General features: G+C 41.0%; 54 protein-coding genes, 1 tRNA gene and 2 pseudogenes (1 of these 57 running past the window's edge). 29 read left to right on the top strand and 28 right to left on the bottom strand.

From position 1 onward, the window contains the following. The 3 genes in view from PTT44_RS06690 to PTT44_RS06680 are tightly spaced (at most 21 nt apart) and all read right to left on the bottom strand, a layout consistent with a single transcriptional unit that may run on beyond the window. Positions 1-524: the 5' end (the start) of an ABC transporter permease gene (locus PTT44_RS06690; RefSeq protein ID WP_168158088.1), read on the bottom strand. The gene continues 607 nt to the left of window position 1, outside the view; the window shows 524 of its 1131 coding nt (coding positions 1-524); its start codon is at positions 522-524; its stop codon lies beyond the left edge, outside the window. Continuing rightward, on the bottom strand, positions 524-1672 hold the full coding sequence (locus PTT44_RS06685; protein WP_168158087.1) for an HlyD family secretion protein: 1149 nt from the start codon (positions 1670-1672) through the stop codon (positions 524-526). Before PTT44_RS06685 ends, PTT44_RS06690 begins: the two co-directional genes overlap by 1 nt. 21 nt (positions 1673-1693) lie before the next feature. Then, positions 1694-3202, bottom strand: a complete 1509-nt coding sequence (locus PTT44_RS06680) for a TolC family protein (RefSeq protein ID WP_168158086.1) — start codon at positions 3200-3202, stop codon at positions 1694-1696. Positions 3203-3542: 340 nt separating this feature from the next. On the opposite strand from PTT44_RS06680, the gene serC reads away from it, so the two are divergent. Then, the gene (gene serC / locus PTT44_RS06675; protein ID WP_010327215.1) at positions 3543-4622 is read left to right on the top strand and encodes a 3-phosphoserine/phosphohydroxythreonine transaminase; all 1080 of its coding nucleotides are present in this window, start codon (positions 3543-3545) and stop codon (positions 4620-4622) included. Positions 4623-4910: 288 nt separating this feature from the next. On the opposite strand, the gene PTT44_RS06670 is transcribed toward serC, so the two are convergent. The 5 genes from PTT44_RS06670 to map all read right to left on the bottom strand — a co-directional run bounded on the left by PTT44_RS06670 (position 4911) and on the right by map (position 9761). Continuing rightward, positions 4911-5867, bottom strand: a complete 957-nt coding sequence (locus PTT44_RS06670) for a TauD/TfdA dioxygenase family protein (protein ID WP_168158085.1) — start codon at positions 5865-5867, stop codon at positions 4911-4913. Positions 5868-6034: 167 nt separating this feature from the next. Continuing rightward, the gene (locus PTT44_RS06665; RefSeq protein WP_273795572.1) at positions 6035-6169 is read right to left on the bottom strand and encodes a hypothetical protein; all 135 of its coding nucleotides are present in this window, start codon (positions 6167-6169) and stop codon (positions 6035-6037) included. Further along, entirely contained in the window at positions 6162-7370 is a 1209-nt protein-coding gene (locus PTT44_RS06660; protein ID WP_087013304.1) for an MFS transporter, read from the bottom strand. The genes PTT44_RS06665 and PTT44_RS06660 overlap by 8 nt, the downstream gene beginning before the upstream one ends. 152 nt (positions 7371-7522) lie before the next feature. Next, complete coding sequence (locus tag PTT44_RS06655) at positions 7523-8605, bottom strand: OmpW/AlkL family protein (protein ID WP_168158084.1); 1083 nt, start codon at positions 8603-8605, stop codon at positions 7523-7525. Positions 8606-8933: 328 nt separating this feature from the next. Further along, the gene (gene map, locus PTT44_RS06650) at positions 8934-9761 is read right to left on the bottom strand and encodes a type I methionyl aminopeptidase (RefSeq protein WP_004695821.1); all 828 of its coding nucleotides are present in this window, start codon (positions 9759-9761) and stop codon (positions 8934-8936) included. A gap of 207 nt (positions 9762-9968) precedes the next feature. On the opposite strand from map, the gene rpsB reads away from it, so the two are divergent. The 6 genes from rpsB to PTT44_RS06620 all read left to right on the top strand — a co-directional run bounded on the left by rpsB (position 9969) and on the right by PTT44_RS06620 (position 14305). After that, the gene (gene rpsB, locus PTT44_RS06645; protein WP_004982536.1) at positions 9969-10718 is read left to right on the top strand and encodes a 30S ribosomal protein S2; all 750 of its coding nucleotides are present in this window, start codon (positions 9969-9971) and stop codon (positions 10716-10718) included. Positions 10719-10859: 141 nt separating this feature from the next. Further along, positions 10860-11735, top strand: a complete 876-nt coding sequence (gene tsf / locus PTT44_RS06640; protein WP_004695824.1) for a translation elongation factor Ts — start codon at positions 10860-10862, stop codon at positions 11733-11735. A gap of 83 nt (positions 11736-11818) precedes the next feature. Further along, positions 11819-12313, top strand: a complete 495-nt coding sequence (locus PTT44_RS06635) for a DUF3465 domain-containing protein (protein ID WP_168158083.1) — start codon at positions 11819-11821, stop codon at positions 12311-12313. 67 nt (positions 12314-12380) lie between these two features. After that, positions 12381-13214 carry an AraC family transcriptional regulator gene (locus tag PTT44_RS06630; RefSeq protein WP_078426468.1) on the top strand — a complete coding sequence of 278 codons (834 nt, stop codon included), beginning with the start codon at positions 12381-12383 and terminating at the stop codon, positions 13212-13214. A gap of 68 nt (positions 13215-13282) precedes the next feature. Then, the gene (locus tag PTT44_RS06625; protein WP_273795571.1) at positions 13283-13984 is read left to right on the top strand and encodes an AzlC family ABC transporter permease; all 702 of its coding nucleotides are present in this window, start codon (positions 13283-13285) and stop codon (positions 13982-13984) included. A 3-nt stretch (positions 13985-13987) separates the two neighbouring features. Continuing rightward, entirely contained in the window at positions 13988-14305 is a 318-nt protein-coding gene (locus PTT44_RS06620) for an AzlD domain-containing protein (protein WP_168158081.1), read from the top strand. Between the two features lie 646 nt (positions 14306-14951). Here PTT44_RS06620 and PTT44_RS06615 read toward each other — a convergent pair. From PTT44_RS06615 to PTT44_RS06590, 6 genes are all read right to left on the bottom strand, one after another. Next, complete coding sequence (locus tag PTT44_RS06615) at positions 14952-15560, bottom strand: septal ring lytic transglycosylase RlpA family protein (protein WP_004695839.1); 609 nt, start codon at positions 15558-15560, stop codon at positions 14952-14954. Positions 15561-15847: 287 nt separating this feature from the next. Then, a complete protein-coding gene (gene mltB, locus PTT44_RS06610; protein ID WP_168158080.1) occupies positions 15848-16849 on the bottom strand; it encodes a lytic murein transglycosylase B in 1002 nt (333 codons plus the stop codon). Positions 16850-17307: 458 nt separating this feature from the next. Then, positions 17308-17958, bottom strand: a complete 651-nt coding sequence (locus PTT44_RS06605) for a hypothetical protein (RefSeq protein ID WP_168158079.1) — start codon at positions 17956-17958, stop codon at positions 17308-17310. 27 nt (positions 17959-17985) lie between these two features. Next, on the bottom strand, positions 17986-18798 hold the full coding sequence (gene queF, locus PTT44_RS06600; RefSeq protein ID WP_168158078.1) for an NADPH-dependent 7-cyano-7-deazaguanine reductase QueF: 813 nt from the start codon (positions 18796-18798) through the stop codon (positions 17986-17988). Continuing rightward, positions 18798-19571 carry an ABC transporter permease gene (locus PTT44_RS06595; RefSeq protein ID WP_004982514.1) on the bottom strand — a complete coding sequence of 258 codons (774 nt, stop codon included), beginning with the start codon at positions 19569-19571 and terminating at the stop codon, positions 18798-18800. Before PTT44_RS06595 ends, queF begins: the two co-directional genes overlap by 1 nt. Next, complete coding sequence (locus PTT44_RS06590) at positions 19568-20503, bottom strand: ABC transporter ATP-binding protein (RefSeq protein ID WP_168158077.1); 936 nt, start codon at positions 20501-20503, stop codon at positions 19568-19570. Before PTT44_RS06590 ends, PTT44_RS06595 begins: the two co-directional genes overlap by 4 nt. 178 nt (positions 20504-20681) lie before the next feature. On the opposite strand from PTT44_RS06590, the gene PTT44_RS06585 reads away from it, so the two are divergent. Further along, positions 20682-20757: transfer RNA gene (locus PTT44_RS06585), tRNA-Arg, on the top strand. A gap of 151 nt (positions 20758-20908) precedes the next feature. Here PTT44_RS06585 and PTT44_RS06580 read toward each other — a convergent pair. The 4 genes and pseudogenes from PTT44_RS06580 to moaA form a co-directional block, all read right to left on the bottom strand. Beyond that, positions 20909-21028 (bottom strand): annotated as a pseudogene (locus tag PTT44_RS06580) (molybdenum cofactor guanylyltransferase); the annotation flags it as partial. Positions 21029-21152: 124 nt separating this feature from the next. Next, a complete protein-coding gene (locus PTT44_RS06575; RefSeq protein ID WP_168158076.1) occupies positions 21153-22370 on the bottom strand; it encodes a molybdopterin molybdotransferase MoeA in 1218 nt (405 codons plus the stop codon). Beyond that, positions 22367-23290, bottom strand: coding sequence for a bifunctional molybdenum cofactor biosynthesis protein MoaC/MoaB (gene moaCB / locus PTT44_RS06570; protein ID WP_168158075.1), 924 nt, complete (start codon positions 23288-23290; stop codon positions 22367-22369). The genes PTT44_RS06575 and moaCB overlap by 4 nt, the downstream gene beginning before the upstream one ends. Positions 23291-23429: 139 nt before the next feature. Continuing rightward, positions 23430-24419 (bottom strand): GTP 3',8-cyclase MoaA, encoded by a 990-nt coding sequence (gene moaA / locus PTT44_RS06565; RefSeq protein ID WP_168158074.1) that lies wholly within the window; start codon positions 24417-24419, stop codon positions 23430-23432. 376 nt (positions 24420-24795) lie between these two features. On the opposite strand from moaA, the gene PTT44_RS06560 reads away from it, so the two are divergent. The 6 genes from PTT44_RS06560 (at position 24796) to PTT44_RS06535 (ending at position 30868) form a co-directional block, all read left to right on the top strand. Beyond that, positions 24796-27207, top strand: a complete 2412-nt coding sequence (locus PTT44_RS06560; RefSeq protein ID WP_273795570.1) for an FdhF/YdeP family oxidoreductase — start codon at positions 24796-24798, stop codon at positions 27205-27207. Positions 27208-27298: 91 nt separating this feature from the next. Continuing rightward, positions 27299-28099 carry a formate dehydrogenase accessory sulfurtransferase FdhD gene (gene fdhD / locus PTT44_RS06555; protein WP_273795569.1) on the top strand — a complete coding sequence of 267 codons (801 nt, stop codon included), beginning with the start codon at positions 27299-27301 and terminating at the stop codon, positions 28097-28099. An 84-nt stretch (positions 28100-28183) separates the two neighbouring features. Further along, the gene (locus PTT44_RS06550; protein WP_168158071.1) at positions 28184-28534 is read left to right on the top strand and encodes a winged helix-turn-helix domain-containing protein; all 351 of its coding nucleotides are present in this window, start codon (positions 28184-28186) and stop codon (positions 28532-28534) included. Positions 28535-28801: 267 nt separating this feature from the next. Further along, on the top strand, positions 28802-29554 hold the full coding sequence (modA, locus tag PTT44_RS06545; RefSeq protein WP_252726092.1) for a molybdate ABC transporter substrate-binding protein: 753 nt from the start codon (positions 28802-28804) through the stop codon (positions 29552-29554). After that, positions 29554-30246 (top strand): molybdate ABC transporter permease subunit, encoded by a 693-nt coding sequence (modB, locus tag PTT44_RS06540; protein ID WP_168158069.1) that lies wholly within the window; start codon positions 29554-29556, stop codon positions 30244-30246. Before modA ends, modB begins: the two co-directional genes overlap by 1 nt. A 4-nt stretch (positions 30247-30250) precedes the next feature. Then, positions 30251-30868 carry an ATP-binding cassette domain-containing protein gene (locus tag PTT44_RS06535; RefSeq protein WP_168158068.1) on the top strand — a complete coding sequence of 206 codons (618 nt, stop codon included), beginning with the start codon at positions 30251-30253 and terminating at the stop codon, positions 30866-30868. Positions 30869-30946: 78 nt separating this feature from the next. Here the strand turns inward: PTT44_RS06535 and PTT44_RS06530 are convergent, their stop codons facing one another. Then, positions 30947-32035 (bottom strand): AraC family transcriptional regulator, encoded by a 1089-nt coding sequence (locus tag PTT44_RS06530; protein ID WP_168158067.1) that lies wholly within the window; start codon positions 32033-32035, stop codon positions 30947-30949. Between the two features lie 156 nt (positions 32036-32191). Between PTT44_RS06530 and PTT44_RS06525 the strand changes: the two genes are divergently transcribed. Together PTT44_RS06525 and PTT44_RS06520 are read left to right on the top strand one after the other, a co-directional pair. Further along, entirely contained in the window at positions 32192-33472 is a 1281-nt protein-coding gene (locus tag PTT44_RS06525) for a D-arabinono-1,4-lactone oxidase (protein ID WP_168158066.1), read from the top strand. A gap of 197 nt (positions 33473-33669) precedes the next feature. Beyond that, positions 33670-34833, top strand: a complete 1164-nt coding sequence (locus tag PTT44_RS06520; RefSeq protein WP_168158065.1) for an alanine racemase — start codon at positions 33670-33672, stop codon at positions 34831-34833. A gap of 43 nt (positions 34834-34876) precedes the next feature. On the opposite strand, the gene PTT44_RS06515 is transcribed toward PTT44_RS06520, so the two are convergent. Further along, positions 34877-36118, bottom strand: a complete 1242-nt coding sequence (locus PTT44_RS06515) for an OmpP1/FadL family transporter (RefSeq protein ID WP_168158064.1) — start codon at positions 36116-36118, stop codon at positions 34877-34879. Between the two features lie 442 nt (positions 36119-36560). Beyond that, complete coding sequence (locus PTT44_RS06510) at positions 36561-36974, bottom strand: DUF962 domain-containing protein (RefSeq protein ID WP_168158063.1); 414 nt, start codon at positions 36972-36974, stop codon at positions 36561-36563. A gap of 67 nt (positions 36975-37041) precedes the next feature. Here PTT44_RS06510 and PTT44_RS06505 point away from each other — a divergent pair, with 67 nt between their 5' ends. Next, positions 37042-37866 carry a helix-turn-helix transcriptional regulator gene (locus tag PTT44_RS06505; RefSeq protein ID WP_168158062.1) on the top strand — a complete coding sequence of 275 codons (825 nt, stop codon included), beginning with the start codon at positions 37042-37044 and terminating at the stop codon, positions 37864-37866. A gap of 166 nt (positions 37867-38032) precedes the next feature. Further along, on the top strand, positions 38033-38809 hold the full coding sequence (locus PTT44_RS06500) for a class II aldolase/adducin family protein (protein WP_004696021.1): 777 nt from the start codon (positions 38033-38035) through the stop codon (positions 38807-38809). A 33-nt stretch (positions 38810-38842) separates the two neighbouring features. On the opposite strand, the gene PTT44_RS06495 is transcribed toward PTT44_RS06500, so the two are convergent. Then, on the bottom strand, positions 38843-40255 hold the full coding sequence (locus PTT44_RS06495; RefSeq protein WP_168158061.1) for an aminotransferase-like domain-containing protein: 1413 nt from the start codon (positions 40253-40255) through the stop codon (positions 38843-38845). A 127-nt stretch (positions 40256-40382) separates the two neighbouring features. On the opposite strand from PTT44_RS06495, the gene PTT44_RS06490 reads away from it, so the two are divergent. Further along, entirely contained in the window at positions 40383-41243 is an 861-nt protein-coding gene (locus PTT44_RS06490; protein ID WP_168158060.1) for a DMT family transporter, read from the top strand. Between the two features lie 411 nt (positions 41244-41654). Next, positions 41655-43496, top strand: coding sequence for a monovalent cation:proton antiporter-2 (CPA2) family protein (locus PTT44_RS06485; protein WP_168158296.1), 1842 nt, complete (start codon positions 41655-41657; stop codon positions 43494-43496). Positions 43497-43614: 118 nt separating this feature from the next. On the opposite strand, the gene PTT44_RS06480 is transcribed toward PTT44_RS06485, so the two are convergent. Then, a complete protein-coding gene (locus PTT44_RS06480) occupies positions 43615-45192 on the bottom strand; it encodes a sensor domain-containing diguanylate cyclase (RefSeq protein WP_168158059.1) in 1578 nt (525 codons plus the stop codon). A 321-nt stretch (positions 45193-45513) separates the two neighbouring features. Here PTT44_RS06480 and PTT44_RS06475 point away from each other — a divergent pair, with 321 nt between their 5' ends. After that, positions 45514-45693: a hypothetical protein gene (locus tag PTT44_RS06475; protein WP_168158058.1), complete on the top strand. Its 180-nt coding sequence runs from the start codon at positions 45514-45516 to the stop codon at positions 45691-45693. A gap of 147 nt (positions 45694-45840) precedes the next feature. Here PTT44_RS06475 and PTT44_RS06470 read toward each other — a convergent pair whose 3' ends face one another. Beyond that, positions 45841-46071, bottom strand: a complete 231-nt coding sequence (locus tag PTT44_RS06470) for a DUF2171 domain-containing protein (RefSeq protein WP_168158057.1) — start codon at positions 46069-46071, stop codon at positions 45841-45843. A gap of 221 nt (positions 46072-46292) precedes the next feature. Beyond that, a pseudogene (locus PTT44_RS06465) lies at positions 46293-46782 on the bottom strand (serine acetyltransferase). Between the two features lie 512 nt (positions 46783-47294). Between PTT44_RS06465 and PTT44_RS06460 the strand changes: the two are divergent. Beyond that, positions 47295-47513: a hypothetical protein gene (locus tag PTT44_RS06460; RefSeq protein WP_004696033.1), complete on the top strand. Its 219-nt coding sequence runs from the start codon at positions 47295-47297 to the stop codon at positions 47511-47513. A gap of 339 nt (positions 47514-47852) precedes the next feature. On the opposite strand, the gene PTT44_RS06455 is transcribed toward PTT44_RS06460, so the two are convergent. Both PTT44_RS06455 and PTT44_RS06450 read right to left on the bottom strand, forming a co-directional pair. Continuing rightward, positions 47853-48440 (bottom strand): hypothetical protein, encoded by a 588-nt coding sequence (locus PTT44_RS06455; protein WP_168158056.1) that lies wholly within the window; start codon positions 48438-48440, stop codon positions 47853-47855. An 89-nt stretch (positions 48441-48529) separates the two neighbouring features. Further along, a complete protein-coding gene (locus tag PTT44_RS06450) occupies positions 48530-49228 on the bottom strand; it encodes an exonuclease domain-containing protein (protein ID WP_104222123.1) in 699 nt (232 codons plus the stop codon). 492 nt (positions 49229-49720) lie between these two features. Between PTT44_RS06450 and PTT44_RS06445 the strand changes: the two genes are divergently transcribed. From PTT44_RS06445 to rnk, 3 genes are all read left to right on the top strand, one after another. Then, complete coding sequence (locus PTT44_RS06445) at positions 49721-50956, top strand: alpha/beta hydrolase (RefSeq protein ID WP_168158055.1); 1236 nt, start codon at positions 49721-49723, stop codon at positions 50954-50956. Between the two features lie 156 nt (positions 50957-51112). Continuing rightward, positions 51113-52366, top strand: coding sequence for a serine hydroxymethyltransferase (gene glyA / locus PTT44_RS06440; protein WP_005400534.1), 1254 nt, complete (start codon positions 51113-51115; stop codon positions 52364-52366). A 170-nt stretch (positions 52367-52536) separates the two neighbouring features. Then, positions 52537-52941 carry a nucleoside diphosphate kinase regulator gene (gene rnk / locus PTT44_RS06435; protein ID WP_004696044.1) on the top strand — a complete coding sequence of 135 codons (405 nt, stop codon included), beginning with the start codon at positions 52537-52539 and terminating at the stop codon, positions 52939-52941. A 32-nt stretch (positions 52942-52973) separates the two neighbouring features. Here the strand turns inward: rnk and PTT44_RS06430 are convergent, their stop codons facing one another. Next, the gene (locus tag PTT44_RS06430) at positions 52974-53639 is read right to left on the bottom strand and encodes a hypothetical protein (protein ID WP_168158054.1); all 666 of its coding nucleotides are present in this window, start codon (positions 53637-53639) and stop codon (positions 52974-52976) included. 162 nt (positions 53640-53801) lie between these two features. On the opposite strand from PTT44_RS06430, the gene PTT44_RS06425 reads away from it, so the two are divergent. The 4 genes from PTT44_RS06425 to PTT44_RS06410 all read left to right on the top strand — a co-directional run. Then, the gene (locus tag PTT44_RS06425; protein WP_168158053.1) at positions 53802-54590 is read left to right on the top strand and encodes a tellurium resistance protein; all 789 of its coding nucleotides are present in this window, start codon (positions 53802-53804) and stop codon (positions 54588-54590) included. 19 nt (positions 54591-54609) lie between these two features. Further along, positions 54610-55743, top strand: a complete 1134-nt coding sequence (locus tag PTT44_RS06420; RefSeq protein ID WP_168158052.1) for a toxic anion resistance protein — start codon at positions 54610-54612, stop codon at positions 55741-55743. A gap of 33 nt (positions 55744-55776) precedes the next feature. Further along, positions 55777-56703 (top strand): hypothetical protein, encoded by a 927-nt coding sequence (locus PTT44_RS06415; RefSeq protein ID WP_168158051.1) that lies wholly within the window; start codon positions 55777-55779, stop codon positions 56701-56703. A gap of 171 nt (positions 56704-56874) precedes the next feature. Next, positions 56875-57671: thioredoxin family protein (locus PTT44_RS06410; RefSeq protein WP_273795568.1), on the top strand; the 797-nt coding region annotated here is incomplete at its 3' end.

The raw sequence follows: 57671 nt of genomic DNA, 5'->3' as shown, positions 1-57671 counted from the left end.
CTCAAATTTGGATTGTATAAGGTCGAAATTTTAACGTGTGGCGTAGGCACATCTAAATAAGGAATAGTATTTTTTAAATAGCTTTCACCAGCATAGTCTGCCATGGCTTCAACTGTGCTGAGTAACATGGCTGATGAAATGGTGTTACCCACACTAAAGTAACTTTGGTTATAGGCGATGCTGATTTCAGCATCTTTAGCTTGAACAAAACGTTGTTCGGCGCCATTGGGAATACTGACGTAACCCCAAACTTTGGTTTGGTTCAGCAACTTTTCAACTTCGGTATTTTGATCACTGACGATGACGACATCTAAAGTATGGTTGAGTTTTAAGTAGCGCTGTATGTTTTGGCTGAGCTCGCTTTGGTCCTGATCAATAATCGCAATAGGCAAATGTTCGGGTTTACCTTGGGCAAACATGCTGGAAAACAGCACGATAATAAACAGTGGGGCAAGCGTGACTAAACATAGATCCCACTTATGCTTCAGTAAATAGTTCAGTTCCCGCAGTAGCCCGCTTAGCATTATTTGATCTCTTTGACTTTAAACAACACACTCATGCCAACTTTTAGGTCTGGAATGGCTTGCGCAGGCGTCAAATGAACTTTAAAGCTACGAATGTCATAGCCTCCTGTTTGGCGTGTGGTCTTAATGGTGGCAAATTCGCCTTCGGCATCAATATTCTTAATATTAAAGTTGGTATTCAGGTTTAAGGCTGGAATAAAGCCTTCAATTTGTTTTGCTTTATAGATGTTGGCGTATTGGTCTTCACGAATATTCAGTGATACCCAAAGCTCGCGATCTTGAATAATACTCACAATCGGTACCCCCATCGCTACCAATTCAGAGGGTTTGCCATAAGTTTTAGAGACGGTACCGTCAATGGGCGAGAGTAGTTTGGTTTCAGCTTCAAGCGCATTGACTTCAGCAACAGCTGCTTTTGCAATTTGCACTTGCGCATCTGCTGAACTTTTTTGTTGTGGAGTGCTGCCACGTTCAGCCCGAGCATATTGTTGATATGCCGCTTCTGTCATTTGAGCAGCTGATTGCGCCGCAGCATGCATTTCATCGCGACGTTGGCGTGAGATGACACCTTGTTGGTACAAGTTTGCACCACGTTGATAGGTGGTTTGTGCCAAAGTTTGCTGTGCTTTCAGTGCTTGCCAGTTGGCGTATAAACTCGCAATATTTTCTTCCTGAGAGCCACGGTCAGCGGTGGACTGGAGTGCTAAAGCAGCCTGTAAGCTGGCCAATGCTTGCTGTTTTTTGGCATCGACTTCTGGGCTATACAGTCGAACTAGTTCTTGGTTTTTGCTGATCTTCTGTCCGTCATGTACATAAATCTCATCAATTCGACTCGGCACTTTGGTGCTAACATGGATCGTTTCTGCCTCAACCCGACCTTGGATTTCAACCGTTTTGGGTTGATAGGCCTTCCACAGTCCAAAAGCAATCACGATGAATAGAATGATGAGAGCAAGCCCCCCAATCAGCTTGATTGCTTTGGACTTTTGCTCGGTGTTTGTATTGGCTGATGCTGGCTTAGTCTGTTCGGTCTCAGCTTGTACCTGCTCTTGAGTATCATTTGTGGTTAATTCCTCTGTTGATGGCACCGCTTGATCTTCTTGTTTTTCAGGTTTTTGCGGATCAGATTGGTTTTGATCTTGATTCATTAAATGGCTCTCATCAAAGAATTAACGAATAAATCGCGTATTGGGTTGCAGAAGATAGGTTTGGAACTGATGGATCGAACCATGACTTTGTAGAAGCGTCGCCAGTGACATGACATATTTATAGGCATTCAGTGCGGTTTCTGCTTTTAAAGCACTGAGCATATTTTGTGCATCGATCACTTGGGTCGCTGTTCCCATATCTTCTTTAAAGGACAGTTCTTGTATACGTAAATTTTCTTGCGCTGCTTTTATATTTTGCTGTAACAATAGATCACTTTGCTGCGCTGTGGTGGCTTCGCTATACGATTTATAAATCACATTTTCAATTTCTTGTTTAGTCCGTGCTGTCATCAGTTCAGAAGCGTAGCGTTGTAACTCTGCTGCTTGGACATTTTTGTTTTTATCAATGCCTGAGAACAGATTGTACTGTGCGGCTAAGCCAACGATCCAGTTATTTTTATCGTCCAGACTGTATTCACCAAAGGCAAAAATATGTGGTTTCTTGGCGGCGTTGTGTGCGGTGACATTGGCTTGTGCCAGTTGAGTGTCCATTTGCAGTTTTTGTACTAAAGCCGATTGATCTGCATATGACCTGAGTAGAGTATTCAGATCTTGGTTTTGGGTACTGTTAATAAAGAGTGGTGTGGTGAGCTCAGTAATTTGACTGCTTTGCAAAAGGTTATTCAGTTGAAATAAACTGGCTTTTAAATTGGCCTGACTGGCTTGTTCACTGCGCTGTGCATTGTTTTTTGCCACTTCAAATTGCATGCGCTGGCCTTTACTAATAAAGCCCTGTTGTTCAAGTTTAAGTGCATTGTCATAGTGTTTTTGCATCGCATGCCAATTATATTGGCTAGACGCGAGTAACTGTTTTTGCAGTTGAACATTGAAATAGGCTTGAATCAGCTCAAAGCGTTGTAGGTCTTGCTGTTGTTTCGTATTGAGTTCGCTACGTTTTGCTTTGATATTGGCGACTTGTTTTGCACTTGAGGTTAACCCACCTGTATAAAGCGGCATCATTGCAGAAATCGTCGGGCGTATGACTTGATCTTCTAAGGTAATTTGAGAGTTGTCTGGAATAAGCCCGACACCATTATGGATGGTTTGATTAATACCTTCTTTTAAAGGGTCAGAAATATTAGGTGGTAAATTTTGTTGATTTATACGGTCATTAATGTTTTGAGAAAGTGTGTGTTCTAAATTATTTTTGAGTGCACCAAGAGGCACATCGAGCTCATTATGAAAAGCATAAGCACGTACGTTCAGATCGATACGGGGTAGCCCCAAACCTTTGACCGCTTCAGCTTCTAGTTTTGAGGCTTGTTGTAAGGCTTGGGTGGCCTGTGTGCTAAATGAGTCTTGTAACACACTTTGCTCAGCTTGTTGATAGCTGATGGATGCGGCAAAAGTTGTCGAGCTGATTCCGAGACTGAGACCGAACATGCTTAATGACAAGATTGATGGCAGTGATGTACGCAATAAGAATTTGTTGGCTGGTGTATTAAGCATGTTGAATAGTCTTTGTGGCATGAGCACGACTCTTTTCTATGTTTTGCACATTATACGCATAATCTAACTGTTCTGAATGCTGACTCAGTTACTGAATTGTTTAATTTGCAAATGTATATCAATAGATTAGCGACATTTTTAAGCAAAGGGAATGCTTTCGTTTGAGCTTAGGTAAATGGGAAAGCGCTGCTGTAATTGATTGAGGAGTGCTGAGTTAAAACTGGATCGTTGATCTTGATTGAGTTTTTGACTGTAAAGGTGAGATTACATTGAAATATTTTCAGTTGAATTTACTGCAAGCACTGACTATCTGTGGTTAAATGCCATCATTTTATTGTGTTTCACTTTGAAAGGAAAAATCATGCGCGCGTACAACTTCTGTGCTGGTCCTGCTGCATTACCTACTGCCGTTTTAGAAAAAGCACAAGCTGAAATGCTTGATTGGCAAGGCAAGGGTCTTTCCATCATGGAAATGAGTCACCGTAGTAAAGACTATGTCGCTGTGGCAGAAAAAGCAGAAGCAGATTTACGTAAACTCATGAACATTCCAGAGAACTATAAAGTCTTGTTCCTTCAAGGTGGTGCTTCACTTCAGTTCTCCGCGATTCCTTTAAATTTGTTGGGTAAAAACAGCAAAGCGGACTATATCCATACTGGAATTTGGTCTGAGAAAGCACTGAAAGAAGCGCAGCGCTATGGCGATATCAACGTCATTGAAGCGGGTACGCAAATTGATGGAAAACTTGCCATTGCAGACTCAAGCACTTGGAACTTATCTCAAGATGCGGCTTATGTGCATTATGTAGACAATGAAACGATTGGTGGTCTTCAGTTTTCGGCTATTCCAGAAACCAATGCGCCATTGGTTGCAGACCTGTCTTCAAGTATTTTGTCTGCACCTGTTGATGTGACTAAATTCGGTATCATCTATGCAGGCGCGCAAAAGAACATTGGCCCAGCGGGTTTAACCTTAGTTATTGTTCGTGAGGATCTATTAGATCAAGCCAAACCTGAAATTCCAAGCATTTTGAAATACGCTTCACAAGCGAAGAATGATTCGATGGTGAATACACCGTCGACCTATGCATGGTACTTATCCGGTCTGGTGTTTGAATGGTTGCTTGAACAAGGTGGTGTTGAAGCGATTCATAAAGTGAACCTTGAAAAGGCGAAACTGCTTTATGGTTATATCGATGCAAGTGATTTTTATGCGAACCCAATTGCAGTTCAAAACCGTTCAATTATGAATGTGCCGTTTACTTTGGCGAATCCAGATTTGGAAAAACTTTTCCTTAAAGAAGCAGAAGAAAACCATTTGTTGAACCTTGCAGGTCACCGCTCAGTTGGTGGGATGCGCGCAAGTATTTATAATGCGGTTCCACTAGAAGGCGTTCAAGCGCTAGTGAATTTTATGGATGACTTTGCGAAACGCAATGCTTAAGCCATAGAGCTAGAAAGCCCACTTAAAAGTTGTAATGCCAGGCAGTTAAGAAACTGACTGGCATTTTCTTTGGCTAAACAAAAGAACAGAATGAACTTTATAAATTTGATTTAAAACAGTAAGACTCCGTTGAAAATAGCCCAACAGTAAGTGCCTTCTATTGAAATGCATTTACTGATCAATCGTACATTGTTTGATGGGCTTTTTTTATTGGTTTTTTAACAGATTATCTAAAACAATCGTGACATTTTGGTGTCATGCCAATGAATTATTCATTCTATTTATCACCTAGTACGGACGCCCACCTGCAAGACTAATACGTTTGAGTAAGCGACGTTGATCGACAGGGAAGGGACGACGTGAATGTAGTGTCACCTGATTGTCCCAAAAGACAATATCTCCAGTTTCCCAGTGATGTTCATAACGAAACTCAGGTTTGAGGATGTGCGCACGGAGGGCAGCAATCAGTTCACTGCCTTCGCTATCATCGATATTGAGTAATTCAACTTCCGAACGGGTATTGAGCCAAAGTGCTTTACGCCCAGATTCTGGATGTGTGCGGACTAAGGGATGCGGATAGGCATGACCTAAAATGGGTTGATCTTTAAAGCGATAATAAGGGCTGTCTCCATAACCCGTATTGCCTGTATTACTTTGCGCACGGACGAATGGGTTATAAGTAATCAGCTGTAGCTGGTCGATCTGCTTTTTGACGTCATAGGGAAGCGCATCATAGGCTTTGATGGTATTGAACCAAGAGGTTTGTCCACCGTCTTGAGGAAGCTCAAGGGCATAGAGCAGAGAGCCAAAAGAGGGAAGAGGTGTCCACTGGTGATCGGCATGTGGGGTGAGTTCGCCATGACCAGTATAGTCGCCTTGACCGACCGCATTGGAAACAGGAACCACATCGGGTGGAACACCAGTGTCAGACTGACTAGCCAGCACAGGATTGTCTGCACTTGGACGGAAAATAGAACCAAAATAGCTGGCAAAGGCTAAATATTGCAGATCATCCAGAGTTTGGTTCTTAAAAATTAAAATCAGATGTTCGGCCAAAGCTTGTTTTAAGCGATAAATGGTTTCTCCTGCTTGGGCTTTACGGGCATCTAAACCAAAGACCACAGCACCTAAGGCTTCTTCTGCCAGTGGGATAATTTGTATTTCTTCTGGATTTTGAAATTGTTCAGGTTGATGCCAACGCGGGGCATCATGAATCGCTTGTGAAAGTTGAGTTAATGCGGTCATTTTGATTATTTTCTCTAGATATAGGGTCTAGAGAAAATGTAATCAAAATATGTGTAATCTTAAAATTAAAAGAAGTTCTAAACTTATGAAAAAATTTAAAAAAAACTAAGCTGATGATTATATTGCTTTTCTTTTATAATGAAATATCGAGCTCAAAATATGCAGATTTAATGTGCGCAAAATGCCTGATTAAAATATTCAAATAGGTCAGGCGTATTCAGCCAAAGGCTAATCGCCAGAGCAAACAAAGCAAAGATGCTAATGCCGATACCACACTTGAGCCATAAAAATGAATTAGTCATGGACAACCGCCTTTTCATCGACAAAGAAATGTACCAGTACGCCAAAAACACTCAGAATGATAGAGAACAGCCAAATCAAGTCATAATTACCTGTCACGTCATGGTTCACACCACCTAGCCATCCACCGAAAAATGAACCGACTTGATGAGTAAAGAACACGATGCCACTCAGCATGCTGAGGTATTTAATACCAAACATATTAGCCACAATACCGTTGGTCAAAGGCACTGTAGATAACCATAATAAACCCATCACTACACCAAAGCTATAGATGGTGACTGTGCTGAGTGGGAGCATCAAAAAGGCAATAATGGCAATGCCTCTGAGTCCATATAAGCCCATCAGTAACTTTGGTTTAGAATATTTGCCACCTAGCCAACCCGCAGTGTAGGTGCCAACGATATTAAATAAACCGACCAGCGCTAAGAAAACAGTTCCTGTAGTTGCATTAAAACCATGGTCAATCAAATAGCCAGGTAAATGGATACCTATAAAGACCACTTGGAAGCCACAGACCAAAAAACCGAGAGATAAAAACCAAAATGGTTTATGATTTTTCGCAATGACTAATATATCTTTAAAGCTGAGCTGAACTTGGTTGGTTGACGCATTCGGTACAACAAAGGCGGGAGCTTTGAGCATCCAAGCCAGAGGAACAATCATCGCAATTAAAAGTGCACTAACGACCAACGCCGCAGACCAGCCAAAGTTTTGTAACAGCAGTAAGGTTGACGGCAGCATAATGAACTGCCCAAAAGAACCCGCTGCACTGGCAATACCCATAGCAAGGCTACGTTTTTCAGGCGGTGCAGCACGACCCACCGCGGATAACAATACAGAAAAAGAGGTCGCAGATAATGCTAGGCCCAAAATAAGACCGACACTTAAGTTGAGTAACCAACCCGTTGAGCTGACTGCCATGAGCAGCAAACCGATGGTATACAACACACCACCGACTGCAACCACGATCTTAGAGCCATATTTATCTGCTAATGCACCTGTAAAGGGCTGCGCAGCGCCCCAAATCAGGTTTTGCATCGCAATCGCTAGACTAAAAACATTATGTCCCCAGCCAAACTCATCACTCATAGGCACAAGGTAGAGTCCAAAGCCATGTCGGACACCCAGTGATAATGCCAGAATTATTGCACTTCCAATGAGCATATAAATCAGCGGTTTGGAAAAACGAGTTTCTGACATATTTCAACCAAAAAATGAGCTTAGAGTTCGCTATATTAAGTGAATTATTTGCTGAAAGCGATGATAAAAAATTGACTATTTGATCAATAAAAACAATGAATATTCATGAAAAAAGACGACTTGGTGTCGTCTTTTTGGTAGTTGTTTGAAGCTTAGAACCGGTAGCCGACACCTGCATAAGCCAGAATTGGGTTGATTTCAATATCAGCTGTGGATTTGATTAGTTCACCGTGCGTAGCATCTTTGACGGTAATCGTGGTTTCATTTTTAAGATGAGCATAGGACACCGAGCCGACAGCAAACCATTTATCGTTAAAGTCATAGGTGAAACCGACGGTTGCAATAGGGGCGAAGGCATCGGTTGCTTCTAGCTTAACTTTGGGATTGGCTGAACTCTTTTTCCCTTCAAGTGATGCACCAGCATTTCCTTCTTTAATATTGGCAATCATATGACCTGCTGCAATCAAGTCTTTTTCAGTTTGTGGGTTAATTTCTAGCTCATTGAAGTAGGCATACATCATTCCAACACCGACATAGGGGCGGAATTTATTCACACCTGTTTTACCAAAGTGATATTGGAACTCGAAAGCAGGTGTCCACGCTCGTGCAGATGCCGCAGGGCCATGTGCTTCTAAGTCGGTAATGAAAATATTATTTTTTAAGTCAATATTTAAAAATTCTAAGGGGAGGTCGCCAATTTGTGGAGTCGCAACTGCGGCGAAGGGTGCATAAATTTTTCCTTTGCCTTGTAAGTCGACTTTAGGCGGAATACCAGCTTTCATCTCGAAGGAAATATTATCGGTAAAAAAGTAGTTGGTCATGATGCCAAGGGTTGTGACATCATCGGCTTCTAAACCCGTACCTGGGTTATCCCAGCTTTCGAGGCCGCTTATAGTGGATGAACCACTTAAACCTGAACTGAGATTCCCCCCTGTTACAAACCCCAATACTTTGAGTGCATCGGCTAATAATCTTTGGTCAACATCTTCATTTAGATTATTTAAGACGGTGTCGACTTTAATGTCACCATTTTTGGCTACTTCGCCTTCTTTAACTGATGTGTTAACTCGGAAGGGTTGAGCTTTACCTTGTGGCATGACGTGTAAAGCACCGACCGATACAGAAAAGCGTTTAAATCCATCACCATCTTGTAGACTAAAATAAGGTGAATCTGCATGTGTGAGCATAGGCAAGGCAGCAATAGACGTTGCTACACAAAGCAATGTTTTTTTCATTCTGGGACTCCATGTCCAAATTAGCTATTCGTTTTTATAGAGCGTATTATTAAGGTTGCTGCTACGATAAAGCTGTTGTTTTTGAAGGACATGTGTTTTTGACATTTGTGAATGTCAAAACCTGTTTTGTGTGATCGTGTTACTAGCTTGCAATCTTTGTTACAGATGAATGAATATAATAGAGCGCTACTGTTGAGTATTTTTTGATTATAGATGTTTGTAAAATAAAGAATAAATTTCACATCCAATATTTGCTTAGTCATAAAAAAGACCACCAGTAGGTGGTCTTTTTGACAGATGGCATCATATTTCATGCCAATGACAGCAATTAAGACTGAAAACGTGATAAATCTTCTTCAGGACGTGCAGTTAACACTTCAACCCCATTTTTAGTGACCAACAACGTATGTTCATACTGTGCAGACAAACTATGGTCTTTGGTCACTACCGTCCATTTATCCCCCAGTAATTTAGTTTTCCAGTCACCACCATTGACCATTGGCTCAATGGTAAAGGTCATGCCTTCTTCTAAAATCATGCCTGAGTTTGGTTGACCATAGTGTAAGACTTGAGGTTCGTCATGGAACACAGTCCCAATACCGTGACCACAGTATTCACGCACGACACCAAAACGTTCCGATTCGACATATTGTTGAATGGCGTGACCAATGTCGCCAATGGTTGAACCCGGCTTCACTGTTGCTATTCCACGGTACATTGCTTCTTGAGCTACTTTACATAAACGATTCGCAAGAATAGAAGTTTCGCCACCCACGATGTACATCATGTTGGTATCGCCGTGGAAACCATCTTTAATGACCGTCACATCAATATTTAAAATATCACCTTTTTTCAACACTTTTGCATCTGAAGGAATGCCGTGACAGACCACATGGTTTACAGAAGTACAAATCACATGTTGGAACGCAGGGCGACCCGGCGCTGCACCGTAACCTAAACATGCTGGAATCGCGTCTTGTTTATTGACAATATAATCGTGACAAATCGTATCTAACTCAAGTGTAGTCACACCTGGTTTAATATGTGGCTTGATCATATCCAAGACTTCAGCCGCCAGTCGTCCAGCCACACGCATCTTTTCGATGTCTTCAGCGCTTTTGATGAGTCGACGGGGTGCTTCGTAAGTACTGTTCATGATCTCTAAAAACTTTTGGAAATTTGTGTGTGACTATGGTATAAATAGCCGCCCATTTTATCAAATGCTTTTTCGTGAATAAATTTCACGGGCTTTGTGCGATGGGGCAATAAAATCCGCACATATATCGACACATTTCTCTGGGTGCCCGTTAGGGTGGAGGATGCGGATATATGGAGGCCTAACCCAAACTTTAAGGTAAAGAAAATGGCAGATTACAACGTAAGCATGCGCGACCTTCTTCAAGCAGGCGCACACTTCGGTCACCAAACACGTTTCTGGAACCCAAAGATGCGTCAATACATCTTTGGTGCGCGTAACAAAATTCACATCATCAACCTTGAGCACACTGTTCCTGCGTTAAATGATGCTTTGAACTTTGTTAACAACCTTGCTAGCAAAAAGAATAAAGTATTGTTTGTTGGTACGAAACGTGCTGCTTCTAACATCATCCGTGAACAAGCACAACGTGCTGGTCAACCATATGTTGATCACCGTTGGTTAGGTGGTATGTTGACGAACTGGAAAACACTTCGCCAATCTATCAACCGTCTTAAAGACCTTCAAACTCAATCTCAAGATGGTACTTTCGCTAAGCTTACTAAACGTGAAGCTTTAGAGCGTACTCGTGAGATGGAAAAACTTGAACGCGCTTTAGGCGGCGTTAAAAACATGGGTGGTTTACCTGACGCATTATTCGTAATCGACGTTGATCACGAAGCAATTGCAATTAAAGAAGCTAAAAACCTTGGTATTCCTGTAATTGGTATCGTTGATACAAACTCTAACCCAGACAACGTAGACTACGTTATTCCGGGTAATGACGATGCGATCCGTGCAGTTACTTTGTATGCTTCTGCTATGGCTGATGCGATTCTTGCTGGTAAAGAATATGCTCAATCACAAGCAAATGCACAAGCTAAAGTTGAAGAAGCTAAAGAAGCTCCTGAGGCTTAATGCGTTTGACGTAAGCTTGTCATTTTTGCGACATGTGATGGTGGCAAAGTAAGCGTCATGTATGCAGACGGCCCAAGAGACAGCTCTGGGCCGTTTCTGTTCTAAAAAGAATTCATTTTCTACCGTATTTAGGAGATTGACATGACTGCAGTTACAGCAAGCATGGTTAAAGAATTGCGCGATCGTACTGGTCTTGCAATGATGGAATGTAAAAAAGCACTAACAGAAGCGAATGGTGACATCGAATTAGCGATTGATAACCTTCGTAAATCTGGTCAAGCTAAAGCGGCTAAAAAAGCGGGTAACATTGCAGCTGATGGCGCAATCACTATCGCTCAAGACGGTAACAAAGCGCTTCTTTTAGAAGTAAACTGCCAAACTGACTTCGTTGCTAAAGACGAAAACTTTGCTGGTTTCTCTGCTCAAGTTGCTGCTGCTGCGTTAGCTGCTGGCGAAACTGATGCTGCTAAAATTGCTGAATTGAAACTTGAAGATGGTGCAACTGTAGAAGAAGCGCGTATTGCTCTTGTTCAAAAAATCGGTGAAAACATCCAAGTTCGTCGTGCTCAAATCATTGAAGGCGAAAACCTTGCAGTTTACAAACACGGTTTAAAAATCGGTGTTGTTGTATCTTACACAGGTGATGCTGCGACTGGTAAAGGTATTGCAATGCACGTTGCTGCATTCAACCCAGTTGCTATCTCTGCTGAAGGTGTATCTGCTGAACTTATCGCTAAAGAGAAAGAAATTGCTGAAGCTAAAGCAATCGAATCTGGTAAGCCTGCAAACATCGTCGAGAAAATGGTCACTGGTTCAGTTGAGAAATACTTGAACGAAGTTGCTCTTGATCGTCAAATGTACGTAATCGACAACGACAAGAAAGTTGCTGACGTTCTTAAAGCAACTGGTACTACAGTTGTTCAATTCGCTCGCTTTGAAGTGGGTGAAGGTATTGAGAAAAAAGCTGAACTTTCTTTCGCTGAAGAAGTTGCTGCTGCTCAAGCTGCTGCAAAATAATTGAAAAATTATTTTGAGTAAAAAAAGCCCCTTTGGGGCTTTTTTTATACAATTAATAAAAATAAAACGAGGGAAGTAAACAAGTGGCCAACAAAACCAACCTGAGTATTGGTGCGGTGATCGTACTTTTGATTGCTGCATATTTCGGAATCGATCTTCAAGAAAATCAATTACAAACATCGACACCATCAGTCGCGGTAGAACCCACTACACAGACCAGTCAACCGCAAAATCAAGTGCTTGATGGCACAACAAAAATTGCCCAAGCGTTTCGAAGCCGGAAAAGTAATATTCAAGTTCAATCACAAGGGCGTGTTGTGGCTGTGCTTAAGGATGATAATGACGGTTCTCATCATCAAAAATTTATTGTAGAACTCCCTAATGCAATGACGGTTTTGGTTGCACATAATATTGATTTGGCACCACGCATTGAACGCTTACAGAAAGGGGATACCGTTGGTTTCAATGGTGAATACGAATATAGTGAAAAAGGCGGGGTGATCCACTGGACACATCACGATCCACAACAGCGCCATGAAGGTGGTTGGTTAAAGCACCAAGGAAAAACCTATCAGTAGTAGAGCAATTTTGTTCTATACGTTTTGCTGAATCGCAGTATGCTGAGTGTTCAGGAGAGGCCAACTCATGCACGAAATCAGACCCAGTGAATTTGTAAATTACCATCATGTTCAAGAACTTGATGGTCTTGAAATGTTAAAAGCCTCCTATCAACATACGCAGTTTTCAAAACATACCCATGAAGGCTACTGTATTGGTTTAATTGATGAAGGTGCGCAGTCTTTTTTACGCACAGGAAATCAGCATATTGCACCGCAAGGCGACATTATTTTAGTGAATGCTGATGAGGTACATACGGGTTCTTCTGCTGTTGAAACTGGGTGGTGTTATCGAGCAATTTATCCGACTCCTGAAATGATCCAAGAGGTGAGTCAAGATTTTTTTCATGAAGCCGGTACTATGCCGTGGTTTCCGCAAGCTGTGGTTCATGATGAAGGGCTAGCCGAACAATTGAATTTGCTGTTCGATTTGTTATTACAGCCGAAAAATACACTGTTTAAGCAGAGTTTATATATTTCAACTTTGGCTTATTTATTAAGCCGTTATAATCAATCTAAGAAAATATTAAAAGACTTGCCTGAAGCGCAGCGTAAAGTGGTCTTGGTACAAGAACTACTTGCTGCAGAACCTGAAAGAGAGCATCAACTGGCCGAGCTCGCCGCTGTCGTCGGGATGAGCCCATGGCATTTACTACGTCAATTTAAAAAGTTTACAGGACTTCCACCTCATGCATGGTTGGTACAGTTTCGATTACGTAAATCTTTATATTTACTTAAACAAGGCTGCGAGATTGCGACAGTCGCACAACTCTGTGGTTTCTCTGATCAAAGCCATTACACTCGTCATTTTAAAAAGTCTTTGGGCTGTACGCCTGCGCAATATCTGGCACATAAAATTTAAAATAACAGCAATTTCATACAAGAAAGCCATTTAAGCCATGCCGCATATTGACTCTAGCGAATTGAAAAATGGAGTCTGCTGTGCAGTCGCAATTGATCCAACAAAAAGGTTTAAGCTTTTTCCGTGGTGTACAAGATATGTTGCCGCTTTCAGTCGCCGTTATTCCATGGGGGATATTGGCTGGCTCAGCAGCGATTAATGCGGGCCTGAGTGTTATGCAAGCTGTAGGCATGTCAGCGTTAGTGTTTGCAGGTGCGGCACAATTGGTCAGTTTGAGCATGCTCATGACGGGTGCATCTTTACTGAGTATTCTGATCACCGTGTTTTTTCTCACCAGCCAGCACTTTATTTATGCACTGAGTCTAAGAGAAGAGGTGAAGCCTTGGTCACTCAAAAGAAGATTGAGCATCGGCTTTTTGCTAACCGATGAACTCTACGCCACCGCGATGCTGAAGGAAAAGCCGTCTTATGCCTATATGTTGGGTGCAGGATTCAGCTTTTATGTCAGTTGGGTGTTGTTTAGTCTAATGGGTATTTTGCTTGCAAATAAAGTACCTGATCTTTCAACTCTCCACTTAGAATTTTCAATTGTGGTGGTGTTCTTGGTTATGGCGGTGATGCTGATTCAAAATAGGGCCGCAATTTATGGCGTGGTGAGTTCATCGATCATGGTGCTGATTTTGAGTTGGTTAGAAATAGGATCAGCTATTTTGCTGGCTGGGTTTAGTGGGATGTGGGTTGCTGCGCTCTTTGATCAAGCGGAGGACTAAAACATGACCTGGTTATTTGTTTTGAGCTTGACCTGTGTGACCTTTTTTAATCGGTATTTATTTTTAGAGCCTAAAACTCAAATTAGACTGCCTAAATTTGCGACACGCATGCTGAAATATGCGGCACCTTGTCTGATGGTTTCGATTTGTTTGCCACTGGTTTTTTTCGAAGGCGGACACTGGAAAGGGACATTTGAAAATAGCTATTTTTATGGGGCAATTTTTACGTTGTTAATCACTCTTTTGACGAGAAAATTATTGCTCAGTATTTTGCTGAGTTTAGGATTTTTTTACGGTCTGAATCTGTTATTCGATTTCTAGCATTTCATCAGCAAATAGGCCCATAAAATACCGAAAAAAGCATGAAAAAGTGTGAGAGCCCGATCTTTTTCATTGCTTTTAAATTTGTGTTGCTCTAAATGCTCACTATTTGCGATTTTTAGTATGTCTATCAAATTGGCGTAGCTTTGATCGGGGAACTAAAAAAGTTGAAAATAGAGCAAATGAGGCGGGGTTTGAGAACTTTGAAGAAATAAGAAGGTTTTCTTTTGAGTTTTGGTTCATAAAACTGCCCTAATTATACAAAAACAAGCAGGGCAATAGTGAATCTAATATCGCAAAAATGGCGCTTAATTTACTAGGTAATTCATAAAATCATTTTAATTTGAAGAATGCTTAAAACTACAGTTCAGGGTGGGTAGAAAAATTGGCTTTGATCAGATAAGAATGAGCCGAGAAAATATTTAATTTTGCTAGTCTTCCACCGCTGTAAAAATGTGAGAGCACTCGCTTCAAAAAAATCGGATCGATTAGATTTCGCATCTTATTCAAACTAAGCATCTGGGATGGATTAAATGATGGAGATCGAGCTGTTTACGGTTGTGTAAAACATTAGGCAAAGATAGGACAATAAAAAAAGCCACATTACTGTGGCTTTGCTGTCAAATGCATGCTGTAGGAAAGAATCTTAAGAGTTTGGTCCATCAATACGTTCAATGCTGACTTTCGCAGTACCTGCATTGGTAATACCCAGTTGCTTCGCAGCACCATAAGAAAGATCAAGTACGCGGTTACCATGGAATGGGCCGCGGTCATTTACTTTAACCACAACACTTTTACCATTGGTTTTATTCGTTACACGAATAAAGCAGTTTAGTGGCAAGCTACGATGAGCTGCAGTTAATGCATTCATATCGAATGTTTCACCGCTTGCTGTTTTACGACCGTGGAACTGACGACCATACCAAGACGCCATACCCGTTTGACTAAACTTACGTACTGTATTTGATGCAACAGTATTTAACTTTTCAATCACTGAAGGCTCTTCTTCAGGGATCTCAATTTTTGCAGCGATTGTTTCGCGACGAATTTTATCGCCTGAACGTTCAGTGATTGAAAGGCTATTTAAATTTGAGAAGTGTGAGTTAAAGCCTTGAGCATCTTTATTCAAGACACGCGCAGCTAGGCGAGAGTTATCGTTATCATTGGTAAATGATGACTGAACCATCTCTGCTTGCGATTGGCTCAGCGCGATGGTCGAGGCAATGGCCAGTATATATTTAAGCGAAGACTGCATTTATAAACTCCAAAAGACAATACTTTTTTCTTTAAACTAAGTGGTTGAAAGATAAAAAAACTTGCCTGTTAATTCACTTTTGCAACAACATTTGACGAAATGGATAATATTCATGCAGTCATAAGCATGTCTAGTGTTTAATTAAAATAATGATAAAAACTACATAAACCGAACATTCTTTGATTAAAAAATAATCAATATTGTAACAAGGTGTGAAAAAAGTCGAAATTTACATCATTTTTAAATATTTTTTTATTGACATCTCAAGCTTGAGTAAAAAGCTAGCCCTATCGGCTAGCAATTTCAGCCCCTAATTGCCACACCGCAGTCGCATACATACGGCTCTTGTTATAGGTCGTAATCACTTGAAAGTTAGGGTAAGTGATGTAATAACTTTGCCCATAATTTTCCTGTAGTTGGATCACATTCACCATATCTAAATCATCGATTTTGACAATCGGATTGGTCGGTTGAATGCCCTGATTTTTTAAAACACCATAAGGCGTCGGTAAAGTTAAATCTTTAGCAATGACTGCTTCAGGATTTGAGCCACTATAGCGTGCTGCGAATCCAATTGGTTGATTACGTTGCCAGCCATGATTTGCTAAATAGTTGGCAATTGAACCAATCGCATCGACTGCTGAATTTCGTAAATCGACATGACCATTGCCGTCATAATCGACACCAAACTTTGGAATATTGCTAGGCATAAATTGTGGGTAGCCCACCGCACCTGCATACGAACCTACAACCGAGTTGGTTGGCACGCCATCTTTATAGCTCCACGCAATTAAGGCGCCGAGTTCATCTTGGAAATATTGCTTACGACGTTCGTAACCAAAACCTAAAGTGGCTAAGGCATCACGGGTGACAAAATTACCTTTGTTCGTCCCAAAACCTGTTTCTACCCCTAAAATGCCGAGAATGACTGATTGCGGTACACCATATTGTTGTTCGGCGCGGTTTAAAGTATCTGCGTACTGTGCTTTAAAACGGACACCACGTTGAATGGTGCTTTCTGCCATAAAGTTGGTTTTATATTCGTACCACGGTTTACTTTCACCAGGGCGGTTCATAATGTTGATGATGTTGGGTACATTTTTAGAACCATTCATCGCCCAATCGACTTGTTCAGCAGACAGACCATAATTTTGCATGGTTTTTTGTTTAAAGCTGAAATAGTCAGGATGAGAAGCGAAATCGTTGGCTTGGCAAAAACTGGTGATCGACAAAGCGCCAATCAATAAAGGTAAACGTTTAACTTTGTTATAAAAGTTTAAATTTAACATAGAAGTCTAATTTCCAGAGTCGTTATTGGCAGTGGAGCAAAGCGAATAGGGTAAAGCCCATAGTTCGCGTTTCTGTTATGTCGAAATTCTTGTGAACGGAGTCTAGCGTGAATAGGCTTTAAGATAACATTGTCTGTACTGAAGCGGGCAAATAGGTATACAAAAAAAGACAAACTCAGCCTATATAAAGGACAGATCAATCAAAATGGTACAGTTTTTCAGGCAGAATATTTACGTGACTATATAAGTCAAGTTTTACTGACTGATATAAAAAGTCTTCCTTATATAGAAGCAATTAAAATTGTAGTGTTTAGGGTCTAGTGACAATGACAAGAAGATCTGGCCTCAGCTTATATATGGACTTTATATAAAGAGCAAGAAATCACAGCTTAGAAACCAAAATGACCCTACATAAATAGAGTCATTTTGATCTGAAAAGTTTCGAAGACTTTTAGTACTTAAGCATGAAATAAGGTGTCGTGATATTCAGCCAAAGCTAAAAGTTCATCTTTGGTTAAATTGGGGATGATTTTATTGGCAGCAATATGCACTGCTTTAATGACAGCTGCAGAACCGATATCGGCTGCTTTACGCTTAATCATGCCCAAATCGAGGGTTTTATTAAAGTCATTCATGAAGTGGCGTACAGTCGCTTCAGCAAACTGTTTATACAGTTCGGTTAACGCGGCTTTATCTACTTCATTGCCTGCTTTAATTTCAGCATAGTTATATTTGAGGCTGGTCACTAAGCTTGCATCTAATGCTTCACCCACACGGAACTGATCTTCAGCATCTTTAAACAAGCTTTTTTCAGAAAACTGAATCGATGCTTGAACCACATCATTCGATGATTTGCCTAAAAGTTGCTTCAACAAAACCGCAACTGTTGACTTAATATAGCCAGCCAGTTTCTCGGCTGTGTCACGTTTATCACTCGGTGGAAAACGGCGAACTAACTCAGTCAAAATGGCATCAATAATTTCATCATTGATGAGGAGTGCTGTTTTATCACGAAGTGGATATAAAGGTTCACTTGAGTCTTTCTTCTGCTGAGCAGTTTGAATAGTCTGTAAAAGTTCAGTCGATGGAATAAAACCAAAAAATGGCATCGTGTATTAACCTCAATGTTCTTTATTTTATTGTCGCGCCAATCGAATTGGGCGGGGCATCCATGACACATCTGACACACGACAAGGGTTAATGTCTAAACCACCACGGCGTGTATAAGCTGCGTACACCATCAGCTTTTCAGGTTTCAAATTTTGCCAAATATCGGCAAATATTTGTTCCACACATTGTTCGTGGAAACCGTTGTGCTGACGATAAGAGATAATATAAGCCAGTATGCTGTTATAACAAGGCTTTTTACCTTTATATCGGATAAATACCGTGCCCCAATCAGGTTGTCCAGTGACTGGGCAGTTACTTCTGAGTAAATGTGAGTAAATCTGTACTTCAACATCTTCCGCAGTATCATCTAATGCCAATAGATTTGCATTGGGATGATTTTCCAATTGGGTCGGAGTCAGTTCATCAATACAGATACCTTCAGGTTGACTAATTTCCACATCATCGACATGAAAAAGATCAATATTCACATCTGCGCCAGCCGCTGCCGATAAATCCTGTTCGACTGTTTCTTTAAACGTAGCTTTAGACTCAAACTGAGTAAAGTTCATGCTATTAAAGTAAAGTTTTAATGACTTTGACTCAATGAGGTTGGGCGAGGTGGCAGGCAGATTGATGCGACCAATGGCAACTTGCGGAACACCATGGTTATTTAACCAAGAAATTTCAAAAACATGCCACCAGTCTTTACCTTGTTGAATACCTTCAACATGTGCATAGTGCTCACGTGCTGTAGCACGGGCTATAGGAAAAAGAATATCGGGTTGATAAGTTGTAGGGTAATTGGTGTCTTTACCCAAAAGAGAATGTTCTACACTCATTATTCACGCATTCCTGAACCACGAGAAAGTAAATAGTAAGCAATGCCATAAAGCACTGCACAGCATATGGTCATAACAGACAGGGAGACGACGACGTTAACATCGCTATGACCTAAGATGCCGAAACGAAAAGCATTGACCATATATACAATTGGATTGATCAACGATAAATTTTGCCAAAAAGGGCTGAGTGCTGAAATGGCATAAAATACGCCACCTAAATAAGTTAAAGGCGTCAGCACAAAGGTTGGGATGATGGAGATGTCATCAAAAGATTTCGCATACACCGCATTGATAAAACCACCCAGTGAAAATAAGAACGAGGTGACCAAGACGGTGTAAATGGTAACAAACCAATTGGTAATATAAAGGTCAGTAAAAAATAAACTCATAGCCGTCACAATAATACCGACCAAGACCCCGCGACAGACACCGCCTAAAACAAAGCCCCATAAAATGGCATGCAAAGGTACAGGGCTCATGATCAGCTCTTCAATACTTTTTTGAAATTTGGCACTAAAAAAGCTCGAAGAAACGTTAGCATAACTGTTGGTAATCACCGCCATCATAATTAGTCCAGGCACGATGAACTGCATATAGCTAAAACCGCCCATCTCTCCAATACGAGAGCCGACCAAATTACCAAAAATCACAAAGTACAAACTCATGGTAATGGCAGGTGGAAGTAAGGTTTGCGGCCAGATGCGCATAAAGCGGCGAATTTCTTTATGCACCAGAGTATATAAAGCTACGCTAAGTTGATTTAAGTTCATAGCATAGTTCCTTCGAGATTTTTTTCGACCATCTTCACAAACAGTTCTTCTAAACGGTTGGATTTGTTCCGCATACTGCGGACTTGGATTCCTTGCGATTCGAGTAATTGAAATAAGTCATTGAGGGTGTGCGCTCTATCCATAGTCACTTCTAAAGTCACGGCATCGACTAAATGAAAACGAACGCCAATGATGTCGATATGAATCGGTTCAATCGGTACTGCCAAATCAAAAATAAAGGTTTCTTCATTGAGTTGATTGAGGAAATTTTTCATGCTGGTGTCTTCTTTAATGACACCACGGTCAATAATGGCAATTCGACGACACAGCATTTCTGCTTCTTCTAAATAATGTGTGGTTAAAATGATCGATGTGCCTTTATTGTTCATTTCTGTGAGGAAGTCCCACATCGAACGACGTAGCTCAATATCAACCCCTGCTGTGGGTTCATCTAAAATAAGGAGTTTCGGTTCATGCATCATGGCACGAGCAATCATCAGGCGGCGTTTCATACCGCCTGAAAGCATACGGGCTTGAACGCCGCGTTTTTCCCATAGGCCGAGTTTTTCTAAATATTCTTCGGCACGAACTTCCGCAATTTTTTTAGGAATACCATAATAGCCCGCTTGTGTGACTAAAATATCGAAGGTTTTTTCAAACTGACCGAAGTTAAACTCTTGAGGTACAACTCCTAAGCACTGTTTAGCTTGAGAGGGGTGTGTATCGAGATTATGTCCAAAGATTTCGACAGTGCCAGAGGTTTTCTTGGTCAATGAGCTGATAATACCAATCGTTGTAGATTTGCCTGCACCATTTGGTCCAAGTAGGGCATAGAACTCGCCTTCAGGAACAGTTAAATCGATGCCTTTTAAGGCCTGAAACCCATTTTTATAGGTTTTGGACAAATCTCTTAACGTCAATGCATCAGTCATGAAATTCTCGAATGATTAATAGTGGCACTATTGTGAGCGATTATGCCTAATAAACCAAGTAATCTACTCGCAATTCTGTGTTGCAGATATGGAACATTGTATAAAGCATAAGCAGGAAAATCACTCTAAGCTATATAGATGCTTTACCTTGTGATTTTTTTTGATATGATGTGCTCGCGCGCTCATAGCTCAACTGGATAGAGTACAGGTCTCCGAAGCCTGTGGCGTGGGTTCGAGTCCCGCTGAGCGCACCATTTACTTATTTCAATACATACCAAAATAACCTCAAACACCTATAAATACTGTATTATCTGCCTTTTTCTTGTTTCAATTTGTTCCATACTGTACCGCTATAATCCATTTTTTTAGGGGCTATGCTTAGCAGTACATCAAAACAATAGTCTAAAATCTTTGCAAAAGCTTATTGACCCCATTCATTCGTGTGGCTTTCCCACCCGCTAAAATCACCAGTGTTGTTGCTGGAGTGTTGTTGCTGGGTTGTTTTGCATGCCTTTGATCTAACATCCGTGTATAGGGGGAGCAATAACGATCGTTCAATATTGAGATGTACGGTCTAAGACAAAGCTGTCCAAGCCTTAGACCGTGTGCAAAAAAGCACTTGGTTTGTATCACTATCCAATCGATGTTCTTAGATCGAGATGAAATCGACATAGTCTAATGTTATAGGGACATCAGATCGAGCAGGGATTCGAACTATGCTATTGGCTCGATTTAAATTACTGAGCATGTGGGATTGTTGTTTGCCGAGTTTGGAAACGGTTAATTGTCCAAACTCATTAACATCTAATACCATGCGAACCAGTTGCTCACGGCTGTCTTGTTTAATGCTGTCGTTGAAACGAGCTTTTTTCCAAGCGGGTGCAGGAGACGTAATTCCCTGTAAAGCCGCTAATAGTGTCGATACATGTACAGCAAGACAGGTGAGCACAGCAGCAGGGTTCCCGGGCAAACCAATCAAATAAGAATGATGACGGTCTGTTTGATATTCAGCAAAATACAGCGGTTTACCCGGTTTTTGTGCAACTTGCCAGAAAATCTCTTTTGCACCTAAAGCCATTGAAACAGGTCGAATCAAGTCATAATCGCCAACCGAAACACCGCCTGTAGTAATGACCACATCATAATGATTCATGGCATTCGAGAGCGCTTGTGTGAGTATCTTTTCATCATCAATCACATGCTCTAAATAAACTTCAGCAAAACCGTGTTCTTTGAGCCAAGTACGGATCATTGGCGCATTGGCATCGAACACTTTAGATTGATTGTCCAGTTGCGTACTGACTTCATCACCAGTAATAAGCACTGCAATTTTAGGTTGGCGATAAACCTCGACATGCTGAACCCCCGCCATACTGAGTGCTGCAATTAAACCGCTGCCTAAACGCTGGCCTTGCTGTGCAAGTGTTGTCCCGATGGACAACTCCTCACCTTGATAACGAATGTCTGCGCCTTTGTCCAAAGCTTGGGTTAGAGTCGCTTGATCATGGCTACGCGTGATAATTTCCTGTCGAGCCACAGTATCTGCTGAGTTTGGCAGCTTGCCCCCAGTAAAAATACGAACGGTTTGACCTGCTTGAATCTCAATATGTTCTTCAACACCTGCACGAATTTCACCAACCAATTCAAAGCTGGTAATTCCAGCTTGCAAGTCTTCAGAGCGCAGCGCATAGCCGTCAACCGCACTTTGGGTAAATAGAGGCAAGGCAACTGTTGATAAAACATCTGCCGCTAAAACATGTCTATGCGCCTGTACTAAAGGCATAGTAACGACAGGCAATGTTTGGACGGCGCTATAGTGTTCAAGAGCTTGATCGAGTGTAATTAAACCAACGCCAGAGCAACTCATTCATAGCCTCCCGGATGGGGTAGATCACGGCAGACATCAAAAATATGAACCAAAGCAGGTAAAATGGCTGCCATAGATTCGCTTGCACCGCCACGGCTGCCCGGAAGGGTAATTACCAATGAACGGTCGATAAAACCTGCAACGCCACGTGACATCGCAGCATAAGGGGTACGTTTTTGTCCGAAAGCACGTGCAGCTTCCATCAGCCCATTGAGCTCACGCTCAAGTAGAGGCTCAAGTGTGTCTACTGTAATGTCACGCTTGCCGATACCTGTTCCACCCACAGTAATAATGCAGGCATAAGATTGAGTGAGCTCTAAGACCAATGCTTTTAACTGATCGGCTTCGTCAGGTAAAATTTGATAGTGAATTGGATCAAAACCAGCTTCGGTTAAGGTCTCGACGACGGAGCGGCCAGCAGTATCGGGTTTACGACCTGCGGCAACGGTATCTGATAGAACCAATACTGCCGCAGAAACAGGCTGACGCAAATGACGTTTAAAGTGTGATTTTCCGCCTTTTTTCAGATCGAGTTTACATTGCTGAATGATCAGCTCATGCGGTTCGCAATGTGGTTTGAGCATGTCGTAAATGGTAAGAGCCGCAATACTGGCAGCGGTTAACGCTTCCATTTCTACACCTGTCGGCCCAATCGTTTCAACGGTTGCACGAATAACCACACGGTCGACAAGCAGTTCAAAATCGACATCGGCGCGATAAATAGGTAGCGGATGGCACAGCGGAATCAGTTCATCAGTACGTTTTGCGGCTAAAATCCCAGCAATGCGGGCTGTTTTGAGAGCATCACCTTTTTCGGTATTGCCGTCGGCAAGAAGTTGTAAACAATGTGCAGAGGCAAGCAGTTCAGAGCTTGCAGTTGCAACGCGATAGCTTTCTGGCTTCATGCCAACGTTTTTCATAAAGTATTCCGAAACATTGAAGTGTTGATCTAACATGAAACTGTTCGATCAAGAGAAAAAGTTTATGACGTATTTAGATAACACAAAAATAAAAGCGGATACAGTCGAATGACTGATAAACTCAAAATTAACCAGTTGGTTAGCCCCCTATGGCATGCATACTGATTTTGCGTGTTGGGGCGTGTCGATGTTCAATAAACCCTGCTTTTTTATGCCATACCGCGTTCAGAATCTGGGCTTGTAATAAAGCGGGATCTTTTTGTTGAAGTAAATGACGTAGCGGTGTTCCAGTATTGGCAAATAAACAGGTAAAAAGCTCTCCCGTTGCAGTAATACGTAAACGGTCACAGCTTTGACAGAATGGAATGCCTAATGTGTACTGATCATTGAGCAGATAAATGGTTGCAGGGTCATGTTGTCTGGCTTGTTTCTGAATCTGAAAATGGGGTTCAAGTGTTTGGATAATGTCATCTTCAGTGATGACTTTTTGAGGCTGCCAGTGCTCAGGTTGATCTAAAGGCATATATTCAATAAAACGTAATGCGATCTTCTGTTGATAAGCCCATTGGGTCAGTTCAAGCACTTCATGATCATTTTGTCCTGCCACCAAAACACAGTTTAATTTTATCGGGAGATTGGCTTGTTGAGCTGCAGCGATGCCTTCGAGAACAGGTGCTATCGGACGTTTGGTCATGTTCATAAACGTGTCTGCATGAATGCTATCGAGGCTGATATTAAGATCATCTAGTCCTGCTTCTTTTAGCGCTCGTGCATACTTGTTTAAATAGAAAGCATTACTGGTCATGGAAATACGTTCTAAACCCTGTGGTTTGAGCCGATTCAAAGCATCAATAAAATTGACTACGCCTTGACGCATCAAAGGCTCACCACCTGTTAAGCGGATGTGCCGAATGCCTAGCCCCACCATCATTTCACAAAAGGTTAAAAGCTCTTCAAAGCTCAAGATGTCTTTTTTTGCCAACCATTCCGGCCTATCGGGCATGCAATAACTACAACGAAAGTTACAACGATCTGTCAGTGAGATTCGGAGTTTATGTTTATGACGGCCAAATTGATCGATCAGTTGCGCTGACCTATGTTCTAAGCGTGTAGTCGTCGAACCGTCCATAGTCGCTCCACCTCGTATTTACATACGATTTAGTTTTTATAAACGAGAGTATGAAATGTTTTATTTCAAAGATCAAACGGCGTCTTGAAGTTGTTTAGTTCATTCATTTTCAAAAAATGAGAGGGTATTCCTCGAACACGATCCATCAAGTCATTGTCTTTTGTAATAATTCATCTATTGAAATTGCATACTAAAAGGGGGATATTTTTGATCAGAAGTGTTTTGGAATTGTGCCAAGAAACGTAGGCATGATGAATAAGAAAAGAGCAATAAAAAAGGGTTGAGCAATCCAAATCGCTTGCAAGTATGAGCAAAGCGAACAGTGAATTGATCATTGCAGAACTTTTTACCGAAGATAAATATTGAGGGCGGTGAGATGGAAAACACTGAAGAGAAAAAGCATGACGATGAAGAAACCAGCTATGCACGAATAAAGCCTTATACCAATCCTGCGGGCGGATGGGGCGCATTGTTAAGTGTTGCAAGAAACTTAAAGCGACAGGAAGTTTTCAAAAAAGGTGCGATTACGCTTCTCAATATTAACCAACCCACGGGTTTTGACTGTCCAGGATGTGCATGGCCTGAAAAGAAAGATGCACATGCCTTTAACTTTTGTGAAAACGGTGCAAAAGCCGTTGCCTTTGAAGCCACTTCCAAACGTGTTACACCTGAATTTTTCGCAACCCATACAGTCAGTTGGCTGTCTGAACAAAGTGATTTCTTGCTTGAAGATTCAGGTCGTCTAACCGACCCAATGCGCTATGACAGCGCGACTGATAAATATGTGCCCATCTCGTGGGATGATGCTTTTGCCTTAATCGCAAAACATTTACAAGCCTTGGATCATCCAGATCAAGCGGCATTTTATACTTCTGGCCGTGCCAGTAATGAAGCAGCATTTCTGTATCAACTCTTTGTCCGTGCTTATGGAACCAATAACTTCCCAGACTGTTCCAATATGTGCCATGAGACCACCAGTGTTGGCTTACGTGACTCAATTGGTTTGGGTAAGGGAACGGTGACTTTAGAAGATTTTGATATCGCCGATGCGATTTTCAGTTTTGGGCATAATCCGGGCACCAACCATCCGCGGATGTTGGGGACTTTACGTGAAGTGTCGCGCCGTGGTGGCAATATCGTTGCCATTAACCCCTTAAAAGAACGTGGTTTAGAACGTTTCCAAGATCCTCAAGCACCTGTTGAGATGATGACCAATGGCAGTACACCTATTAGTCGTTATTATTTCCAACCCAACGTGGGCGGTGACTATGCACTCATGTTCGGGATGCTGAAACATTTACGTGAGTGGGATATTCAAGCACTGGCAGAAGGAAAAAAGAGCGTGTTTGACCGATCTTTTATCGAAATGAATACAGTCGGTTTCGATGCCATGATGGAAGAAATAGATCGTACTGCATGGTCCGATATTCATGCACATACGGGACTTAGCCCTGAGCATTTAGAATCTTTAGCTAAAATGTATTTGGATGCCAAAACGGCCATTTTCTGTTGGGGCATGGGGATTACACAGCACCGGCACGGGACTGCGAATGTACATATGCTCGCGAACTTAATGTTGGCAAGAGGGCATATTGGTAGTCCAGGGGCAGGCTTAGCACCGATTCGTGGGCACAGTAATGTGCAGGGCGATCGAACCATGGGGATCAATGAACGACCAAGCCCAAAATTGCTGGATAGTCTGGACCGAGTATTCGGCATTAAGTCGCCACGTGAACATGGTTTTGGCGTGGTGGATACCATTAAGGCCATGTATGAAGGTGGTGTAAAAGTTTTTATTGGTTTAGGTGGTAATTTTGCTGTTGCCACTCCAGATACACCGTATACACAAGAAGGCTTACGTCGTTGTGATTTGACGGTACAGATTGCAACGAAGTTGAATCGTAGCCATTTGGTTTGTGGTAAAGAGGCATTACTTTTACCCTGTTTGGGCCGTACCGAAGTTGATATGCAACAGCATGGGCCGCAGGCAGTGAGTGTTGAAGACTCCATGAGTAATGTGCATCTTTCAGCAGGGCCTAATGAGCCTGCTTCTAAGAATCTACTTTCAGAGCCTGACATTGTGGCGCGTATGGCGGCAGCCGTCTTACCAGACAGTGATATCAAGTGGAAATGGTATGTAGAAAGTTATGACCGTATTCGAGATTCGATTGAAGATGTGTTTGATGAATTCCATGATTTTAATGCACGTGTCTATCAGCCGGGTGGCTTTCACTTAGAGCATCCAGCCAATCAGCATGTATGGAATACGCCTGCAGGCAAGGCACAGTTTTTAATTACGCCGTTGGCTGAAGTGTATGCCGATAAAGAGAATAAATACGCTGAACAATATACAGGGGCCAAAGTCTATACTCTAATGACCACACGCTCTCATGACCAATACAACACAACCTTGTATGGACTCGATGACCGTTATCGTGGGGTATTTGGTCAGCGCCGTGTCTTGTTTATGAATGCAGAAGATATCGCTGCGGCTGGTTTTGTTGCAGATCAATGGGTGGATATCGAAAGTATTTATTCGGACGGTGTTAAACGTGTGGTTCAAAGCTTCCGTATCGTACCGTATAACATTCCACGAGGTAGCCTCGCAGCCTATTATCCGGAGACCAATCCATTGGTTGCACTCAGTAGCCATGATAAATACGCCAAAATACCGGCGTCGAAAAGCGTGCCTGTGATTTTGCATGCAGGCCAAGCGCCTGAACATTTCAACTTGGCACAAACGGTTGATCCTGAAGATGCCAATCAGATCGTGAATCGAGTAGGCTAGTTGATTCAATGCTGAAATGACGCCTGATTTGCAGGTGTCATTTTTTTCATGATTGAAGGGTTGAGTGTTTAGGGAAGATTGGAAAATTATTATGGATATTCGGGGGTCTAAGTTGAGTTCTCTGGGCTATGAAACAGTTGATATTCAGCGTTTAAGTGAAAATAGAGCTGTTGAACAATCTGATTTTGTGGTGCAAGAATACCCTATTGCTTTGGTTTATAATGATATTTCCCATGCAGTAATGATGGCGACTCCAGCAGATATTGAGGTTTTTGCGAAAGGTTTTAGCTTGTCTGAAGGTATTTTGACGAGTTTGAAAGAGCTTTACTCTTTAGACATATACGAAACGGAATTTGTGATCCAAGTCGAAATGACGATTTCTACTCGGGCCTTTATGGCGCTCAAACAATATCGACGGATGATGGTTGGACGCACGGGTTGTGGGCTCTGTGGAATTGAAAGCTTGCAGCAGCTTCATTTGGATTTACCTCAAATTACCACGCAAGTTACTGAGTCATGGTTAGTTCAAATTCCCCAAGCCATTGCTCAACTCAATACCCGACAGAAAATCACCCAAATGACGGGTGGTGCACATGCGGCTGCATGGGTTGAAGCAGGGGAAATAGTGGCTTTGTTTGAGGATGTAGGCCGACACAATGCTTTAGATAAACTATTGGGTTATATTTCAGAACATCATTATGATGTAAATCAAGGTTTTGTGGTGATGACCAGCCGCGCCAGTTATGAGTTGATTCGTAAGTGTGCTCAACTGAATATTGCCTTGCTGGCGTGTATTTCAGCTCCAACCAGTATGGCGATTAATATGGCAAAGCAGTCAGGGTTGACCCTAGCGAGTTTTTGCCGCGGTAATGGTTTTGTTTTATATACTTGATATTCAAAATTTTGCTGTATAAAAAGTAAAAGGTTTTTCTTTAGGTCATCTGTGTCGATGACAGGTCTTTATTTGAGTGAATGTATGCAGGACGTCAAATTAAAATTACAGCTCAGAATACTTCTCAATCAAGACATTGCATTTGGGCCGGGTAAGGCCGAGTTATTGGAAGAAATTCGCCGTACAGGTTCAATTTCTCAAGCTGCAAAAAGTATGAATATGAGTTACCGCCGTGCATGGCAGTTGGTTGAAACTATGAATCATAGCTTTCAGTCAGGATTGGTCGAAACTCAAAAAGGTGGAACGCATGGGGGTGGGGCAAAACTCACAGACTTGGGCGAAAGTATTTTAAGTCAATTTAGACAGATGGAAATAAAAGCACGCCTTGCAATTGAACAGGATTTTGCAGAAATAGCTCGACACCTTAAACCATAATCTAGTCAGGTCAGCTAGATCCTTCTCATATTGATTCATGGCATACATGAATAAGCTTCCTCTATTTGATAAAACCTCTTATCTACTCACTCGATTGTAAGAGCAGTATCAGTCACGTGATTAAGATACAAACACTTTAACTTGAACGATAAATAATCTGTTTCTAGAATTGACGTTGCTTGTGTATCCATATATTTTTGAAAACATATCGGTCAATTTATAACGCTTAAGGGGAACATGGTGCTGCTTAATTTTAAGAATAAGTATATGCAATATGCGATGTTATGTTGTGGTTTGACTCTTGGGGTACAGGTACATGCAGAGCAAGCCATTACCGTTTATGCAGCAGCCAGCTTGACCAATGCTATAGCAGATGTCGATGCAATGTTTGAACAACAAAAAAGAGTACGCGTGAAAACCTCTTATGCAGGCTCGTCGACCTTGGCCAAGCAAATTGAAGCGGGTGCACCTGCGGATGTTTTTATTTCGGCAGATGAACAATGGATGAATTATCTGCAAAATAAAAAGTTAATTGTACCGAATAAACGTGTGAATTTATTGGGCAATCGTCTTGTTCTGATTTCTCCAAAAGCTAAGCCCGTCAAAATAAAAATGGATAAAAGTTTTGATGCTTCTACCGCTTTTCAAGGCAAGCTTTGTACAGGGGACACCAAAAGTGTCCCAGTCGGAAAATATGGGAAACAAGCACTGACCGCATTGGGGTGGTGGTCAAAACTTGAACCAAGATTGGTTGAAACTGAAGATGTCAGAGCTGCGCTCAACTTTGTAGCACGTGGTGAATGTCAGCTTGGCATTGTCTATGCAACCGATGCTGCCATCAGTAAAGATGTCACCGTCGTTGGCGTTTTTCCTATCAGCAGCCATACCCCGATTGTTTATCCCTTAGGTCTTGTCAAAAATAATCCAGATGCACTAGCGTTTTATCAGTTTGTACAGAGTAAACAAGCACATGCAGTCTTTAAAAAATATGGCTTTACCGTTTTATCTGCTGCCAAGTGATGATGTTTTCTTTATCGGCTGAAGAGATAGAGGTACTCAAGTTATCCTGCCAAGTGGCTGCAACCTGTTTGGCATTTAGCCTGATCCCTGCGTTGGCGGTGGGTTGGGTTTTGGCACGTAAAGAGTTTTTTGGCAAATCATTATTTGAAACCTTTATTTTCCTACCTTTGGTGCTGCCACCTGTAGTGCCAGGATATTTGCTGTTACAGGTTTTTGGAGGAAACGGAATACTGGGTAAATATCTTGAGCCCTTTGGACTCAATTTTGCATTTAACTGGAAAGGCGCAGTTTTGGCCTCAGCCGTGATGGGCTTTCCACTCTTGGTTCAATCGATTCGTTTGGCCATAGAGTTGGTGGATCAACGGCTAGAAATGGCGGCGAAAACGCTCGGTGCTTCCTCCTTGGGCACTTTTTTTTATGTCACTTTGCCTTTAGCCAGCAGTGGCATATTGGTGGGGGCAATTTTATGTTTTTGTCGCAGTCTGGGCGAGTTTGGCGCAACTATTACCTTTGTCGGTAATATTGCAGGGGAGACCAGAACTTTGCCCTTGGCCATGTATAGCTTGATGCAGCAACCCGACACAGAACAAGCGGTCTGGCGACTGATTATTCTGTCATTAACTGTGGCATTTTTCGCTTTATGGTTTGCCCAGTGGTTCCATCGTTATCAGAAAAAAAAACGGGGGCATTAAGACGATGATTGACTGTCATATTCAGTTAAATTTAGGCAAATTTAAACTCGATCAGACATTTTCATCTGAACATCCTGTCGTTGGTTTATTTGGAGCATCAGGCTCAGGAAAAACCAGTATTTTGCATGCCATTGCAGGACTCAATACCCCAGAAAATGGCTGGATTAAAATCAATCATCAGACATGGTTCGATGCGAAAAATAAGATCAACTTAAACGTGCAGCAACGTCATGTTGGTTTGGTTTTTCAGGATGCACAACTGTTTCCACATATGACGGTGATGCAAAATTTATTGTTTGGCTATAAGCGCATTCGGCCTGAAAGCCGACGTTTTGATCCCGATTATATTATTGAACTGCTTAAACTTAATCATTTACTCAGTCGTATGCCGACGAAGCTTTCAGGTGGTGAAAAGCAGCGTGTTGCATTAGGTCGGGCGTTATTATATTCGCCAAATTTATTATTATTAGATGAACCATTGTCTGCATTAGATGCTGCACATAAACAGGAAATACTTCCTTTTTTTCAAACCGTCCAACATGAAACCCATATCCCGATGTTGTATGTCAGCCATGATATGGATGAAATTAAGCAGCTGACCGAAGCAGTTTGGTTGCTTTAATTGAACACATTTCAGCTTCAACTTTTAAAGAGAGAACGAATAAAAACAGAAAAAATGGGCCTCCGTATAAGCTTAGGATCATTCGGTACCATTTTTATAAACAGACGGCGCTTGACCTGTCCAGCGTTTAAATGCCCGACGAAATTCACGTACTTCACTAAAACCTAAAGCTTGGCTAATGTCCCCAATGGAGAGATTATTTTTAAGCATCTGTTTCGCTTTTCGCTCTAACACGGTTTGTCGAATTTGCTGAAAACTAATGCCTTCTAGCAATAAGGAACGTCGAAGATGACGCTCACTCATTTGTAAATAGTCTGATGCGAGTTGCATATCAAAGCGCACAGGAAGGTGCTGCTCGATAAGCTGTTCTAATAAATATGCATATTGTGCATTATTGAGCTGATCAATTTCTTGTTGTGCACGTGCACAAATCTGGATGGCAGTTGCATAGTTGGCAGGGCTATAAGTTTTGAGTGGGCGCTCTAGCATACTTCGTTTAAATCGAATGACATTTCTGTCTGCATTAAAGTGAATTGGGCAGGAGACAATTTTTTGATATTCGGCAAGATGCGTGTTCGGAGAATAACTCAGCTCTAACAGAATAATATCTTGATGATCGCCTAGCATGGCATTGAAGCAGGCCATGATGCTACTCAGTAGTTCATCACAGAAAAATATTTTGAGGTTTGTCGGTGTAATATTTTCGATGAACTCTAATTCAATGCTTTCCTCAGAAATTGTAAAGTTCAAGTTTAAAACGCTACCCGAAACTTGATGGTAACGTAAGGCAATCTCTAAGGCATCCGCTACTGTTTTACAGGACTGCATGGCAAAACCTAAAATACCCATGGAAATCAGGCCTTCACTACTGCCAATTTTTAAGCCTAAGTTGGGTTGCTGGCTTGAAACTAAGGCATTTTGAATCACATGACATAACTGAGTAAAACTCACATAGCCATGGGCTTGCTGGATTTGATTGATATTCACGCCTGAATGCTGGAACCACGTGCTGTAATCCCAATACTGCTGTTCTGCATAATGCAGCAGCCCCGCCAATATTGTGGGTGGGATATATTGCCGTGTATGAACGGTATAATTTGACTGTTTAGGCATAAGTCCGTTTTGCCCCCCTGAATATCGATCATTCAACCCTTTTTGGTATCTCATAATTTTGTTTAACTTTCAATATGCCAAAGCGCAGATCAATTCAACATCGTGATGAAAGGAAAATCAAATGAAGCCAAAGGATTGGACAAAGCAAGAAAATCAAATGAGTCGGCTGAGTAAAGTGTATGTACTGGGCGAATGTGGAGTGATTCGTTCATGAAAACTCAAGAGACATATACGTGGTCGAACTGGTCAGGGTTTCAACAGGCTCATCCACAACACATTTTGCACCCTGAGAATGTATTGGAGTTACAGCATATTGTACAAAGTCACCCGAAAATACGGGTTGTGGGGGCAGGACATTCCTTTACCCCCCTAGTATGCACCGATGCAACTTTGGTGTCATTGAACCAAATTTCTGGTGTAGCCTCATCAGATACAGCGCACTGTCGGTGCAGTATTTATGCAGGGACTCGATTGTACAATTTGGATCAATATCTAGAACCCATCAATCAAGCTTTAATGAACCAAGGCGATATTGACCAGCAGAGCCTTGCGGGTGCTGTCTCAACAGGAACACATGGTACGGGTGCAGACTTGCATTGTATTTCAGCTTATGTGGAAGATTTTGAGTTATTAACTGCTTCAGGTGAAATTCTCAACTGTAGTCGCACCAAAAATCCAGAAATCTTTGCGGCTGGACGTGTTTCATTAGGTAGTTTGGGTATCTTGACCAAAATTACCATGCAAAATCGTCCGCGCTTTAAATTGAAGGAACATATTCAGCTTTGTACAGTAGCAGACATGATGCAGTTTATTCAGCAATGGAAGCAACAGCATCGACATATTGAATGTTTTGTTTTTTCCCATGCCGAAAAACTCATGTTAAAAACCTTAGATGAGACAGATGAAGAGCTACAACCCCGTAAAGAAAGCTATCTGTCTGAGGATACGTTGTTAACGGTCTGTTCGGAATTAATTAAAAACGTTCCATCCTTGAATCCTTATGTGCAAAAACTGTTAGGCACTTTTGTTAAGCCAACAACGGCTGTGGATTGGTCAAGCAAGATCTTTCCGACAGTACGTCATACCAAATTTAATGAAATGGAGTATCAGATTCCTGTTGATGACGGTTTGGATTGCTTAGAAGAGGTATTAGCGGCATTGCGACAGCATAAGGTTGCGACCTTTTTTCCGCTCGAGTTTCGTTTTGTCAAAGGAGATGATATTTGGATCAGTCCGTTTTATCAGCAAGACTCCATTTCGATATCGGTACATCAATATCATAAGCAAGACCCACGGTTAATTTTTGATATTGTGGAGCCTATTTTTCAGAAATATAAGGGACGGCCCCATTGGGGAAAAATGCACAGTATGACGGCAACGCAGCTTCGAGATTTATACCCAAAGTGGGATGATTTTCTGGCGTTGCGTCAGCAGCTGGACCCTGAGCGCAAGTTTTTAAACCCTTATTTAGAGCAGTTGTTTCTGGGATGATTGGGGCGATGATTTGAGGTGAGTAGGCTATGGCTAAAGTGTAGGGCTGTACGTGATAGATAGGATGGTTAGTTAAGCGCAAGCCAGATCATGACTTGACCATATTTCAGGTTGATGGCTTTGGCTTTTAGCAATAGGTCATAAGCTTAGTAAGCTGGTTTAAGTTGGCCGCTTTTATTCAGAACAGGACAAAAAGAATGTTGGATCACTATTTTAAAACACTCAATTCAGACTTGAAAACACAAGGGATTGCGACACCCCAACTGATTGTAGATGATGCTGCATTACAACAGAACCTCCAATATATTCAAACGAAGCTCGTTCAGGCGGAACAGTTAAAACCACGTTTAGTGGTCAAATCGTTGGCCAGCCTCGATTTACTCCAGCTGCTGTCGGAGAAATTGAATACACAGCGTTTTATGGTCTTTCATGTGCCACATATCCAGTTGATATTAGAAAATTTCTCTACAGCTGATCTTTTGTTGGGGAAGCCCATGCCTGCCCAAGCAGCTCGCAATTTTTATGCACAAAACTCAGCGTGGACAAAGGCAAATATCCAATGGTTAATCGATACCAAAGAACGCCTGTTGCAATATTTAGAGATAGCCAAAGACTATGCCATAAGTCTGCAAGTGAATATTGAAATTGATGTGGGCCTACATCGGGGTGGGGTGCAGTCTGAAACGCAATTTGCTGAAATGTTAAGCGTGATCCAGCAATATCCACAATATTTAAAACTGTCAGGCTTGATGGGCTACGATGCGCATGTCACTAAAATACCATCAATCATCAAAAAACCAGATCAGGCCTATCAAGAGTCGCAGCAGATTTATTTAAATTATCAAAAGGTCATTCAAACGCACTTTCCAGCCCTTTGGAACAGTGATCTTTGTTTTAATGGTGGCGGTAGTCCGACATTTACTTTTCATGTCTCGAAGAGCGTTTGTAATGATCTCTCTTTTGGTTCGATGCTGCTCAAACCCAGTGATTTTGAAAGTGACTCATTGAAGCCTTTACAGCCGGCGTTATGGATTGCGACTCCGGTGCTGAAAGTTCTGCCTTTTGCACAGTTACCTGCAATGTCTTTATTGAATAAATTACCGCATAAATCCAAAGCACTGTTTATTTATGGTGGTTATTGGCTGGCGGATTATGTTTATCCTAATCAGTGTCGTCCGCATCTATTGTATGGACGGAGCAGTAACCAAGAGTTGGTCAATGTTCCTAGAAATTGCGATATTCAAGTGGACGATTTTGTGTTTTTAAGACCCACACAGAGTGAAGCGATTCTTCCTCAGTTTTCAGAATTAAAACTGTATCAACAGCATGCTTTTGAAACATGGCAAACTTTTCGAGAATAATAAAAGCCACTCAATCGGGTGGCTTTTATTTTATGGACTTAATTTAGAAGCGATAACCCATTTTCAAACCATAAGCGATGGCGCTGTTATTCTTAAAATCTGCTTGTTCTGCTGTGGATTGAATACCAGATATAGGCAGATGGTAAGTTCCATCTTCAGCAACAACTTCACCTAGCCAAAAATATTTGATTCCACCTGCAATAAAGTAATGGGGTGTAGGGTTAAATTGTGCACCGAAACCAAGTCCCCAAGAGCCTTTTGTTGGGTTTAAATTGGATGCAGGATCACCTGTGCCAGAGTCCCAGCTGATTTCTGTTGATGCACTCCATTTTGGGGTGAATTGGTGTCCAATCCCTAGTGTTGTTGTCCACTGATCGTGCTGGTAGCTGTCTAAATCAAAGCCATCGACATAAGTACCGTCACTGATGATCGAAGAGATGTATTCAGTCAAAGCACCAAACTGGGTAGGGCGAATTTTAAACTCTTTCCAGTTGACCCACCGCAGATTGGCATAGGCGAGGGTATTCGAAGCGATCCCTGTTTGAATATCGAGATTGACGGATTGAGGCGTAGAAATTTTTGTTTTCTGTGGAAGTGTAGCTTCTAAAGGCTCACCAAAGACCGTTTCCGTGACGTGCAGCTTATGATCGATTTTAGAACGATAGGTAATGGCTGCTTTTAAAGCAATCTCCGGCTTTTGATAACTTAAACCTGTTAACCAACCCACTGCATGGTCTTCTTTAAATTTCGCATCATATCCATTAAAAAGAGGGCCATAGGCATTTCCTCGGAGTGAGACATCACCTTCTACCGATTGATAAACTGCACCGCCGTAAAGTTGAAAGTTTGTGAATGGGCTGATACCGAGAAGCATACTGATATTGTGGGTATCCACGTTTACAGAAGTGCCTTGTTGGCTGAACTCATTATCTGAAAATGTATTATTGGATTGCAGCGGATAGTGAATGTCGGCACCGAATGGTTGATCGTACAAAAGGCCAAAACTGACATGTTCGGTTAGCTGCAGTTTTAAAGCGGCATTGTAATATTGAAAGCTATTTCCCATATTACCAGTATTGAGATTCGTCACATCACTGACTAAATCTGGTCGGTTGCGAATTTTCCCCGAAATATCTGGATGTACGCTGGCAATGCTGACTTCAGCATAATGTCCTGTTTCTAAAAAGGGCAGAATCGACTGGCCGGATTGATCCAGAGCAGATGCATGGATCAAGCTACAAGAGGATATTCCAAATATGCCAATCACCAATGGGCTGAGTTTCATGTAAATCGTCCTTGAGAATTTTTTGACTTGTAATCGCTATTGTTTGTCTTCTTGGCACTATGTTTTAGTGTGGAGTAACTTGATAAAAGTCACTCACCACTTTAAAACAGTGGTGTCCAAGCTCAAGTTAATCACTGAAAAGAATTGGAGAGTAGGGTTGTAATTGAGCATTCAAGGGGGGATTTTCGGTCAATAGTAAGGACTTATTTTATAAATTGAGCCTGTGAGAAATGAATGCTTTGATTGAGCTGTTGGCGAGTGTGGATCACTTTTCATTAGAGCAGATGATGACGCCGTGTAGTGGACATTGATGCCGGCTAAGTTAATGTTATTAAGGAGCGTTGCTTTTATAGACCGTTTGTAGTGCATAATCTTAGTAATAATCGTCAGATTTCGATCAAACGGACTGCCCTACAAATATATAAGACAGTCGTATCTTTATTTACCAATCGACGCGTTTTAATAAAATGTCTTTATACATTTTAAAGTCACAAACGAAACTGTAAAACGGATATGTAAATGTGGCAGGTTTATTATGTTCAAAAAAGAAATGACCGACCCACGCAAATCCATAACCCACCACAGGCAAAGCCCAGAGTAGTTTTGCATTTTTGGTCATCGCCGCAGCCGCAGTAATCCCGATCACACAGGTGGTTCCCACAAAGTGTAAACGTCGACAAGTGGGGTCTTCATGCTGAGAAAGATAGAAGGGATAGAATTCTTTTAAGGTTTTATAACGGCCATCACTTCCTTTAATTTGCACATCAGGGCTTGCAACCAATGCAGAAGAATGATTGGCGTTATTCACCAAATCTTGCATATTGTTTTTAATTTGGGTTTGGGTATTCTGTAACATGTCCTACTCCTTTAGTGTTTACTAGGCGTAGTTTTAAACAGTAAACCAAAGATGGTCTTGAACGAATATGCTATCGCAAAGCAAGGATGCGAGTTTAGGGTTGGCGCACCAAAGTAAAATTTACACTTGGGATGGTGTCATTTTGTATGTGACTCATGAGCAGTTGAATAATGCCCATGCCCATTTTCCAGCACTTTTACAAATTGGCTTGGGCACACCTTTTGCAATCACTTTAGACGACCAAGTACGTCGTTATCACGATATTGTGGTGATGGCACCCAATGTGACGCACAGTACCGATTCAGAAAATCAGCCTTATCTTGCGCTCATGATTGATCCTGATCATGCACTCTATGGACATTTCTATCCATTGCTGAATGGCGAACAGATTTGTTCTTTACCTGCCGCTTGCCTTGCTACGTTTCATTCACAGTTTCAAAAGTTGATCGCTGGGCAACTCAGTCCTGATGAAGCCAAACAATTGGTTTTAACGCTACTGTCGACGTTAAATCCAAATCCGTTGCAGGTATTGCCATGGGATGCCCGCGTTTTACAAGCTTGTCATTATATTCAACAACTTGTACCTCAGCAGATTCCCACAGTAGCTCAAGTCGCGGCATATACGGGACTGTCTGAGTCGAGGCTGATGCACTTGTTTAGTCAGCAATTGGGGATTTCAATGCGGCGCTACATTCTTTGGTTGCGTATTCGCTATGCTATCAAACTCTGGGCAGCAGGTCGGAGTTTGATTGATGTTGCCTTTGAAGCGGGGTTTGCTGATCAGGCACATTTCACCCGAACTTTACGCAGCATGGTTGATTTTGCCCCCTCGATGCTGAAAGGCAAAACCATCTTCGTGAATGACTGCATTAAAACACCATTTATGTCATAGCGTGTTAAGTTGCTTGATAGCACACGGAAATAGCAGAATCATTCAAGACAGGTTTCGCTATTTTACGAAGAATCAGTTTATGTTGAGAGAAGGACCTAAGCAGGGTTGAGCTTTTTCCTTCAAGCTCAACGTCAACTTTAATGGATAGAGATAATAGGGATAACAAATGACCAGTTTACATGCGATGAAAAGTCTAAAAGATGTCGTGTCCGAAAAAGAATGGGATGCGCGTTGTCAGCTTGCGGGGTTGTACCGTCTAATTGCGCACTTCCGCATGACCGATTTAATTGATACGCATATTAGTCTACGCGTACCCGACGAAGACGGTCATTTTCTGATTAATCAATATGGCATTCCCTTTGAAAAAATGACGGCTTCGCATTTGGTTAAAATTGATTATGCAGGCAATATTATTGCAGATTATGATCAGGGCAAACTGGTCAATACTGCAGGTTTTGTGATTCACTCCGCGATCCATGATGCACGTAAAGATGTGCACTGCGTGATTCATACGCATACCGCAGACGGCATTGCAGTGTCTGCACAAAAACACGGTTTATTGCCTTTGTCTCAACATGCTTTGAAGTTTTATAACAAAGTCAGCTATCACGAATATGAAGGGGTGGCGTTATTAACCGAAGAACGTGAGCGTCTCGTGAAAGACTTGGGGCACAACCGAGTCATGATTTTACGCAATCATGGTTTGCTATCGACAGGGGATTCAATTCAACGTGCTTTCCACGAGATCTATTTCCTTGAACGCGCATGCCAAGCGCAGATCAAGGCGATGGCGGGAGGAGCAGAGCTTCATCTTCCGTCTGAAGCTGTACGTCAACATACGGCTCAACAGTTTGAAAGTGAATTGATTGAAATGGTGATGCTGAAAGCATGGAATGCCGCGCTGTCTTTAATTGAGCATCAACGCGACGAGTATTGTTCATAAGCCATTCAACCATTTTAATAAAAGCCTCTATTTCTAAGTAGAGGCTTTTATTCTGCTGAGTTTTTGCTGTTGAGCTAACACATTTTTGAGCGTTTCGAAAATATGCGGATCTACCGATTGTGCGACATTGAAGCGTAAGAAATTCTGTGCATTTAAGGATTGGCTAAACGCATTTCCTGGTGCTAAAACAACGCCATGTTTTAAACACTCTCGCGCAATAATCGCAGCATCGAAACCGTCGGGAAGTTTACACCAGAGGAATATGCCCGCTTGTGGGACTAGCCACGGGTGAATATTTAAAGCTTCGAGCTGAGTGATGACCTTTTGCATTTCATGAGCAAGGCGTAAGCGCACTGTTTCCATATGCTTACGATAGCCACTGTCTTTTAAGGCAATCAGCACCATATCGGCGGCAAGTCGGCCACCACCAAAAGACGTAGCGATCTTTAAATCGATTAGATTTTCAATCCATTCATTTTTGGCCACGATATAGCCACAGCGCAAAGAGGCTGAAATCGTTTTTGAAAAACTACTCACTTGAATGACACGATTGAGCCCATCAAAAGCAGCCAGTCGTGGGGCAGGGGTATGTTCAAAGTCAGCAAAAATATCATCTTCCACAATGACTAAATTGGTTTGATCGACCAATTTAAGTAAGCGATGCGCCGTGACGGGGGAAAGCACTGCACCAGTTGGGTTGTGTATGCCTGAGTTGGTGATATACAGCCGTGGTGAGTGTTCAGCTAAAACTGACTGAAAGACCTCCAAATCTGGGCCATTGGGAGTATACGGTACACTCACAATATTGATGCGATGGGCTTTGAGCAGCGCATGAAAATTAAAATAGCAGGGGTCATCGACAATGACGGTATCGCCAGCTTTCAATAAAAAACGACAGATCAAATCAATTGCTTGCGTGCCAGATTCGGTGAGCATGATGTGTTCAGGAGAAGCTTCAACACCAATGTGAGTTAAACGACGAGAAATTAATTGTCGTAGTTCAGGATGTCCTGCTGCTGTTGCATATTCCACCAGTTCTAAGCTATCTGCTTTTGCCATGCTCCGCAGAGCACGTCGAACACCTGTCTCATATAACCATTCGGGTGGTAACCAGCCGCAACCCGGTTTGAGTGTGCTGTGATCTGTATCCAAGGCTTGTCGAGAGACCCATAAAGGATCGACCTCTCTATCGAGCTTAGGCCCCATTTGGGCTAAAGCCAGTGGCGCGACAGGGCCAGACACATAAAAGCCTGATCCGGGTTTAGACAGAATGATGCCTTCGGCCATTAAACGTTCATAGGCTTCGACAACGGTTGAAACAGAAACCTGCAATGTACGTGCTTGTTGGCGCACAGAGGGAAGGCGATGAGCGGGGAGATAGGTGCGTGAACTAATTTTGAGTTTAATTTCATCCATGACTGCATCAATTCGAGTTTGGCTGCGCATTCTATTTCTCCTAAACTGTATGGGCTTTTTATACATAACAGTTTTTATTTATTGTACTGGATTGTATCTCGATTCAAACATGTGGTCTATGTTCAACTTGAGCGATTAACGATAAGAGAATCACACCATGAAACAGGCAAGCAGCGGCTGGGTAAACGGATTAATCGGTGTCGCTATTTTTGCGGGGTCTTTACCTGCAACACGGGTCGCCGTTGCCGATTTTAGCCCCATCTTTTTAACCAGTGCACGGGCCACAATTGCAGCGTTATTAGGATTATTTTTTCTGGTGTTACTTCGCCAAGCACGCCCGACCGCTTCAAACGTACCTGCACTTGCGGTCAGTGCATTGGGCGTGGTCATCGGATTTCCACTCTTAACCGCTTTGGCCCTACAGCATGTAAGTTCTGCACATTCCATTGTTTTCTTAGGATTATTACCTATCAGTACTGCGATTTTTGCAGTTCTACGCGGGGGTGAACGGCCCAAGCCACTTTTTTGGTTGTTTTCAGTGCTAGGAGCTTTCTTTGTAGCAGGCTATGCTGCACTTGGAGAGACGAGTACTGCATGGAAAGGCGACCTATACATGCTGGCAGCCATTATTCTATGTGGTTTGGGCTATGCAGAAGGAGCAAAACTTTCGCGAACATTGGGCGGTTGGCAAGTCATTAGTTGGGCTTTACTACTCTCGTTACCTGTGATGTTCCCGATTGCATTATGGAGTGTGCCTGTTTCATTTCAGCATGTCAGTACAGCCGCATGGATGGGTTTGGCTTATGTTTCTGTCTTTAGCATGTTGCTGGGTTTCGTGTTCTGGTATCGAGGGTTAGCACAAGGTGGTATAGCCTCTGTTGGTCAACTGCAATTATTCCAACCCTTTATGGGACTTGCACTTGCCGCTTTATTACTACATGAAAGCGTGAGTTGGATGATGTTGGTCGTCACTTTGGCAGCCATTATCTGTGTGGCTGGGGCTAGAAAATATGCTTGAACATACGACGTTCTACTTTATCTTGATGGAGTAAAATTCCGAATGTCATCTCTATATCGTCAAAGATACAATTTATCTTTGACGATAGAATCTTACTAAATACTATTGTTAAGTATCTATCTGTTATAAAAATCTGCTCTTGATTATCTTCTGTTCAGAAGTAGTGATGTGTTTTGTATTCCTCGAATAAAATCTTGCTGTATAGCAACAATGCTGTATATAGTTTTAAACATAGACAGGTCAAGCGATGCTTAAATTCGCAGCATGCTGAGTGTTGATGATAAGTCTTCGGAAATCGAGAACGAAAAGATCACCGATGAGACGTCCTCTCCGTACAGGCGAGACCTTAGTGAATAAAATTAAAATAGCGTGAAAATGGCATGGATTGCCAACAACCAAGATGGGAACAAGATGAGTGCAGAAGTAGATTCACTAGGACTGGTTGGGCCTGTTGTACTGTTGAGTGCAGCGGTCATTGTCGTCCCTATTTTTAAACGTATTGGTCTAGGTTCGATATTAGGCTACTTAATTGCTGGATTGATTATTGGGCCATTTGGTTTTGCCTTTTTTAACAATCCCACAGCTATCTTACATATTGCTGAACTCGGCATCGTGATGTACCTCTTTATCATCGGATTGGAGATGCAGCCTTCGCACTTATGGAGTTTGCGGAAAGAGATTTTTGGATTGGGCAGTTTGCAAATCCTTATTTCGGTCATTGCCTTAACGGGTATGGGCATGTTGTTTGGCTTTAGCTGGAAAATAGCGTTCATTGGTGCTGCGGGCTTTGTTCTGACGTCGACTGCGATTGTGATGCAACTGTTAAATGATCGTGGAGAGCTGCATCAACGACGTGGTCAAAAGATTGTTGCAATCTTATTGTTTGAAGACTTATTGATCGTTCCTTTATTGGCATTGGTTGCATTTATGGCACCCAATCAAGCGGCGGAAAGCGCATCTATCGATTTACAAGGGATTGGCATCGGACTGTTGGCCATCGCTGGATTAATTGTTGCAGGGCATTGGTTACTCAATCCATTATTTAAAATTTTAGCTGCCGCAAAAGCACGTGAAGTGATGACCGCTGCGGCGTTATTGGTAGTACTGGGCGCGGCATTGCTGATGCAACTTAGTGGTTTATCCATGGCACTGGGTGCATTTTTAGCAGGAGTGTTATTGTCCGAATCGACTTTCCGACATCAAATTGAAGCGGATATTGAACCCTTCCGCAGCTTATTACTCGGCTTATTCTTCTTGGGTGTCGGGATGTCTTTGGACTTGGCAGTGGTCAGACAAAATTGGCCGTTGATTGTCAGTGGGGTAATTGCGTTGATGTTGACCAAAGCGCTGATGATCTATGTGGTCGCACGTTTGACTAAGAGTAATCATCCCGAAGCTTTAGATCGTGCCTTACTGATGGCGCAGGGGGGCGAGTTTGCCTTTGTATTGTTTAGTGCCGCGACGACAGCTCAAATTATTGACAATACCATCAAGTCCAATTTAACCGCGATTGTCGTATTGTCTATGGTACTAACGCCAATCATCGGTGTGCTGTTTAAACGCTTTACTCTGGAACAGGATGAAAGCTCACTTGATCAGGTCAAGGTTGCCGATGGCTTAACGGGTAAAGTATTGATGATTGGTTTTGGTCGCTTTGGTCAAGTGGCCAGTCAGCTGTTATTGGCACGTAGTGTGGATGTGACTATTATTGATAATGACGTCAACATGATCCAAAATGCAGAAAAATTTGGTTTTGATGTCTACTATGGCGATGGATGTCGTTTAGATATTTTACATGCCTCAGGGGCAGATACCGCAGAAGCAATTTTAGTCTGTGTTGACCACAAAGAAACGATTAATAAAATTGTAGAGTTGGTGAATGCTGAATTTCCTTTGGCTAAGCTGATTGTTCGTTCCTATGACCGTGAACACGCGCTGTATTTGTCCAAGAAAAATGTCAGTTTGATGGTTCGAGAAACCTTTGAGTCTGCATTGGCTTTAGGTCAACTGGCCTTGCAGCAACTGGGTGCAAGTCAGGATGAAATTCAGCAGGTAAGTGAGGATATCCGAGCTTTAGATCAGCAACGTTTTGAAACGGAAGTTGCAGCTGATGATGTCAAAGCGGGCATAGGTATACAATATACCCAGCGCAACCCGCGTCCGACTGCACCCTTGATTAAGCCGCAACATACAGGGCAATTATTAAATGATGCAGAACTAGAAAAAATGAGTGAGGTGGATGATAGAACTTAAAAGTATGATTTTTATCATCTTGAATGAAAAGGACTATTTTAGTCCTTTTCATTTTTGAACAGATGGATTTGAAAGCACTGCATGATTTGGCCTAACTTTATAGTGAATAAAATTGGTATCAATTCGATGACGTTGAACGGATACAATTTCGACCGTCATTTTTGGCTTGATAGAGTTTTTGATCCGCAAGTTTAATCACCTCTTGGATATCCTCAGAGTCTTGAGGCCAAGAGGCAATGCCAATTGAAACAGTGATCGTTCCAATCGGGTGTATGTAGCTTTGTGCTACTGTTATACGAAGCCGTTCGGCTGCTATATAGGCAATCTTTGGATCTTCGTGTACTACAAAAACAATAAATTCTTCTCCACCGACTCGACAGCACACATCATGTTGACGAAAGTTACTTTTCATATGAGAAGCCAACTTTTTCAACACGTAATCGCCTTGATTATGTCCATAACTATCATTCACTGCTTTGAAGTGATCTATGTCCAATGTCAGTACTGAAAAAGGTGTATTGGTTGCTTCTAATTCATTTAAAAACAGTTTCATACCGCGGCGGTTATAAAGCCCCGTCAGCGGATCGGTGTTCACGTGTTGTTTAAGCTCTGCAATTTCATCTTTAAAATGTTTGGAGCTGAGCAAGAGAGCGGTGCGAAAGCGTAAAGCTTCAAAATACCATGGATCGATGTTTTTAATGTCTTGATCAATATTTGGGCGAGTCAGCATGCTGGCCATTTGTGCAAGCTTATTGAGTGGTGATGAAATCAAGTATGATAGCTTCCACACAAATATGAACAAAAGCAAATAGAAACCGAGCATAGCCAGTGTTACTTTAACGATGATCGAGTTTGCTTGGCTTAATAATTCTAACGTTGGTTGTTGCGATACGACAATCCAATTCACACTTGGAATTACTGCAAAGCCCGCTAGGTTTTCGATCCCTTTACTATTGACCAGAGCAATCTTTCCAGTGGAGTGCGATCTAATATATTGCATTCCTGTATTATTTTTTAATGAATCTCCTATACGTGATTTATCTGGGTGGAATATTATTTTATTTTTATTATCAATAACATAGGTGTAGCTCTTTTTGTAAGAATAAGTCGTCGCTAACAGTTCACTTACCAAATTTTCTTTGTTTAAATAGATTGTGCCCGTCACTATACCCAAAAATTCATTTTGACGATTAAAAATAGGCTGAGCAATTAGTACAATCAAATTGTTTGACAAGCCCTTGTATGGAGAGGAAATATAGGTTTTCTTTAGTTTTAATGCTTCGGTAATACCTGGGGTCTTATATTGTTTTTTTGGATCAACATGTATGGTCTGAGGTGAATGTTCCAAAATAAAAGCATTCTTATCTACAATTGTGATCGAATTGAATTTTTGTGATTGATTTTTAAGGCGAATAACTTCAGCTTTTAAAACCTGTTGATTTGAGAAATCTTGACCAACAATTTGAGCACTGTAGCGTAGCTCACTCAACATACTTTCAAAATATTTATCGGTACTAAATGCAATCTTTGAAGCATAGCGTTGATTGGCCGCTAAAGAGTTCTCGGTTAACTGTTCCTTGATGACATAGTTCAATACAAAAATTGAAATTAGAAATAAGCTTGAAACACAGCCAATAATTAAAATCAAAATAAGTTTTTGTAAATCCAGACTATGAAAAACAGATTTCTTGATCACTCATGCCCCCAAGACAAGTACAGATTTTTTAAAGTTTTGTTGTGCCGCTTGTAAAAGCTCAATTCTCATGATTGGAATTAATCTGCGTGAAAATTGATCTAATCTTCTAGCTAATATTTTTCTAAGTATAGAGAAGCTTCATATTATTATATGAAAATTCTCTATAAAAATTACATTAGTTTTCATTAAGATAATATGAATAGTACACAATAGCGCATAATCAATCAAAAGTACTATTAAAGTTTAATGAAAACAACATTAAATTGACATGCCTAAACGCAATAATGAGATCTTTATTATTTCGGTCATTGGAGAACAAACATGAATGTCTTAGGCATTGGATTGATCATTTTATTATCATTAATCGGCTTAGGGGCACTCATTACAGGTTTTGCTGTGGGCGAAACATTCTTTGTTGTGATTGGATTACTTATATTTATTATGGCCTTTTTGGTTTGGTTAAGTCTTAAAGATAAAGTTTCAAATCCTTTTAAAGATTAAGAATGTTGTAATTGAGTGAATTTTATACCTTTGCTATAAATGAATATTGAGCGAACTGTGATGGACATTATGTTCTTTGTATCTACTCAGTGTGTACTTCATATGAACTACCAGCCCAAAGGCTGGTAGATTTTTAATTCTTTGAATCTATGCTTCAATCCAATTATCTTTAATTTCTTGGGCATCTTTATTTAAAAGGACCTGATCCTCTCGAATCTCTCTTACCCATGCACTTGGGATAATATGGTGTTTACCATCGCCATGTTTGGTGAGTTTGATTTCTTTGCCTTCAATGTGGTCAACATCTCCAACTTTAGTTCCACATACAGCAATTACACTAGAGTGTTCTTTAATATCTGAAATATTAATCGTGGTCATGATGTACCTCTATCTTATTCATCGAACAAAAACGAAGATTTACCCTAACCTAATTTCTCCTATTCATGAGTTTTTGAAATACAAAACCAACATATTATGTCTTAAAATTTACGGAGTATAAAAAATGTCAACCTTTGTTTTATTTATAGAGCGCTAAGTTGATTAAATTATGCTTATTTTATTTTTAGTCAGCGTTTATTTACTGAATTTCCAGCATTATTTTAATGAATGACTTTTGCATAATTACCTACAGCGGTTGCATTATCAGGAATATCTTTTGTGACCACACTACCTGCACCGATGGTGGTATTATCGCCAATTTTAACATTATCGATAATACAGACATTTGGACCAATATATACATTGTTGCCAATTACAGCGGCCTGATGACCGCCATTGGCACCAATCGTTTAAACTGCGATAGGTTGCATTGTTTCCAAGAACAGTAGTTACGTTGACTATCAAAGGTCTCTCATAACAGATGAACAAGCCATAGCCAATTTTTGTGGTGCAGTGGATATCGATCCCGTATTTCTTCTTATAATAAAAAATAGAGTAGACCAGTTTGCCGATCTGCTGTTTGCAAGCCGAAAGACGTAACCAACGCTAAAGTTCAAAACTGTAATTAAACAAATCAGTTTTGATAAATGAGTTTAGTTTTGTATTGCGACAATACCGATATAAATCACTCAAAATCAATTGCACTAACATGGAAAAGAATTCTTAAGATGAATGTGTGATTTACTTGATTTGATGCTGAGCTGTTATCTAGATTTAGCCTTTCAGTATAATCTCTTATTTTTTAAAAATATCAATTGGCTTTTATTTGTACAGTTGTTTCGAAATGTCATAGGCTCTTGTCGAGAGTAAAAAATGCTTTTATATTGTACTTACAGTAGGTCGATAACTAAGACGCTACGATGTAGTTGGACGGATCAATGACAGCTCGTTGAGTTTGGAACGAAATGTTCAAACAATAAATCAGCACTAGCCTTCCAACATAGAAAAGCTCGCAGCAATGCGAGCTTTTTTTATGTGAAAAAATATGACTATGTATCTCAGTTGTTAAGCATATTTGATTTAAGTTTATGATTTATAGTTATGATTTTGAAAATATTTATATAAATTAACATTGCGATAAATTCTAACAACTCTTGGGGAGGTGTTGGAAAAAACTTGTGCTATAAGATTAAGCAGAGCTAAAAAAGAAAAGGAAAATGACCATGACTCAGCTTGTAGATGTAAAGGTAAAGGACCAATACAGCCAAACTTATAATGTGAAGGCCCAGTTAAGGCAAGTACCTGAAAACTCCGAAGCAGAACGTTTGGATTTATTTAAACGAATTGAACATATCGTTGTTGATGGTGAAGTAATTCTGCCTAGTATTGAACTGTTATTTGAAAGTCGGCAAACGGAAAATATATACCGAGTTGTTGATTAACCCTATTGAAAAAAGCCCATGTTTACATGGGTTTTTTATGGGCGATCTATATCAAGTTAAGTTATCCCATTGCAGTATATAAGAGATAAATTTTTTTGAGCGATTATCTTGAAGGTCCTAAAGTGAAATTAGGATATCACTTCACACATAGTTTCTATTTATCAAGTTGTTAGACGAATGGTTCAAGTAACCATGGTGCCAAAGTCTGAAAAAGTCGATGAAAGACATTAAGATTTATTGCCTGAATGATAAAACAATAGATTGCTAATCAAACTCGTAGTCTTTAAATCTTAACTAAGGCCGAAAAAGACTCAATTATTATCCTTTGAATCTATTTATTTAAGCTGCCTGCAAACGCAACAGTGAGTGATTGATCTGTTGTAAGTGTTGGTTGAGTACTATGGGTTCTATTCGACTTTCCTGTAACGTCGTAATCCATTGCATTTGGCAGCGTTTGAGACTGTGTAAATCTGTCGCCGATTCAATTTGAAGAATAAGTTGTTTTGCCATTAAGCCACAATAACGTTGTAATAAGCTCATCATCAAATCGCGTGTTTCTTCAAAGCTATAAGCTTTAAGCGGTGGGGCTGGGCTTTGTGTAGGGGTGGGTGGTGAAGGGGGCTGCGCTGTACTGTCTAAATCTATTGGATTGACGCTATTTTGACTATTTTTTAGTAGTGATGCAGATTCGGATAGAGGCTCTATTGGGCTAGAGACGTGAGCTGTTTGTGTGGAATGAATTAAACCCAATTCAATTAATTGTTCGAGGATTTCAGGCGTTGCGATGCGTTGTTTGAACTGGTCAGCCAATTGTTCAAAATCTTCTGTACCAATTAAAACCAATAGTCGTCTTTGACGCGCATTGAGTGGAATATGACGTTGTTGTAAAGCATCTAAACCTAATGCTGTTTTTTGATAATGATTCATACCTTAATTTACTCCCCCGAACAAATAAATTAAGGCTGAACATACAGGCTGAAAATTACAACAATATTAAGAATTTATGACAATACATTTTAGAGCGTTTTAATGCTCGTATTTTCTAAAGCTTTACGTAAGTATGGATCGAGTTCATCTTGACGCATTAACCACTGAATATAGTCGGCAGGGAGTTCGGCAATCGCTGTTCCGCGATGCTTGCCAAAATTAATGACTCGCGGAATACGGGCATCTTCAGAGACAGCAAATAATTTCTCCATGCTGTTTATTTTTAATTGATGAACCACATGCATTAAAATATTGGCCGTTAAAATAATATCCATATCGGCGCGATGAGCTTTTTTAATCATTTCACGGGCTTTTTCACTGCCTTTTGAAATCATATAAATGAGTGCCGAAATATTGTGGGCTTCAGCATCAGGCCAGACCAAACGCGCAAGGGCCAGTGTACAAATCGCTTTAATGTGAGAAGTATCGACACCACATTTTTCGATAGCACGAATATCATAATCAATATTATGACCAATGATGTATTGCGTTTCTGCAGGTAGTTTAAAGGTCGTATAGTGAGGCTTCCCAATTAGGTCTGACTCTAAAATATGATGCACAGCCATCGCAGCGAATGAGATCGGTTCATCGACAGTATAGAGCTGATCAAATACTTGGCTTTTATCTAGGCTTAATTTGCCATTTGCAATTTCAATCGGTGCATATGCAATCTCAATGGGTTGACCATTTAGGGTATGGGTTTCTGTGTCGAGAATAATGGCTTGCATCTGCATATCCGAAAATTAAAAGCTGAATAAATTTATCATTTTCAAGACTATCAAGACAGCCTATGACTGCCAGATTTGTGGTTTATTCGCTGATTTTGTGCGGTGATGTTGTTTAAATCATCTGGTGAACCTAGGTGATTAGAGATCAGACTTTATTGAGCAAGGAAAAAGTCGGAAGTTACTTGTCAATTTATTTAGGCAGATTGAAAAGGAAAATGATTGCTTAAAATAAAAATAATTCTTTGGGATTCGGTTCAAACAAAGACGAGAGAAGAGCTCACTGCCTGAATTCAGTTGTGGGATCAGGATTTATTTTGAACTCCAAATGACCAGTTTTTATAACAATGGTGAGTGTGCATTTGCAGACAATGTTCACTTTGTATCATTCTCGTAACTGGTATTGCCATGCGTCATTTTGAGGCGTAAATCATTAATGTATTCAAGTGATTTGAATTGTTACAACAAGAAAAAATGTCATAAAGGAATTTTAAGATGAAAAAACATATATTGGCCGTGTTCGTCAGTAGTTCTGTGCTTGTTTTAACAGCCTGTGGAGGAGGGGATGGCGATTCAACTTCTGTTGGTGTAGATGATGGGATTCCTAAAAATAATATTGTTAATCCAGTCGTAACTACGCCAACAGCATATACAGCTACAGATATGTCAGCTACCGCTGGTGAAAGTGTAGTCATGACTTATAAGATGTTAGGTGTCCATAATCGGGAAGTACAAACGACAGCTTTGGTTTTTACTCCTAAAACTGCAGTACCTGCCAAAGGTTGGCCGATTGTGGTGTGGGCACATGGTACAACGGGTGTTGCAGATGCCTGTGCGCCAAGCCGTATTCCATTGAATACGTATGTTAAAGGGATGATAGATGGCTTCTTAGCGTCTGGGTATGTGGTTGTTGCTCCTGATTATGAAGGCTTGGGTGAACCAACAGCCGATCAATTACATCCATTCTTAAATGTCAAAAGTGAGGCCTTTTCAATTACGGATGCGGTGGTTGCTACGCGTAACTATTTAGGCGCTAAGGTTTCTAATCAATGGATGACGGTTGGTCACTCACAAGGTGGTCATGCGGCACTGGGCGCTGCGCAATATCAGTCTAGAGCTCAATTGGACTATAAAGGCACAGTCGCTGTTGCACCTGCTTCGAATTTATCTTTTATTTTAAATGCAGGAGAAATGAAAGCAGCAGCACAGCCTGACGTAAACGATAAGATAGAAACGCTTGCTTCTTTAGATACCTTCACCGCACTGATTACAGCAGGTTTACGTAATCAGAATCCAAATTTACAGTATTTCCAAGTTTTTAAAACGCCTACGAATCAAATTGCCGAAAAAGCTGAATCAGATTGTTATACTGTTTTAGGGAATAAATTTGGAGCGGCAATGGGGGAATATGCTCTCTTAAATAATTATTCTATTGAGGGTTTTCCCCGCACGCAATCGAATTTTATGGAAAATATTCCAGAGGTGAAAGATTTTCTAGCCAATGGTTCACAGCCCTTAAAAACTAAAATCAGCACCCCTATCATTATTTATCAAGGTGCGGCAGATGCTACAGTTCCAATTCAGGCAACAGATCTTTTATTGAGTACTGAGGCTGCAAAAAACTCATCAATTTCATATAGAACAGAGGCAACATGGGATCATGGTTCAGCTTATGCGTTAAATATTCCTAATATTCTGACCGATGTCAAAACTCTCATGCCAATTCAGTAATTTGCTTTGACTCAAATTGCTCATGGAGTTCTGCTTCATGAGCGATTATTTATTTAAAACTGCGTAAAGTTCGTTCTCGAAATTTATAAACTTCATGCTACAATACGCGCCAATCTTAGCACGGCTTAAAAGCCCTAATTTCATAGGACCTCGCTAATGTTTGCCAATATCTCAATTGCTGAATTTGATCCAGAAATCGCGCAAGCAATCACAAATGAAGATGCTCGCCAAGAAGCGCACATCGAACTGATTGCTTCTGAAAACTATTGCTCTCCAGCAGTAATGGAAGCGCAAGGTTCAAAACTTACAAACAAATATGCTGAAGGCTACCCAGGCAAACGCTACTACGGCGGTTGTGAATATGTAGACGTGATTGAACAATTAGCGATTGACCGTGCTAAAGAGCTTTTCGGTGCAGATTACGCAAACGTTCAACCACATGCAGGTTCACAAGCAAACTCTGCTGTTTACTTAGCTCTTCTTAACCCAGGCGACACTGTTTTGGGTATGAGTTTGGCTCACGGTGGTCACTTGACTCACGGTGCTAAAGTAAGTTTTTCTGGTAAAACATATAACGCAATTCAGTACGGTTTAAACCCTGAAACAGGCGAAATTGATTACGAAGAAGTTGAACGTTTAGCAATTGAGCACAAGCCACGTATGATCGTAGCTGGTTTCTCTGCTTATAGCCAAATTGTAGATTGGCAGCGTTTCCGTGACATCGCGGATAAAGTTGGTGCTTACCTATTTGTAGATATGGCTCACGTTGCTGGTTTAGTTGCTGCTGGTGTTTACCCAAGCCCAGTTCAGATTGCTGACGTAACAACAACCACTACACACAAAACACTTCGTGGCCCACGTTCAGGTTTAATCCTTGCAAAAGCAAACGAAGAAATTGAGAAAAAATTACAATCAGCTGTATTCCCTGGCAACCAAGGTGGTCCATTGGTTCATGCTGTAGCGGCTAAAGCAATTTGTTTTAAAGAAGCAATGGCTCCTGAATACAAAGTTTACCAACAACAAGTGGTGAAGAACGCTCAAGCAATGGCTGAAGTTCTTATTGCTCGTGGTTATGACATCGTTTCTGGCGGTACAGAAAACCACTTGTTCTTGTTATCTCTTATTAAGCAAGATGTAACAGGTAAAGAAGCAGATGCATGGTTAGGTGCAGCTCACATTACTGTGAACAAAAATGCCGTACCAAATGACCCACGCTCACCGTTTGTGACTTCTGGTATCCGTATTGGTACACCGGCTGTGACGACTCGTGGTTTCGGCGAAGCTGAAGTACGTGAACTTGCTGGCTGGATCGCTGATATCCTAGACAGCAAAGGTGACGAAGCTGTGATTAACGCTGTTAAAGCGAAAGTTGAAGCTGTTTGTGCGAAATTTCCTGTTTACGCAAACTAAGTTCTGACTTGAGAAAGCCCCCTCAAGGGGGCTTTTTTTATAGCATTAAAAAATCAAAATCAGTTGAAATGTAATTTAGACTGCATTTCTGATATAACAGAAGTTATAGGCTAATAAATTATTTTTAATAAGAATTTTATTCATACCGTATTCAAATAGGAATGCAGCACATGGCAAACCCAGCAATTATCATTTCTGAGCAGGATCTTCATCGTTTAGAAACGATGTTAGAACATCAGCCTAAACTTACACCGACCATGCAGTTGCTTGAAGAAGAATTGGCCCGCGCCGATGTTGTTGCTCCACAAGATATGCCTGCCAATGTGGTAACGATGAATGCAAAAGTTTTACTGACCATTGCACCATCTACAGAAGCATCTGAAATTACTTTGGTTTATCCGCATGATTTTAAAGGCGAGAAGGGACAGGTCAATGTTGTAGCCCCAATTGGTGCAGCAATTCTTGGCTTAGCTGAAGGTCAAGAAATTGAATGGCCGCAGCCAGATGGTCAAATGATGAAAGTCAAAATTGAAAAAGTGGTTTATCAACCTGAGCGTGAAGGCGATTATTTATAATATCGAAACACTCCATTTTAAAGCCATGTTGATCATGGCTTTTTTATGACTTTGAATATGTACTTTCTATACTGAAAGACAGTAATGCAAAAGAAAACAATAAAATAGAGTGCTGATTGATTGCGATTTTTTATTTCATTTAGATAGAGTTGTTTATATTGCTGAGAGGCTTGTTCATAGCCGAAAATCTTTTTCCCATTCACATTTAATGCATACAAAATATCTTGATGGCTTTTTAGATAGGTGATGGGTTGCCCTGTCCAAGTGGGAATATCTAAAGGGAACTGCATTGCATCGAATAGCCATTGGCAAGTATGAAAATAGCGAATAGGTAAATTTATTTTATTCATTGGATTTTTCGGGCCTGTGTCAGAGGAGGTCTTAAGTGGTGCGTCTGGCCAACGATCACACCAAACTGTTTGAATTCGACCTTGGTTCTGGCTAAAGATACCGACCAAAAAGTGCGTTTTCCCCAAGCTGTTTAAGTTATAGGGTGCTTGATTTTTTTGATAAAGTTGGACGGCTGTTTCATTATCTAGCAGTGTGCCACTCACTTGTTGTAATTGGCTTGGATCATGCTCTAAAAATGTTTCGTGAATGTGTTTTGCTTTATAGTGCGCACCAACACTAATAAGTAAGGTTAATGCAATGCAGAAACCTAAACTATAACGAATGATGTGCTGAAGGCGAATGATCATAATTTTGAATAGATATAATTTTGTTGGAAACAGAAGCGATGATTAGCCAGATCAGGATAAACGGTTTTCACAACATTTTTGCAAAAAATCTACATGTTATGTGACATAAAAGCTGTACTATAAAAATGATTTTATTCAATTTCTTTATTGGGTTAAAGCACTATGGCACAAATTGACGTTCTTGTTCCTTTAAGGGATATACCAGTCAATTCAGATGAACTTTTAAGTATCCAGCGTAATGATTTGGTTCCGTTGCTGAACGATCAATATCGTCTCAATCATTATGCAGATAGTGTCATTCAAGCGCAGTCTGTGATGTTAAATGGAATAGATCCGCAGCTCACTTTACAGTTGAGCCAAACCATTGAGCAACTGATCCAGTCATTGGCTGACTCAAAAAAATACCTGAAGAAGCGTAAATTTAATGGGCTACAAAAGTGGCTCGGAATTGATATTGAATATGGTTCAACCCAAGTTGAATACTATAAGAAACTGGATCAGCTGTTGGATCGAGCCAATCATCTCAGCCAAAAATTACAAATTGAAATTCAAAAGGCACAGGCGCGCTATCAGCAGTTAACAGGCTTACGTGAGCAAATGGCCAAATATGTATCTGCGGCTGAAGCATTTTTAATGGAATATCCTAAATTTGTGAAGAATGCACATCCTTTAGATAATTTTGCAGAACGTTTATCCAAGAAAATAAACAGTTTACAAACTTTGCAAAGCAGTAATGATATTGCGATCACTCAAATGCAACTGTCTCAGCAGCTTTCATTGAGTTTGTTAGACCGATATAAAGAGGCACAACAGGTCTTGATCCCAGCATGGCAATATCATGTCAAACAATCGCAGCAATCAAGCTCGACAATTGAACTGGAAAAGCTCGATAATAGCCGTGAAAAATTGATTCATACCTTAAAAAAATCACTACAGAAACCAACACTTTAAGAAATAGATTAGGTGAATTATGACCAACTCAGAACAAAACAGTCTTGTGGTAGAGCCAACCACCGAAGTGATTGAACATAAGTTTCAACAGTTAAATTTGCAAGAAATTGGCTTGCAACAAGATGACTTCAATGCGGTCTTGGCAGCACGGAAAGAGTTGGCAGAAATCAACCATAACGCCGTAGCGGAGTATGGTAAAAATATTGCGACACAAACCTCAGGATATACCGATGAGTTGTTAAATTTGGTTCAAAATAAGGACTTGGATGAAACTGGGCAAAAGCTGAATCAGGTGGTACAAGTCGCACAACAGCTCAATACCTCAAGTATCTTAAATAAAAAGAAAAATTCAGGTTTCTTAGGTGGCTTGATGAGCAAAATTAAAGGGGCAAAGAATAATATTGATATGCACTTTAATACCACCAAAGAACAAATAGATACTTTGGTGAAAGAAATTGAAAAATCGCAGTCTGGTTTAAAAGCACGCGTTGATACTTTAGATCGGATGTTTCATGGTGTACAAAGTGAATATAAACAGCTCGGTGTGTATATCGCAGCGGGTCAGTTGAAACAGGATGAAATTCAGCAGGAAATCTCAACACTGACTGCACAGGCGCAAGACCAAACCACAACGCAGAGAGTTTACGACCTCAATCATTTAGCCAATAATTTGGAAAAACGTGTAAGTGATTTGCAGGTTTTACAACAATCAGCCATGCAAACATTACCGATGATTCGTATTATTCAGTCTAATAATTTGATGTTGGTCGATAAGTTTTATGCGATTAAAAACATCACATTGCCAGCATGGAAAAATCAAATTAGTTTGGCGATTTCTTTAAATGAGCAGAAGAATAGTGTGCAGTTGGCCAATACCATTGACGATGCGACCAATGACTTATTGAAGCGCAATGCCGATTTGTTACATCAAAACTCAGTAGATACAGCAAAAGCCAATCAACGTTCAGTGATTGATATTGAGACACTTGAACATGTACAAAACACCCTCATTAAAACAGTAAATGACGTGATTCAAATACAAAAGGAAGGGATGCAGAAACGTGCTGAAGCAACCACACGTTTGCGTAGTTTGCAGGACAATTTGAATCAATTGGTTTTAGACTCGAGTTCTAATCGTACGACACCATCTTAATGCCGAGCTGGGTGGTCAATAGAGGAGAAGCGTTTGCCTTCCTTAGATGAGTATGTTGTTCAGCCTCAGCACATTGAACAAGGCGTGTTTGCACTCAAACAACGTCAACGTAAACTGAGTTTATGGTGTATGTTGAGTGCCGCCTTGTTTATTGCTTCCAGCATTAGCTATTTTTTACAACCAGATTTTGTCTATAGTTTTTTTGGACTGAGCACTGAAATACAGCAACTACATATGCCCATGAGTGTCGATGAAAATCTCGCATCACTAGGGCATCAGCCAGATTATTTTCTGAATTTGCTGTCGTGGTTTGGTTGGCTTGTGCTCAAGATCATGGTGTCTTTTATTGGGGCATTCATACTGGTGCACTATGCACGGAAAATTCATTTTTTCTATGTACGTTTTCAATCTTTTATACTGAAGTTTGTGGCATGGCTGATTGCCTTTATTCTGCTTTGGTCAGGCCTGACCTACCTGCAATATGATTTAAAAGATGATGACAGCGAGGCTTTTCAGCAAATCGTACACTACGATAAAAATATTCAACAAAGTGAAATAGCGCAGTATTTGCAGCAGTCGAAAATACAAATACCTGTAAAACATTATTTGCTTGCGCAGACGGCATTGTTACACCAACCTGTCGATAAAAATGCAGCAATTCCGCATGTGCTTGCTCTGGTCCAAGCAGAAAAAAATGATTCACATTTTATTGAATATGGGTTTAAGCCTGAACAGTTATGGACGATGCAACATCAACTCTATGGCAAAACACTCACGCCGATGGCTGCAAGTGTAGAAAAACAAGTTCAGCAAGCAGCGCAGTTCACTAAGGTCATGCAATTCTTCTCGCTTATCTTGATGCTACTGATGGCGCTGTTGAGTCTTGTGTTATTTGGTCTAACGCGTCAGTTAAAAGCTAGAACTTTAAGAATTGAACAGCGGATGCAGAGTGAATCCTAAGCTTTGACTTCATTTAAAGTCCTGCGTTTAGTGTGACTTTTTATGATGAATATCTTTATAAATCTATAAAACCGATTATTAAAATAAAAACAAACTGTTTTATCTATTTTTAGATTTACTCTATGATTCTTCTATCAAATAAATTTATAGACTGCTTTGGAGAGCTTAACAATGTTAGATCAAAATACTTCAGCTCAATTAAAAACACTTCTTGAACGCCTTGAAGGTCCGATTGAATTGGTTGCGACTTTGAATGGTTCTGAAAAATCAGACAAAATCAAAGAATTGGTTGAAGAGGTTGCAGCACTGTCTCCACTGGTGACTGCACGTTTTGATGGTCAAAACTCACGTGCACCCAGCTTTGGTGTAGCAAAAGCCGGTGAAGAGCCGCGTGTCTTCTTTGCGGGTTTACCGATGGGGCATGAGTTTACCTCTTTGATCTTGGCATTGTTACAAACCTCAGGTTATGCACCCAAAGTATCGGATGAAATTTTAGCTTCAATCAAAGGTTTAGGTATCCAGTCTGACTTTGACGTCTTTGTCTCTTTAAGCTGTCATAACTGTCCAGATGTGGTGCAAGCGTTGAACCTGATTGCTATTTACAATCCGGGCACGACAGCAACTATGATTGATGGTGCATTCTTCCAAGACGAAGTTGAAGAACGCAAAATCATGGCTGTACCGATGGTGTTCCAAGATAATAACGATATCGGTCAAGGCCGTATGACCTTGGAAGAGATTGTTGCCAAACTGGATACCAATTCTGCGGCCAAAGAAGCTGAAAAGCTCAATGCCAAAGATGCTTTTGATGTTTTAGTGATTGGTGGTGGTCCTGCAGGAAATACCTCTGCCATTTATGCCGCACGTAAAGGCATTAAAACGGGGATTGTAGCTGAACGTATGGGTGGTCAAGTCATGGATACCATGGACATTGAAAACTATACCTCGATTCAAAAGACTCAAGGGCC

Origin of the sequence: Acinetobacter sp. Gutcm_16, assembly GCF_028649355.1 — a bacterium.
Classification (GTDB): Bacteria; Pseudomonadota; Gammaproteobacteria; order Pseudomonadales; family Moraxellaceae; genus Acinetobacter; species Acinetobacter johnsonii.
The sequence above is the reverse complement of the archived record's forward strand: the minus strand, read 5'-3'. Positions and strand labels throughout refer to the sequence as shown.

Coding starts and splice junctions, on each gene's coding strand:
- PTT44_RS06685 (WP_168158087.1), bottom strand. CDS start 1,672: ATGAATCAAGATCAAAACCAATCTGATCCGCAAAAACCTGAAAAACAA.
- PTT44_RS06680 (WP_168158086.1), bottom strand. CDS start 3,202: ATGCCACAAAGACTATTCAACATGCTTAATACACCAGCCAACAAATTC.
- serC (WP_010327215.1), top strand. CDS start 3,543: ATGCGCGCGTACAACTTCTGTGCTGGTCCTGCTGCATTACCTACTGCC.
- PTT44_RS06670 (WP_168158085.1), bottom strand. CDS start 5,867: ATGACCGCATTAACTCAACTTTCACAAGCGATTCATGATGCCCCGCGT.
- PTT44_RS06665 (WP_273795572.1), bottom strand. CDS start 6,169: ATGACTAATTCATTTTTATGGCTCAAGTGTGGTATCGGCATTAGCATC.
- PTT44_RS06660 (WP_087013304.1), bottom strand. CDS start 7,370: ATGTCAGAAACTCGTTTTTCCAAACCGCTGATTTATATGCTCATTGGA.
- PTT44_RS06655 (WP_168158084.1), bottom strand. CDS start 8,605: ATGAAAAAAACATTGCTTTGTGTAGCAACGTCTATTGCTGCCTTGCCT.
- map (WP_004695821.1), bottom strand. CDS start 9,761: ATGAACAGTACTTACGAAGCACCCCGTCGACTCATCAAAAGCGCTGAA.
- rpsB (WP_004982536.1), top strand. CDS start 9,969: ATGGCAGATTACAACGTAAGCATGCGCGACCTTCTTCAAGCAGGCGCA.
- tsf (WP_004695824.1), top strand. CDS start 10,860: ATGACTGCAGTTACAGCAAGCATGGTTAAAGAATTGCGCGATCGTACT.
- PTT44_RS06630 (WP_078426468.1), top strand. CDS start 12,381: ATGCACGAAATCAGACCCAGTGAATTTGTAAATTACCATCATGTTCAA.
- PTT44_RS06625 (WP_273795571.1), top strand. CDS start 13,283: ATGGAGTCTGCTGTGCAGTCGCAATTGATCCAACAAAAAGGTTTAAGC.
- PTT44_RS06620 (WP_168158081.1), top strand. CDS start 13,988: ATGACCTGGTTATTTGTTTTGAGCTTGACCTGTGTGACCTTTTTTAAT.
- PTT44_RS06615 (WP_004695839.1), bottom strand. CDS start 15,560: ATGCAGTCTTCGCTTAAATATATACTGGCCATTGCCTCGACCATCGCG.
- mltB (WP_168158080.1), bottom strand. CDS start 16,849: ATGTTAAATTTAAACTTTTATAACAAAGTTAAACGTTTACCTTTATTG.
- PTT44_RS06605 (WP_168158079.1), bottom strand. CDS start 17,958: ATGCCATTTTTTGGTTTTATTCCATCGACTGAACTTTTACAGACTATT.
- queF (WP_168158078.1), bottom strand. CDS start 18,798: ATGAGTGTAGAACATTCTCTTTTGGGTAAAGACACCAATTACCCTACA.
- PTT44_RS06595 (WP_004982514.1), bottom strand. CDS start 19,571: ATGAACTTAAATCAACTTAGCGTAGCTTTATATACTCTGGTGCATAAA.
- PTT44_RS06590 (WP_168158077.1), bottom strand. CDS start 20,503: ATGACTGATGCATTGACGTTAAGAGATTTGTCCAAAACCTATAAAAAT.
- PTT44_RS06575 (WP_168158076.1), bottom strand. CDS start 22,370: ATGAGTTGCTCTGGCGTTGGTTTAATTACACTCGATCAAGCTCTTGAA.
- moaCB (WP_168158075.1), bottom strand. CDS start 23,290: ATGAAAAACGTTGGCATGAAGCCAGAAAGCTATCGCGTTGCAACTGCA.
- moaA (WP_168158074.1), bottom strand. CDS start 24,419: ATGGACGGTTCGACGACTACACGCTTAGAACATAGGTCAGCGCAACTG.
- PTT44_RS06560 (WP_273795570.1), top strand. CDS start 24,796: ATGGAAAACACTGAAGAGAAAAAGCATGACGATGAAGAAACCAGCTAT.
- fdhD (WP_273795569.1), top strand. CDS start 27,299: ATGGATATTCGGGGGTCTAAGTTGAGTTCTCTGGGCTATGAAACAGTT.
- PTT44_RS06550 (WP_168158071.1), top strand. CDS start 28,184: ATGCAGGACGTCAAATTAAAATTACAGCTCAGAATACTTCTCAATCAA.
- modA (WP_252726092.1), top strand. CDS start 28,802: ATGCAATATGCGATGTTATGTTGTGGTTTGACTCTTGGGGTACAGGTA.
- modB (WP_168158069.1), top strand. CDS start 29,554: ATGATGTTTTCTTTATCGGCTGAAGAGATAGAGGTACTCAAGTTATCC.
- PTT44_RS06535 (WP_168158068.1), top strand. CDS start 30,251: ATGATTGACTGTCATATTCAGTTAAATTTAGGCAAATTTAAACTCGAT.
- PTT44_RS06530 (WP_168158067.1), bottom strand. CDS start 32,035: ATGAGATACCAAAAAGGGTTGAATGATCGATATTCAGGGGGGCAAAAC.
- PTT44_RS06525 (WP_168158066.1), top strand. CDS start 32,192: ATGAAAACTCAAGAGACATATACGTGGTCGAACTGGTCAGGGTTTCAA.
- PTT44_RS06520 (WP_168158065.1), top strand. CDS start 33,670: ATGTTGGATCACTATTTTAAAACACTCAATTCAGACTTGAAAACACAA.
- PTT44_RS06515 (WP_168158064.1), bottom strand. CDS start 36,118: ATGAAACTCAGCCCATTGGTGATTGGCATATTTGGAATATCCTCTTGT.
- PTT44_RS06510 (WP_168158063.1), bottom strand. CDS start 36,974: ATGTTACAGAATACCCAAACCCAAATTAAAAACAATATGCAAGATTTG.
- PTT44_RS06505 (WP_168158062.1), top strand. CDS start 37,042: ATGCTATCGCAAAGCAAGGATGCGAGTTTAGGGTTGGCGCACCAAAGT.
- PTT44_RS06500 (WP_004696021.1), top strand. CDS start 38,033: ATGACCAGTTTACATGCGATGAAAAGTCTAAAAGATGTCGTGTCCGAA.
- PTT44_RS06495 (WP_168158061.1), bottom strand. CDS start 40,255: ATGCGCAGCCAAACTCGAATTGATGCAGTCATGGATGAAATTAAACTC.
- PTT44_RS06490 (WP_168158060.1), top strand. CDS start 40,383: ATGAAACAGGCAAGCAGCGGCTGGGTAAACGGATTAATCGGTGTCGCT.
- PTT44_RS06485 (WP_168158296.1), top strand. CDS start 41,655: ATGAGTGCAGAAGTAGATTCACTAGGACTGGTTGGGCCTGTTGTACTG.
- PTT44_RS06475 (WP_168158058.1), top strand. CDS start 45,514: ATGAATGTCTTAGGCATTGGATTGATCATTTTATTATCATTAATCGGC.
- PTT44_RS06470 (WP_168158057.1), bottom strand. CDS start 46,071: ATGACCACGATTAATATTTCAGATATTAAAGAACACTCTAGTGTAATT.
- PTT44_RS06460 (WP_004696033.1), top strand. CDS start 47,295: ATGACTCAGCTTGTAGATGTAAAGGTAAAGGACCAATACAGCCAAACT.
- PTT44_RS06455 (WP_168158056.1), bottom strand. CDS start 48,440: ATGAATCATTATCAAAAAACAGCATTAGGTTTAGATGCTTTACAACAA.
- PTT44_RS06450 (WP_104222123.1), bottom strand. CDS start 49,228: ATGCAAGCCATTATTCTCGACACAGAAACCCATACCCTAAATGGTCAA.
- PTT44_RS06445 (WP_168158055.1), top strand. CDS start 49,721: ATGAAAAAACATATATTGGCCGTGTTCGTCAGTAGTTCTGTGCTTGTT.
- glyA (WP_005400534.1), top strand. CDS start 51,113: ATGTTTGCCAATATCTCAATTGCTGAATTTGATCCAGAAATCGCGCAA.
- rnk (WP_004696044.1), top strand. CDS start 52,537: ATGGCAAACCCAGCAATTATCATTTCTGAGCAGGATCTTCATCGTTTA.
- PTT44_RS06430 (WP_168158054.1), bottom strand. CDS start 53,639: ATGATCATTCGCCTTCAGCACATCATTCGTTATAGTTTAGGTTTCTGC.
- PTT44_RS06425 (WP_168158053.1), top strand. CDS start 53,802: ATGGCACAAATTGACGTTCTTGTTCCTTTAAGGGATATACCAGTCAAT.
- PTT44_RS06420 (WP_168158052.1), top strand. CDS start 54,610: ATGACCAACTCAGAACAAAACAGTCTTGTGGTAGAGCCAACCACCGAA.